Source organism: Streptomyces sp. Isolate_45, from assembly GCF_024721315.2.
GTDB lineage: Bacteria > Actinomycetota > Actinomycetes > Streptomycetales > Streptomycetaceae > Streptomyces.
Map to the genome: position 1 here is coordinate 1 of NZ_JANFAK020000013.1, position 57,671 is coordinate 57,671.

The window sequence follows — 57,671 nt, forward strand, 5'->3', positions numbered from 1 at the left end:
CGGTCCGGGCGGGACCGCGCGGGGTGGCGGCGGACGGGGAGGTGGCCCGTGCGGCGGACAGGGCTTCCACCAGGGCGCCGAGTTCCACGTGGACCACCGCGACGGGCTTGCCCGGCGTCTCGGCCGCGGCCTCGCGCAGGGCGGCGGCGAGGTCGTCGGCCAGGGCCTGTTCGCCGACCCAGGGGATGGCCGTGACGATGACGGCGTCGTGGTCGGGCGACGCCAGGGCGGCGCGGAGGGCTGCGCGGAAGTCGGCCGGAGTGGCGGCGGTGGTCAGGTCGAGCGGGGGCCGCGGGCGCAGCCCCTCCGTGAGGCAGGCGTCGTAGGTGAGGACGCCGAGGGACTCGGAGTTTCCGAGGATGGCCACCCGGGGGCCGGCGGGGACCGGTTGCCCGGCGAGCAGCAGGCCGACGTCGACCAGTTCCGTGACGGTGTCGACGCGGATGACGCCGGCCTGCCGCAGGAGTTCGGAGACGGTGCTGTCGGTGAGCCTCGTACCGGGGACGACGTGGCCGGCCGGGGTGTGGCGGCCGCCGCGGGCGACGACCACGGGTTTGACGGCGGAGGTGCGGCGTGCGAGGCGCGTGAACTTGCGCGGGTTGCCGAGGGTTTCCAGGTAGAGCAGGGCCACGTCGGTGGCCTCGTCGTCGTACCAGTACTGGAGGATGTCGTTGCCGGAGACGTCGGCGCGGTTGCCGGCGGAGATGAAGGACGAGAGGCCTCCGCCGCGCCGGAGCAGTCCGGCGAGCAGGGCGATGCCGATGGCTCCGGACTGGGTGAACAGGCCGATGCGGCCGCGGGCGGCGGCGGGTCCCGGGGCCAGGGAGGCGTTCAGTTCGACCTCGGGGGCCGTGTTGATCACTCCGAAGGCGTTGGGGCCGATCAGCCGCATCCCGTACGAGCGCACCTGTCGCACCAGTTCGCGCTGGCGGGCCAGGCCGGCCGGGCCGCTCTCCCCGTAGCCGGCGGAGAGCACGACCAGGCCCTGCACCCCGTGTTCGCCGCAGTCCGCGACGGCGTCCGGGACCCGGTCGGCGGGGACCGCGATCACGGCGAGGTCGACGGGGGCGCCAATGTCCACGACGGTGCGGTAGGCCCGTACGCCGTCCAGCAGGTCTCCCTCGATGCCGGGGCCGCGGGCCTCGTTGACGGCGTAGAGGTGCCCGTGGAAGCCGCCGTCGCGCAGGTTGCGCAGGGCCGCCGCGCCGACGCCCGAGCCCGAGCGGCTGACGCCGATGACGGCGACGGAACCGGGGGCCAGCAGCCGCTGGACGGAGCGGGCCTCGGCGCGCTGTTCGCGGGCGCGCTGCACGGCGAGGGACTCCGCGGTGGGTTCGAGGTCGAGGGTGAGGTGGACGGAGCCGTCCTCGAAGCTGCGCTTCTGCTGGTAGCCGACGTCCGTGAACACTTTGATCATCTTGTTGTTGGCGGGCAGGACCTCGGCGGCGAACCGGCGGATGCCCCGCTCCCGGGCCACGGCTCCGATGTGTTCCAGGAGCGCGGAGGCGACGCCGCGGCCCTGGTGGGCGTCCTGCACGAGGAAGGCGACCTCGGCCTCGTCGGCCGGGGCGGAGGCGGGCCGGCCGTCGGGGCCGATCCGGTCGAAGCGGACGGTGCCGATGAACTCCCCGCCGATGGTCGCCGCGAGGCCCACGCGGTCCACGTAGTCGTGGTGCGTGAAGCGGTGCACGTCGCGGGCGGACAGACGCGGGTACGGGGCGAAGAACCGGTAGTACTTCGACTCGTCGGAGACCTGTTCGTAGAAGCTGGTGAGCCGTCCCGCGTCCTCGGTGGTGATGGGACGGATGCGGGCGGTGCCGCCGTCGCGCAGCACGACGTCCGCTTCCCAGTGGGCCGGGTACGAGTGGTCCGACGCGGTCGTCATGAGGTCACCCTAAGGGGCGGACGGGCCGTGCGGACCGGCCTGGACGCGAGCGCGCGCCGAACGCGGCGGTCCGGGGCGAACCGGTGCAAGCTGGGGAAGGTCGAACGGCGGTGGATCGGGGCCGAAGGTCGGTCCGAGCATTCGGGGTGCCGTGAGAGACTGGTCTAGACAACCGTAAGAACCTGAAGGGCATCACCATGGCAGAGCGCCGCGTCAACGTCGGCTGGGCCGAGGGCCTGCACGCTCGTCCCGCCTCGATCTTCGTCCGGGCGACGACCGCTTCCGGCGTCCCGGTGACCATCGCGAAGGCGGGCGGCGACCCCGTCAACGCCGCTTCCATGCTGGCTGTCCTGGGTCTGGGCGCCCAGGGCGGCGAGGAGATCGTTCTCGCTTCCGAGGCCGAGGGCGCGGACGTCGCCCTGGACCGCCTCGCGAAGCTGGTCGCCGAGGGCCTCGACGAGCTCCCGGAGACCGTGTGACCCTTCGGGTCCGGTTACCCCTCGAACGAGCGGCGGAGCCGCAGCCCCCGGCGATCCCGGGGACTGCGGCTCTTCTGTTTTCGCGATTTCGCGGCTCCACGGACCTACGGGATTCCGGCGCTCCGGCTCCGGCGCGGACTTTGACTCCGGCTCGGACTCCGACCCCGGCTTTCCGGCGGGAATTCGATGCCGGAAATTGAAGCCGCGGAAGAAAGCGGAAGCGCGGGATAAAAGCGCGGCCTCGCGCACCGCCCCGCGCCGTGCGAATGCCCGGCCACCTTTGTATACGGCCCGTGTTAATGCCGGGCGCTCGACATGTTTACGGCAGGTTGCAGAGTCCTCACCCGCGGCCGGTGCGCCTCGGTCGCGCGCGCCGCGTGCTGCGCGGTCAGCGCCCGGGCCCGATCGGCGTCCCCGCGCGCCACCGCGTCCACGATGCCGCCGTGTTCGGCCCAGGACTCGGCCGGGCGCACGGGAGCCTCCACGGCGTACATCCAGGCGATCTTTCGCCGGGTCTGCGTCAGCAGCGCGATCAGGCCCGGGCTGCCGGAGGCCTGGGCCAAGGTCTCGTGGAACCAGGCCCCGAGGTCCCGCAGGTCCTCCCCCTGGCCCCTGCGGGCCCGCTCCTGCCCCAGCCGGACCAGCCCGCGCAGTACCTTCAGGTGACCCTCCGTACGCCTGTGGGCGGCCCTGGAGGCCGCCAGGGGCTCCAGCAGCATCCGCAGCTCCAGGAGGTCGGCCGCCTCCTGTTCGGTGGGCTCTGCCACGCAGGCGCCCGCGTGGCGGCGCGTCGTGACGAACCCCTCGGACTCCAGGGTGCGCAGCGCCTCGCGCACCGGGACGCGGGAGACTCCGTAGCGGCGGGCGAGGACCTCCTCGGTGAGTCGGCCGCCCGGCCCGAAGAAGCCGGAGACGATATCGTCGCGGATCGCTGTGCATACCGCGTGCGCGGGAATACGCAAGACCGGACCTCCGCTTGAATTCGGCTGCCGGCGCCGTCGCCGGAATCGTGACCGTGTCGCGACTCTATTGCAACACGCGAATATTTCCGAGGACGGGCGGAAATCCGAAACATTTCACGGACCCGGGCAGGGGAAGGCGGGGCGGGGCCGGGACCGCGAAAACGCGGACGACCCCGGCTCGGTGAGCCGGGGTCGTCCGTGAAGACCGGTGGTGCGGTGCCGCTCGGGTCAGAGGTTCACGCCGTGCGAGCGCAGGTACGCCAGCGGGTTGATGTCCGAGCCGTACTGGGCACTGGTGCGCGCCTCGAAGTGCAGGTGCACGCCGCTGGAGTTGCCGGTGGTGCCGGCGAGGCCGATCTGCTGGCCCGGGGCGACCTGCTGGCCGGCGGAAACGCTGAGCGAGTCCATGTGGCCGTACTGCGTGTAGGTGCCGTCGTTGTGCTTGATGATCACGTTGTTGCCGTACGCGCCGCCCCAGCCGGCCTCGACGACCGTGCCGGCGCCGACCGCGCGGACCGAGGTGCCCAGGGAGGCGTGGAAGTCGATGCCCGTGTGGCTACCGGAGGACCACATGGCGCCGCCCGCACCGTAGGAGGTGCTGACGTAGGAGCCCGCGATGGGCGAGACGTAGGTGTTGAGGCGCTTGCGCTCCTCCTCGCGGGCGACGCGCTCGGCGGTCTCCCGCTCGGACTTCGCCTTGGCCTCGGCGACCTCGGCGACGCGCTTGGCCTCGGCGGCACGCTGCTTGGCGTCGGCCTCGGCCTGCGCCTGGGCGGCGACGGCGTCGGCGGCGCGCTGCTGCAGATCGGCCTGGGCCACGATGTCGCCCTGGAGGTCGTTCGCGACGACCACCGGGTTCTGGCCGGTGTCCTCCATGGAGGGGCCCGAGTTGTCCGCCGCGAAGGCCGGGGCCGCGATGGTGCCGACCACGCCCGTGGTGGCGAGGGCGGCTATACCGGCGTAGCCGGCGGTCTTGCGGCTCAGACGGCTGGAGCCGCGGTGCTTGCCGGAGCCGGTGGGACGACTGCCAAACGCCATGAAGGGGGTGATCCTTTCCTTCCCTCTCGCCTACCGGGTTAGCTGACGGGTTCGGAGCAGGAAGGTCTCCTACGGGCCTCCTCTTGCGAGGCGGTCCGATTCACCCCAGGGACTGTGGGTCCCCGGCTCCCCAGGCTCGCGCCCGATGGGGACTCGGCGATCACTGTTCGGTGCCGCGGATGCGGCGGGCACAACTGACGAACAGCAGGGCCGACGCTAGGCGGATCATCAGTGGATCGCCAAACACACGAGCGCTTTTGTTGCGTACGCCACACCGCATACGAGCAACCAAACCACTAAACGGACAAAAGGGGCTCTGACGGATAATCCATCAGAGCCCCTCGGGAAACGGTCGGTTACCGCTGGAGCGGCGGCCTCCCGCCGCTCGATCCCCGGTCAACCACCGGTCAGTTGGTGACGACGGTTACGGCGCCGATCCCCAGCGCCCGTACGGGCTCCTCGATCTGAGCCGCGTCGCCCACGAGCACCGTCACCAGACGGTCCACCGGGAAGGCGCGCACGACCGCCGAAGTCGCCTCCGCCGTACCGGTTTCCGCCAGCCGCGCGTAGAGCCGCGCCTGGTAGTCGTCCGGCAGTTCCTGCTCGACCTGGTCGGCCAGCGTGCCCGCGACGGAGGACGCCGTCTCGAACTTGAGCGGGGCGACGCCCACCAGGTTCTGCACCGCCACGTCCCGCTCGGCGTCGGTCAGTCCGCCCTCCGCGAGGGTGCGCAGCACCTTCCAGAGGTCCTCCAGTGCCGGGCCGGTGTTCGGGGTGTCCACCGAGCCGCTGATGGCGAGCATCGAGGCGCCCTTGCCGTCTGCGGTGGAACGCAGGACCTGGCCGAAGGCGCGCACGCCGTACGTGTACCCCTTCTCCTCGCGCAGCACCTTGTCCAGGCGGGAGGTGAGCGTGCCGCCGAGGCAGTACGTGCCGAGCACCTGCGGGGCCCACACGAGGTCGTGGCGGTCCGCGCCGATCCGGCCGATGAGCAGCTGCGTCTGGACCGCTCCGGGCCGGTCGACGATGACCACGCGGCCCGTGTCGTCGGCCGTCACCGGGGGCACCGGGCGGGGCTCGGCGGTGTTGCCGGTCCAACTGCCCAGGGTGTCGGCCAGGACGGCGTCCAGGTCGATGCCGGTCAGGTCGCCGACGACCACCGCGGTGGCGGTGGCGGGGCGCACGTGGGCCTCGTAGAAGGCGCGGACGGCCGAGGAGTCGATGCGGGCCACCGTCTCCTCGGTGCCCTGGCGCGGCCGGGACATGCGCAGCGAGGCCGGGAAGAGCTCCTTGGAGAGCTGCTTGGCCGCGCGGCGCTGCGGGTTGGCGAGCTCGTGCGGGATCTCGTCGAGCCGGTTGCGCACCAGCCGGTCGATCTCGCTGTCGGCGAAGGCGGGTGCGCGCAGCGCCTCGGCGAGCAGGCCCATCGCCTTGTGCAGGCGGGAGGCCGGGACCTCCAGGGAGACCCGCAGGCCGGGGTGGTCGGCGTGCGCGTCGAGCGTGGCGCCGCAGCGCTCCAGCTCGGCGGCGAACTCCTCCGCGGAGTGCTTGTCGGTGCCCTCCGACAGGGCGCGGGCCATGATCGTGGCCACCCCGTCGAGGCCCTCGGGCTCCGCGTCGAGAGGGGCCGCGAGGTTGACCTCGACCGCGACCACCTGTTGGCCCGGCCGGTGGCAGCGCAGCACGGTCAGGCCGTTGGGCAGCGCGCCGCGCTCGGGGGCCGGGAAGGCCCACGGCGTGGCGTCGCCGGGCTGCGGCTGCGGGTGGAAGGTCATCGTGACGGCTGCGGTGTCGCTCACTGCTCCGCCCCCTCGTTCTCGTCGGTCTCGTCGTGGGCGTCGGACCCGGCCGCCGGTTCGTAGACCAGGACCGCCCGGTTGTCGGGGCGCAGTCGGGCCGCGGCCACGGCCTGCACCTCCTCGGCGGTGACGTCCAGGACGCGCTGGACGGCGGTCAGCGCCAGCTGTGGGTCGCCGAACAGCACCGCGAAGCGGCACAGTTCGTCCGCCCGGCCGGCCACCGTGCTCAGCCGGTCCAGCCATTCGCGCTCCAGCTGTGCCTGGGCGCGCTCCATCTCCTCGGCCGTGGGACCCTCGGCGGCGAACCGCGCGAGCTCCTCGTCGACGGCGGCCTCGATGGCGGGCACCTCGACACCGCTGGAGGTCTTGACGTCCAGCCAGCCCAGCGAGGGCGCGCCGGCCAGGCGCAGCAGGCCGAAACCGGCCGCGACGGCGCTCTGGTCACGGCGCACCAGCCGGTTGTGCAGGCGGGAGGACTCCCCGCCGCCCAGGACGGTCAGCGCCACGTCGGCGGCGTCGCACTCGCGGGTGCCGTCGTGCGGGAGGCGGTAGGCGGCCATCAGCGCGCGCGCCGGGACCTCCTCGACGATCTCCTCGCGGAGCTGTCCGCCCATGACCTCGGGCAACGAGCCGTCGCGCGGCGGCTGCTTGCCGTCGTGCGACGGGATGCTGCCGAAGTACTTCTCGACCCAGGCGAGGGCGCGCTCGGGGTCGATGTCGCCGACGACCGACAGCACGGCGTTGTTGGGCGCGTAATAGGTACGGAAGAACTCGCGCGCGTCCTCGAGGGACGCGGCGTCCAGGTCGGCCATCGAGCCGATCGGGGTGTGGTGGTACGGGTGGCCCTCGGGGTAGGCGAGGGCGGTCAGCTTCTCGAACGCGGTCCCGTAGGGGACGTTGTCGTAGCGCTGGCGGCGCTCGTTCTTGACGACGTCGCGCTGGTTCTCCATGGACTCGTCGTCCAGGGCGGCCAGCAGCGAGCCCATCCGGTCCGCCTCCAGCCACAGGGCGAGTTCCAGTTGGTGGGCCGGCATGGTCTCGAAGTAGTTGGTGCGCTCGAAGCTGGTGGTCCCGTTCAGGGAGCCTCCGGCGCCCTGAACGAGCTCGAAGTGTCCGTTGCCCGGTACGCTCGCCGAACCCTGGAACATCAGGTGCTCGAAAAGGTGAGCCAGGCCGGTCCGCCCCTTGACTTCGTGGCGCGAGCCGACGTCGTACCAGAGGCAGACGGCGGCGACCGGGGTGAGGTGGTCCTCGGACAGCACCACGCGCAGGCCGTTGGCCAGCCGGTGCTCGGTCGCTGTCAGGCCGCCGGAGCCGGCCTGAGCTGTGGCCGTGTGACCCATGGGCATGTGGTCCCTTCGATCGCGATGCAGAGATTTCTGTCAGACCTGCCACTGTATGCAAGCGCGTCGGCCCCCGGAGAAGTTCCCGGGTGCCGCCTCCGGACTCCGTCCGGGGGACCCCAGGGGTCGGAGTCGGCATTGTCGGCGCCCCGGGCCACAATGGTCCGCGTCGCCCCTGCCGGACCGCCCGGCCGGAACCCGTACGTCCAGGTACACCCCGTACACCCGATTCTTGGTTAAGGAGCCGCGCAGCGATGGCCCGCCGCAGCACGAAGACCCCGCCGCCGGAGGATTTCGAGGAGAAGATCCTCGACATCGACGTCGTCGACGAAATGCAGGGCTCCTTCCTCGAGTACGCGTACTCGGTGATCTACTCCCGTGCCCTGCCGGACGCCCGGGACGGCATGAAGCCGGTGCACCGGCGCATCGTCTACCAGATGAACGAGATGGGCCTGCGCCCCGACCGCGGCTACGTCAAGTGCGCCCGTGTCGTGGGCGAGGTCATGGGCAAGTTGCACCCGCACGGCGACGCGTCGATCTACGACGCGCTCGTGCGCATGGCGCAGCCCTTCTCGATGCGCCTGCCGCTGGTCGACGGGCACGGCAACTTCGGCTCCCTCGGCAACGACGACCCGCCGGCCGCGATGCGTTACACCGAGTGCCGGATGGCCGACGCCACGTCACTCATGACGGAGTCGATCGACGAGGACACCGTCGACTTCAACGCCAACTACGACGGCCAGGAGCGCGAACCGGTCGTCCTGCCCGCGGCGTACCCGAACCTGCTCGTCAACGGCGCCTCCGGGATCGCCGTCGGCATGGCCACCAACATGGCCCCGCACAACCTGGGCGAGGTCATCGCGGCCGCCCGCCACCTGATCCGTCACCCGGAGGCGGACCTGGAGGCGCTGATGCGCTTCGTGCCGGGCCCCGACCTGCCCACGGGTGGCCGGATCGTCGGGCTCTCCGGGATCAAGGACGCCTACGAGAACGGTCGCGGCACGTTCAAGATCCGCGCGACGGTCGCGGTGGAGGACGTCACCCCGCGCCGCAAGGGTCTCGTCGTCACCGAACTGCCCTTCACGGTGGGCCCCGAGAAGGTCATCGCGAAGATCAAGGACCTGGTCGGGTCGAAGAAGCTCCAGGGCATCGCCGACGTCAAGGACCTCACCGACCGCTCGCACGGCCTGCGCCTGGTCATCGAGATCAAGAACGGTTTCCACCCGGAGGCCGTGCTGGAGCAGCTGTACAAGCTGACGCCGATGGAGGAGTCCTTCGGCATCAACAACGTCGCGCTGGTCGACGGTCAGCCCCTGACGCTGGGCCTCAAGGAGCTGCTGGAGGTCTACCTGGACCACCGCTTCGAGGTCGTCCGCCGGCGCAGCGAGTTCCGTCGGACCAAGCGGCGCGACCGGCTCCACCTGGTCGAGGGCCTGCTGGTGGCCCTGATCGACATCGACGAGGTCATCCGGCTGATCCGCGAGAGCGACAACTCCGCTCAGGCCAAGGAGCGGCTGATCGAGCACTTCTCGCTCAGCGAGATCCAGACGCAGTACATCCTCGACACCCCGCTGCGCCGCCTGACCCGCTTCGACCGGATCGAGCTGGAGTCCGAGCGCGACCGCCTCACCGGCGAGATCGACGAGCTGACCGGGATCCTGGATTCGGACGGCGAACTGCGCAAGCTGGTCTCCTCCGAACTGGCCGCGGTGGCGAAGAAGTTCGGCACCGAGCGGCGGACGGTGCTGCTGGAGTCGGCGGGCACGGCCATCGCGGCCGTTCCGCTGGAGGTCGCCGACGACCCGTGCCGCGTGCTGCTGTCCTCCACCGGCCTGCTCGCCCGCACCGCCAACGGCGACCCGCTCCCCGAGGAGGAGGGCGGCTCCCGCGCGAAGCACGACCTGATCGTCTCCCAGGTGGCGGCGACCGCGCGGGCCGACGTGGGCGCGGTCACCTCGTACGGACGACTGCTGCGCCTCCCGGTGATCGACCTGCCGCAGTTGCCGGACACGCACGCCGCGCCGAACCTGGCCGGCGGCGCCCCCGTCTCGGAGTTCCTCTCCGGGCTGGAGGCCGACGAGACCGTGATCTGCCTGACCTCGCTCGACGAGTCCTCCCAGGGGCTGGCGCTGGGCACCGAGCAGGGCGTGGTCAAGCGGGTCGTGCCGGACTACCCGGCGAACAAGGACGAGCTGGAGGTCATCACCCTCAAGGAGGGCGACCGGATCGTCGGCGCGGTCGAGCTGCGCACGGGCGAGGAGGACCTGGTCTTCATCACCGACGACGCCCAGTTGCTGCGCTACCCGGCCGGTCAGGTGCGCCCCCAGGGCCGCCCGGCGGGCGGTATGGCGGGCATCAAGCTCGCCGACAACGCCAAGGTGATCCACTTCTCGGCCGTGGACCCGGCCCGGGACGCCGTGGTCTTCACGGTCGCGGGATCGCACGGGACGCTGGACGACTCGGTGCGCTCCGGCAAGCTCACCCCCTTCGACCAGTACCCGCGCAAGGGTCGGGCCACGGGCGGGGTGCGCTGCCAGCGCTTCCTCAAGGGCGAGGACGTCCTGGTGCTGGCCTGGGCCGGCGGGGCCCCGGTACGGGCCGCCGCGGCGAACGGCGCCCCGGCCGCGCTGCCCGCCGTGGACCCGCGTCGTGACGGCTCGGGGGCGGCGCTGCCCGCCGTCGTCGAAGCCCTCTCGGGGGGCGTGTTGTAGCACCCGCGGGGCGCGGGGGGCCGCGGGCTGTGCCATTGGGCGCACCCCGTACCCCGCGCCCCGACTAGTGTTTTCCCCGTACACGCGGGTGGGGGGAGAGCACAGCTGATGAGTCGTCGGTCCAGCGGGTTGATCGGGGTGTGGGCCGAGGCCCAACGACAGCAGCAGAGGGCGCAGCTGATCCAGCAGCGCGAGGCGGAGCGCCGGCAGCGGACGTACGAACGGGACGTGGCCCGGGGCCGGCGGGAGCAGCAGGCCGCCTACAAACAGCACCGCGAGGCCGAGGCCCGACGCCGGACCGACGAGCTCGACGCCGAGGTCGCGGCCCTTCAGGGGATGCTGGCCGCGGGCTGCCGGGCACCCGCCTTCCGGATGGCCGCCCTGGTCCGTTCCGAACGGCTGGAGCCCTTCAACCCGGGCACGCTGGCCCATCCGCTGCCCATGCCCCAGCTCCAGCAGTTCCAGCAGCAGAGCGGTGGTTGGGCGCTCGGCGGGGGCCGCCGCGCCCAGGCGGAACGGGAGGCCCACGACCGGTACACCCAGGCCTGGCAGGCCGCGCACGCCGCCGACCAGCAGCGCATGCGCCGGCTGGCGGCGTACCGGGAACAGTACGACCGGTGGGCGGCCGGGCAGCTCGCCGACGTACGCCGCCACAACAGTGGGCTCACGGAGCTGGCCGCGGCGCTGCGCGCCGGAGACGCCGAGGCCGCCGTCGAGTACTTCTCGGCGGCCCTGTACGCCTCCACGGCCTGGCCCGAGGACCTGCCCCGCCAGGTGACGGCGGCCTACGATCCGGCGGCCCGGCAGCTGGTGCTGGACTGGGAGCTGCCGGGCTTCGCGGTGGTGCCGGAGGCGAAGTCGGTGCGGTACCAGCCGAGTACGGACCAGGACAAGGAGACGGCCCGGCCGGCCACGCAGCGCCGGGCGGTGTACCGGGACCTGCTGGCGCAGTGCGTGCTGCTGGTGCTGCGCGAGCTGTACGCGGCGGACGAGTTCGGCACGCTGGACTCGGTGGTGGTGAACGGGTTCGTGGACGACCACGATCCGGTGACGGGGCGCGAGGCGCAGATCGTACTGGCCACCGTGCTGGCCTCGCGCACGGCCTTCTCCGGGCTGCGTCTGGAGCAGGTGAGCGCGGTGGACTGCCTGGTGGACGGACTGCGGGGGCAGTTGTCGGCGCGGCCGGACCAGCTGACGGCCGTCCGGGCGGGCCGCGGGCCGGGCGAGGTCGGAAGCGGGGTCGTCCGGCACGGCGGCCACGGGGACGGCGCCGAGGAGGAGCCCGACCTGTTCTCGATGGACCCCATCGCCTTCGAGAACCTGGTCGCGGAGCTGTTCCGGGCGATGGGCATGGAGGCGGTGACGACGCAACGGTCCGGCGACGGCGGCGTCGACGTCGAGGCGCTGGACCCGGCGCCGATCCGGGGCGGCCGGATCGTCGTGCAGGTCAAGCGGTACCGCAACACGGTCCCGCCGACGGCCGTGCGGGACCTGTACGGCACGGTGCAGGACGCGGGGGCGAACAAGGGGGTGCTGGTCACCACCTCGTCCTTCGGGCCGGGGTCGTACACCTTCGCCAACGGCAAGCCGCTGGAGTTGGTTCCCGGGGTGGAGCTGGTGGACCTGCTCCACCGGTACGGGCTGCGGGGCCGCCTCGGCGACGCGACCTCCACCGCCCCGACCGTGGCGGCCTCCCGGAACGTACCCGCCCAACGGACGGCCGAGCCCGAGGCCCTCGCGCCGGACCGCAACGTATTGGGCATGTCCTGGTCGGGGTCGGTCGCGCTGGACGTGTGCGCGCTGGTCTGCGAGGGCGGCCGGGTGCTGAGCGAGGACCACTTCGTGTTCTTCAACAACCCGCGGACCCCGGACGGTTCGGTCCGCTCCCGCCCGCACTCCGGCCCCGACAAGGCTGCCGTCGAGGTCGGCTTCGACGACCTTCCGCAGCGCGCGGACCGCCTGGTCCTGGTCGCCGCGATCGACCCCGAGGTCAATCCGGACGCGGACCTCGCCGGGTTCACCGACGCCCGGATCCGGCTGCTCGGCGCGGCCGGCGAGGAGATCGACCGGCTGGAGGTCTCCGACGGCCGGGCCGGGGAAACGGCCCTGGTGCTGGGCTCCTTCCGGCGCCGGGCGAACGGCGACTGGAAGTTCGTCATCGGGGGCAAGGGCTACCGGGGCGGCCTGGAGGACCTCCTGCGCGAGTACGGCATCGACGTGGCGTAGGGCCGTGTGACCGGAAGGGCCGGGGCGGGCGCAGGGGCCCGGCTCGGCGAGGCCCCTGCGGCACGGGTCCGCTCCGGCAACGGTCCGGTCAGCCGTCCCCGGCGGGCCCTTCGGGCTCCGCCCGCGGGTCCCGGGGCACGTAGCGCAGCACACCCCACATGCTTTCCGGACCGGCGTCCTGCGGGGCCTCCTCGTGGCATTCCTCCAGCTCGCGCAGCAGGCCCGGCCCGTCGATGCCGGAGCCGATGAGGACGAGCTGCGTCCGGCGGGGCTCGCCCCGCGGCCAGGGGCCGGGGTCGAAGCTCAGGAAGCGGCCGACCGCGTGGATCTCGTAGCGCTCCTCGTGGCCCGGTACGTCGAACCGGACGAAGCCCTTGATCCGGTAGAGCCCGGCCGGGCGGCGGTCGAGGAAGTCGATGAGGCGGCGCGGTGAGAGCGCCCGGTCCGAGGTGAACTCGACGCTCTCGTAGCCCGCGTGCGCATGGGCGTGGCCGCAGTGGCCGCCGTGTCCGCAATCGCCCTGCTCGCAGGCCTCGTGATCGTGGCCGTGGTCGTCGGAGTCGCTTCCGGCGCCGGCGGCCTCGGCCAGCAGGTCCTCGAAGGAGAGTTGGCCGCGGGTCTCGGTCCAGGGACGGCGGTCGAAGAGGAGTTCCGGGTCGATCCGGCCGTGGTCGGTGGCGATCACCGGGGTGCCGGGGGCGCGGCGGGCGCCGAGTTCCGTCTCGATCCGGGTGCGTTCGGCGGCGTCGACCCGGTCGGTCTTGTTGAGGACGATCAGGTCGGCGACGGCGAGGTGGCGGTCGGTCTCAGGATGCTTCTCGCGGGTCGCGTCGAACTCCGCCGCGTCCACGACGTGCACCATGCCGCCGTAGCGGACGGCCGGGTTCTCGTTGGCCATCAGCATCCGGACCATTTCCTGCGGCTCGGCGAGTCCGCTGGCCTCGATGACGATCACGTCGATCCGGTGGGCGGGTGCGGTGAGCTTCTCCAGGTAGGCGTCCAGTTCGCTGCCGTCGACGGCGCAGCACAGGCAGCCGCCGCCGAGGGAGACCATCGAGTCGCCGACCTGGCCGGCCACGGACATCGCGTCGATCTCGATCGACCCGAAGTCGTTGACGACGACCCCGATCCGGGTTCCTCCCCGGTTGCCGAGGAGGTGGTTGAGGACGGTGGTCTTGCCGGATCCGAGGAATCCGGCGAGGACGACGACGGGGACGCTCCGCTCGGGCTGCCTGCTGTTCACCCGGCCGATGGTAACCAGGACCGGTCAGCCGAGGGGCGGCACGGGCCGGGGCGGGGTGGGGCCGGTGTAGCGGGCGGCCGGTCGGATGATCTTGGAGTCGGCGGCCTGTTCGAGGACGTTCGCGCTCCAGCCGACCACGCGCGCGGCGCAGAACGTCGGGGTGAACATCTCGCGGGGAAGCCCGCACAGCTCCATGACGACCCCCGCGTAGAACTCCACGTTGGTGTGCAGTTCGCGGCCGGGCTTGAGCTCGGCGAGGATCTCCTCCACCTGGCGTTCGACCTCGACGGCGAAGTCGACGAGCGGCCCGCCGAACTCCAGGGCGATCTCGCGCAGCATCCGCGAGCGCGGGTCCTCGGTGCGGTAGACGGGGTGCCCGAAGCCCATGATGCGGTCCCCGGCGAGGACCCGTTCCCTGATCCACGGTCGGATGCGGTCGACGGTGCCGATGGCGTCGAGGGTGTCCAGGGCCCGGCTGGGGGCGCCGCCGTGCAGCGGGCCGGAGAGCGCCCCGATCGCACCGGTCAGGCAGGCGGCGACGTCGGCGCCGGTGGAGGCGATCACGCGGGCGGTGAAGGTGGAGGCGTTGAAGCCGTGGTCGACGGTGGAGATCAGGTACCGCTCGACGGCGCGGGTCCGCACGGGGTCGGGTTCCTGCCCGGTCAGCATCCAGAGGTAGTTGGCGGCGTACGGGAGCTCGTCGCGCGGGTCGACCGGTTCCAGGCCCCGGCCGAGCCGGTGCAGGGCGGTGAGCAGGGTGGGTACGGCGGCGCAGGCGGCGAGGGCGTCGGTGGCGCGCTGATCCGCGTCGAGGTCGAAGACGGGGCGGAGGCCGGCGGACGCGCCGAGCAGTGACAGGGCGGTGCGCAGTCCGGCGAGGGGGCCCGAGGCGGCGGTGGCGCGGGCCAGACCGGGCAGGGCGTCGCGGACGGCGGCGGGCAGGTGGCGCAGCGGGGCGACGCGGGCGGTGAAGGCGGCCCGTTCGGCGGCGTCGGCGGGCAGCTCGCCGTGGAACATCAGGTGCCACACGTCCTCGAAGGTGCGGCCGGCGGCGAGCTCGACGGCCGAGTACTCGCGGTAGTGGTAGAAGCCCTCCTGGCCTCGGACGTCACCCAGTCGGGTTTCGGTGACGACGACTCCGGCGAGGCCACGGGGTACTGCGACGGTGGTGTTCATGGATCGACCATCCATGCTTGAATCAATCCTTGTCAATGTTGATTGAATCAATATATGTAGGCTGTGCGTCATGACCGATCAGCCGGCCGCCGACCACACCCGCCGCCTCACCACCCAGGAGGCCGCGCTCGCCCTCGGCGTGAAGCCGGCAACCGTGTACGCGTACGTCAGCCGGGGTCAACTCAGCAGCCGACGCGACCCCGTCGGACGCGGCAGCACCTTCGACGCGGCCGAGGTGGAGGCCCTGGCCCGGCGCAGCCGGCGCGAGGCGGCGGCTCCGGCCGGGGAGCTCTCCGTACGCACCTCGCTCACGCTGATCGAGGCCGACCGGTACTACTTCCGGGGCGTGGACGCCGTCGAACTGGCCTCCCGGTACGCCTACGAGGAGGTCGCCGAGTGGCTCTGGACGGGCGGACCACGGCCCGGCGCCCGCTTCGCCGCTCCCCCGGAGGCGCTCGCCGCGGCCCGCCGGGCGGTGGCCGCGCTGCCCGAGCACAGCGGCCCCATCGACCGGCTACGGGTGGCCGTGGCGGCCGCGGCGGTGACGGACCCGCTGCGCTTCGACCTGTCCGAGGATGCCGTACTGGGCTCCGCGCGCTCCCTCGTCCCGACGCTGGCCGGCGCCCTGCCCGAGCTGGGCGCGGCCGCCGGGGACGGCGCCCCGGTCGCCCGGGAGCTCTGGTCCCGGCTCACCGCGGCGGACCCGGAGCCGCGGGCGCTGGAGGTGCTGGACATGGCCCTCGCGCTGCTGGCCGACCACGATCTGGCCGCCTCCACCTTGGCCGTACGGGTGGCGGCGTCGGCCCGGGCCCATCCGTACGCGGCGGTCTCCGCGGGGCTCGGCGCGCTGGAGGGGCCGCTGCACGGCGCTGCGGGGCGGCTCGCCCACCGGATGCTGGTGGAGGTGCTGGAGCGCGGCGGCGCGGCGCCGGTGGTGGCGGAGTACCTGCGGGCGGGACGACGGGTGCCCGGGCTCGGCCACCGGCTGTACCGGGGCGAGGACCCGCGGGCCGGGGCGCTGTTCGGACGGCTGGCCGCCCTGCCGCAGGCGGCCCCGGCGCTGGGTGCGGCGCGGGACGTGGCGGGCGTGATGGCCCGGCACGGGCTGCACGCCAACGTGGACCTCGCGCTGGCGGTGCTGACGGTGTCCTGCGGGATGCGCGCCGAGGCCGGGGAGACGGTGTTCGCGGTGGCCCGGACGGCGGGCTGGATCGCGCACGCGCTGGAGGAGTACCAGGAGCGGCCGCTGCGGATGCGGCCGAGCGGGCAGTACCAGGGGCCCCGCCCGCCGCAGCCGCTGCCGTGACGGGCGGGGCCCCCGGCCGGGGGAGGTCCGGCCGCGGCGTCAGGTCCGCAGCCAGACCCCCGTGTCCTGCGGGAGCAGTCCCTCCGCGTCCAGGGCGGAACTGCTCAGCAGGAGGCTCGTACCGGCGGGAAGGGGCACCGGTTCGCCGGAGAGGTTGACCAGGCAGAGCAGGCCGTCGGGGCGGGCGAAGGCCAGTACCCCGGGCGGGCCGGGCAGCCAGCGCAGGCCGCCGCCGCCGAACCCGGCAGCCGCCCGGCGCAGGCGCAGGGCGGCCCGGTAGAGGGTGAGCATGGAGTCCGGGTCGCCGTCCTGTCGGTCGGCCGCGTACGCCTCCCAGTGCGCGGGCTGGGGCAGCCAGGGGTCGTGCCAGGGCTCGGCGGTCCAGGGCAGCGGCACCCGGCAGCCGTCCCGGCCGGGGTCGGTGCCGCCGGAGCGGAAGTGCATGGGGTCCTGGATCCGCCCCAGCGGGACGTCGGCCTCCGGGAGGCCGAGTTCCTCGCCCTGGTAGAGGTACACGGAGCCGGGCAGGGCGAGGGTCAGCAGGGCGGCCGCGCGTGCCCGGCGGGTGCCCAGCGCCAGGTCGGACGGGATCCCGAACGCCTTCGCCGCGAAGTCGAAGCCCGTGTCGGCGCGGCCGTAGCGGGTGACGGTCCGGGTGACGTCGTGGTTGCACAGCACCCAGGTGGCCGGCGCTCCGACGGGGGCGTGCTCGGCGAGGGTCTCCTCGATGGAGGTGCGCAACCGCTCGGCGTCCCACGGGCAGCTGAGGAAGGAGAAGTTGAAGGCGGTGTGCAGTTCGTCGGGGCGCAGGTAGCGGGCGAAGCGCTCGGAGTCGGGCAGCCAGACCTCGCCGACGAAGACGGCACCGTACGCGTCGGCGATCGCCCGCCAGGAACGGTAGATGTCGTGGAGTTCGTCGCGGTCGATGAAGGGGTGGGGTCCGCCGACCCAGGGGCCGGCGGGTCGGCCCGCCAGGTCGGGCAGGGCCGGGTCCTTCGCCAGCAGGGCAGCGGAGTCGATCCGTACGCCGGCGACGCCCCGCTCGAACCAGAACCGCAGCACCTCCTCGTGCTCCCGCCGGACCTCGGGGTGGTCCCAGTTGAGGTCGGGCTGCTGCGGGGTGAACAGGTGCAGGTACCACTCCCCGTCGGGCACGCGGGTCCAGGTGTCGGCGCCGTTGAACTGGGAGGGCCAGTCCCCCGGCGGCAGTTCGCCGTGCTCGCCGCGGCCGGGGCGGAAGTGGAAGAGCTCCCTCTCGGGGCTGCCGGGGCCGGCGGCGAGCGCGGCACGGAACCAGGCGTGCCGGTCGGACACGTGGTTCGGGACGATGTCGATGATCGTACGGATGCCCAGTTCGCGGGCCTCGGCGATGAGTTTCTCGGCTTCGGCGAGGGTGCCGAATGCGGGGTCGATGGTGCGGTAGTCGGCGACGTCGTAGCCGCCGTCGGCGAGCGGGGACAGGTACCAGGGGGTGAACCACAGCGCGTCCACCCCCAGTTCGGCGAGGTACGGCAGGCGGGCCCGGACGCCCGCGAGGTCACCGGTGCCGTCCCCGTCGCCGTCGGCGAAGCTGCGTACGTACACCTGGTAGATGGCCGCGGAGCGCCACCAGTCGGCGTCGCTGTCGGGCAGGGGGAGGTCGGCCACGTCAGGGTCCTTTCACGGCGGGTGCGGGCGGCCGGGCGGCTCGGTGGTGGCCCCGGAACGGTCGGTCAGCCCTTGAGGGAGCCGGCCGTCAGGCCGGTCATGATGTTGCGCTGGAAGATCAGGAAGATGACGAGGGTCGGCGCGGAGGCCATCGCGAGCGCGGCGATCAGGTGGTTCTCGGGAACGCCGCCGGCCAGCGAGTAGATGCCGACGTTGAGCGTTTGCAGGGCGGGGTCGGGGAGGGTGAGCATCGGCCAGAGGAAGTCCTTCCAGACGCCGACGATCGCGAAGATCGAGACGACGCCGAGGACGGGCCGGGACATCGGCAGGACCACCGAGCGCAGGATGCGCAGCGCGCTCGCGCCGTCGATGGCGGCGGCGTCGAGGATCTCCTTCGGGATGGAGTCGAAGAACCGCTTCAGCAGGAAGATGGAGAAGGCGTTGGTGACGGCCGGCAGCCAGATCACCCAGGGCGTGTTGAGCAGGTTGCGCTCGACGAGCGGCATGTCCAGGACGGTCAGGTACTGGGGGACGACCAGGACGGTGGCCGGGATCATCAGGGTCGCGAGCATCATGCCCAGCACGGCCCTGCCGAAGATCGGGCGCAGCCTGGACAGCGAGTAGGCGGCGGCCACGTCGAGGACGAGTTGGAAGGCGAGGGCGCCGAAGGCGTAGTAGAGGGTGTTGAGCAGCAGCCTCGCGAGGTCCATGACCTTCCAGACGGCCGTGAAGTTCGCCGTGTGCAGGGAGTCCGGCACCAGGGTCGGCGGGACCCGGGCGAACTCCTCGGTGCTCTTGAGGCCGTTCGCGGCCATCCAGTAGAGCGGGCCGAGGAAGACGAGGGTGAAGCCGGTGACGACCAGCACGAGGACGGTCCAGTAGAGGATCCTGCCCCGGGTGCGGCCGAGCCGGACGGGCGATATCAGGGTGCGCTCTGCCATGGGAGGGGCTCCTTGTCGGCGCTCGCGGTCGGCTCGCGGTCAGCTCTCGTTGTCGCGGCTGAGGCGGACGTAGAGGGCGGAGAAGCCGGCGAGGAGGACGAGCAGGCACAGGCCCAGGGCCGCGGCGCCGCCGTACTGGTTGAAGTTGAAGGCGTACTGGTAGATGAGGACGACGACGGTGGTGGTCGAGCCCTCGGGGCCGGCGCCGCCGGTCAGCAGGAACGGTTCGACGAACACCTGCATCGTCGCGATGACCTGCATCAGCAGCATCAACGAGAGGATCAGCTTGGTCTGCGGGATCGTGACGTGCCAGATCTTGCGCAGCAGGCCCGCCCCGTCGAGCTCCGCGGCCTCGTACAGCTCGCCGGGGATGCCCTGGAGGGCGGCCAGGTAGATCAGGGTCGCACCGCCCATGTTCATCCAGGTGGAGGCGATGACGACGGACAGCATCGCGGTGCCGGTGGACTGCAGCCAGTCCTGCGGGGGCAGGTGCAGGAATTCCAGCGCCCGGTTGAAGAGGCCGTACCCGGGGTCGTAGAAGTACTCGAACAGCAGGACCGAGGCCACCGGCGGCATCATCACCGGCAGGTAGACGAGCAGGCGCAGGTACCCGCGGGCGTGGCGCAGTTCGTTGAGGACGAGCGCGATCACGAAGGGGACCGCGAAGCCGAGGACCAGGGCCAGGCCCGTGAAGAGCAGGGTGTTGCGCCAGGCCTGCCAGAAGCTCGGGTCCCCGAAGACGTACGCGAAGTTGTCCCAGCCGACCCAGCGGGTGGTTCCGCCTTCCGTCTTCTGGAAGGCCAGCAGGAACTCCCGGACCATCGGGTACCAGGAGAAGAAGGCGAAGCACAGGACGGCACCGATCAGGAAGCCGTGGGCGGTGAGGTTCCGCTTGAGTGCCCGGCGGAACTCCGGGCGGGAGGCTCGGGGGAGGGTGGGGACCGGCATCGCCGCTCGCTCCTTGCTGGTCGTCGCTTCCGGGTACGGGAGGGGGCGGGCGGGGCCGGGGCAGGCAGGCCGCGCCGCCGCGGCCCGCCCGCGGGCCCTACTGGTTGCCCAGTACCTGGTTGACGGCCTTCTCGGCCTCGCCGAGGAGCTGCGCGGGATCGGCGTTCTTGTTGGTGAGGACCCCTGACATCACCTTGTCGAGCACCTTGTAGACCTCCTGGGCCTTCGGCGGCTCGGCCTTGCCGGGTACCGGGTTGTCCAGGAAGGTCTTGAAGTTGGCGACCGGCATGGTGGCGCTCGCAGCCTTCAGCCGGTCGTCCTCGGCCTTGCTCGCGCCGGTGAAGAAGGCGGGCTGCGGGAGGCCGACGGGCAGGCCGTCCGCCTTGCTGCGGTCGTACCGGAACTGCCCCTTGCCGACGGCGAGGGTCTTGAAGTTCAGCCAGGCCACGGCCGCCTTGACCTTGTCGGGCGAGCTGCCCTTCTTGATCATGTAGCCGTTCCCGCCGGCCAGGGTGGAGGCGCCGCCGGGGATCGGGCCCATGCCGAAGTTCTCGTACTTCGCGCCCAACTGCTGCACCATGTACGTGATGTCGTCGGGCGCGGCGAGGAACATGCCGAGCTTGTCGGAGGCCATCTGCTTCTGCAGGTCGCCCCACTTGAGCAGCTGGGTCCGGCCCATGCTTTCGTCCTCCCAGCGCATGGCGCGGAGGTTCTCGACGATCTGCTTGCCGGTGGCGTTGTTGAAGGCGGCCTTGCCGTCGGCGCCGACGATGTCGCCGCCCAGTCCGTACATGGTGGCCGTGTAGTGCCAGCCGCCCGTGTTCTCCACGCTGTACTCGCCGAAGCCCGCGGTGCCGTTGCCGAGCGCGGCGATCTTCTTCGCGGCGGCCCGGACCTCGTCCCAGGTACGGGGCGGGGAGTCGGGATCGAGGCCCGCGTCCCGGAACAGCTTGCGGTTGACCAGCAGGCCCATCGTGTAGTTGCTGGTGGGCAGCCCGTACAGCTTGCCGTCCTCCTTCAGGACGTCCAGGACGTTCTTGTCGATGTCGCCGAGGGCGGGCACCGAGGCGGGGGTGACGTACGCCGAGACGTCCGCGGCCGCGTCGTTGTCCAGCACCTGCTGGAGGTCGGTGAAGTAGGCGTAGAAGACGTCCGGTTGGGACTTGGCCTTGAGCATCGCCGTGAAGCGCGGGGGCTCCAGGCACTGCCCGGGGGTGGAGCGGCCGTCGATGGTGACGTTCGGGTAGGTCCTGTTGAACTCCGCCACGTCCTCCTTCCACTCCTTCAACTCCGCCGCCTTGGCCGCCGGCGGCATGCAGTCGATGGAGAGGGTGACCTTGGTCTTCGGGTCGAGCGGGGCGGAGGCGTCGGTGGAACCGCCGCTCGACCGCTCCTTCGGATCGTCGCCGCCGCTGCTCGTACCGCAGGCCGCGAGGGCGGTCACGGCGAACGCGGAGACGAGGGAGGCCGCGACGTTGCGGCGGACGTTGGTTCTCATCGGTGGTCCCCTTCGAGCTTCGGGCAGGAGGCGTGGGGGCGAGCGCGGCACACTCAACCACCGCCGACAGATGAACGCAATATCTCGCGCAGACTTCGCAAGAGATTGGCAGACCACTGCCGTTCCGGGGACGCAAAAAGGGCTCCGGAACGTCGATGGACGTTCCGGAGCCCTGGGCGCGGAGGGTGGGTCGGTGCGGTTACCCGCGCGGAGCCTTGGCCGTGGAGCCGCGGACCACCAGCTCCGGCTCGAAGAGCAACTCCCCCGGCTGCACCGCGGCGCCCTGGATCTGCGCGGTGAGCAGCTCGACCGCGGCCCGACCCATGGCCTCGATGGGCTGCCGGACGGTGGTCAACGGGGGCTCGGTGCAGTTCATGAACGCGGAGTCGTCGTAGCCCACCACGGAGACCTCGCCGGGGACGTCGAGACCCCTGCGACGGGCCGCCCGTACGGCCCCCAGGGCCAGCGGGTCACTCGCGCAGATGATGCCGGTGACACCGCGGTCCAGCAGGCGGGAGGTGGCCGCGTGCCCGCCCTCCAGGGAGAACAGGGTGCGTTCCACGTGCGCGGCCGGCAGCTCGGAACCGGCCGCCTCGGCGACGGCCCGGGCGGCGACCAGCTTGCGCAGCGAGGGGATGTGATCGGGCGGGCCCAGCACCAGGCCGATCCGCTCGTGCCCCAGGGAAGCCAGGTGGCGCCAGGCCTGCTCGACCGCGACGGCGTCGTCGCAGGCCACGCACGGGAAGCCGAGGTCCTCTATGGAGGCGTTGATCAACACCACCGGGACCTTGCGCTCCGACAGCAGCCGGTAGTGCTCGTGCGGGGCGTCGGCCTGCGCGAAAAGCCCTCCGGCGAAGACCACCCCGGAGACCTGCTGCTGGAGGAGGAGCTCCACGTAGTCGGCCTCGGAGACCCCGCCCGTGGTCTGCGTGCACAGTACGGGGGTGAGCCCCTGCTGGGCGAGGGCGCCGCCGATGACCTCGGCGAAGGCCGGGAAGATCGGGTTCTGGAGTTCCGGCAGCACCAGGCCGACCAGTCGCGCACGTTCGCCGCGCAGCTGGGTGGGGCGCTCGTATCCCAGCACGTCGAGGGCGGTGAGCACGGATTGGCGGGTCGCCTCCGAGACGCCCGGCTTGCCGTTGAGCACCCGGCTGACCGTTGCCTCGCTGACTCCCACCTTCTTCGCCACTTGAGCAAGTCGTCGCGTCATGAGCGCAAGAGTAGCGCAAGCGATGCAAGTTCCTTGCAGTTCGATTACAGCCAGTTTGGCGGGGGTCCGATGGCGCCGGACCGGACCCGAAAAGGGCCGGACGCCGCCCGGGACGTCCCGAGCGGCGCCGACCCCCTCGTACCCGGCCGCGCGGTTACGGCAGCCGGTCGATCCGGAACGTCGAGGTCGTGTTCCGGATGTCCACGGCGTTGTCGCCGGTCCTCAGGTTGTGAACGGTGACCGAGCCGACCGCCGGACCCTGGCCCGCCTCGGGCATCTCGTTCGCCCAGAGGCCGAACCCTGACTTCGCGTCGAAGGCGTCACCGCTCTTCCTCGCCCCGGTGATGGTGATGTCCCGCAGGACGGTGTCCTTGATGGGGTTCACCGGTTGGCCACCGACGTACTGCGTCTGGAACATGATGCCGCTGTACGTCGGGTCGACGATGTCGACGTTGTTGATCCGGATGCCCTGGAACACCTTCGAGGCGGAGAACAGCCAGATCCCCGGGAAGGTCTGCCCGCCCCAGAAGTGGCCGCCGGAACGGATGACGGAGATGTTCTCGAAGGTCGTCGGTTCCGTCCCGAACCCGTTCATCGGGTATCCGAAGTCCAGCGAGCTGATGGTGATGCCCGAATAGACGAGGGTGTCGGCGATGTGGATGTTGCGGAAGGTGTTGTCGAAGCCCCCGTAGACGGCCACCCCGGCGGCCCGCCAGGTCAGGATCGTGGTCAGGTTCTCGTAGACGTTGTTCTTCATGTCCGCGCCGCCCGCGTCGATCGCGGAGAACAGCGCGAAGCTGTCGTCGCCGGTCGCCCGCGCCTCGTTGTTGGTCACGAGGTTGTCGGTGCTGCCGTTGGTCATGTTGATGCCGTCGGCGAACATGTTGCGGATCCGCGAGTTCTTGATGGTGATCCGGTCGGTGTTGGCTCCCCAGTACAGGCACACCATGTGCTCGTTCCAGATGTTGTCGATGGTGATGTCGGAGACGCCCGCGAAGTCGAAGACCTTGCCCGGACCGTCGATGCGCGACGTGTAGTTGCCGAAGTAGGCGAAGCCCGAGAAGGACGAGCCCTTCGCGGTGCTGTCGGCCCGCCAGCCGATGTCGGTGTTGTCCTGCGCCGACGGGGCGTGGAAGCGGGTGAACCACGGTCCGGCGCCGACCACCCGCACGGCCTTCCCGTACACCTGGAACTTGCTCGCCGTCGCGTAGTCGCCCGGAGGCAGATAGACGCCGACGAGCTTCCCGCTGGGGTCCATCCGGACCTTGTCCAGGGCGTTCTGCACGTCCTGGTGGCCGAAGCCGGCGGGTACCGCGTAGGTCTGCGGGTCGGGGTTCGGGGCGGCCGTGGCCTGTTCCAGGCTGACGAAGTCGATCGCGTAGGTGGAGGTGTTGGCGGCGTCCTTCTGCAGCCGGATCCTGCTGCCCTTGGGGACGGTCTCGCCGAGCAGGACGTTCGCCTCGTCGTAGATGTGGCGCGGCGCCCCGGCACCGGGCGAGTTGCCCGGTGAGGCCTCGGCCCCGTACAGCCAGGCGTACTTGGAGGTCAGCGGCAGGGCCCTCTTGAAGACCCCGTCGACATGGAGGTTGATGGTGGAGTCGATGCCTCCACCGCCCGGGGCGTCCGGGATGGAGAAGCGGGTGACCAGCGTGTTCGTGGCGGCCCGGGTGGTGAACTCGACGTACTCGCCGGTCGCGTCGAGGCTGACGGCCTTGCGGCCCGAGGCTTCGCCGGCGATGTCGCCGATGGTGCGGTTGGGCCCGACCACCGTGGCCCCGCCCCCGGCGACGGCTTCCTCCGCCTCGTACGTGTCGAAGGGCATGTTCGCCCCACGGCCCACGAAGAACGGCCTGGTGGAGGTGTTGTTGCCGCGTTTGACCGGCAGTTCGGCCGCGTCGTCCGCGAGGACGACCTTGACCGAGTACTTGCCGTTCGCGGCCGGCCAGCTGCCGAGCGCGATCGGGGCCGTGGCCGCGCCGGCGGCGAGGGGCCCGTCGAAGGCCCCCGTCAGGGTGCGGACGGCGGCCCCGGTCGCGTCCTGGAGGGTGAGCGTGACCGCGTGCGGGCCGGGCGCCGAGGCGACCGTGCCCTGGTTGCGGACCGTCACGGCGAAGGCGACCGGCCGCCCCTCGGACGGAGCGGACGGCGACCAACTCACCTCGGAGGCCACCAGGTCGGAGCTGTCCACCCCGCGTACCACCAGCGCGGACCCGGTGAAGGAGTTGTTGCTGTCGTTCTGCTCCACCACGGTGTTCGCCTCGTCGACGACGGCGGCGAGCTGGTAGGTCCCCGCGTCGCGCGCGCCGATCCCGGCGCCGACGGTGGCGCTCGCCCCGGCGGCCAGCGCGGGCACGGCGGCCGTACCCGCCTTCGTGCCGCCGAGCGTGAAGGTCACGGCGGTGGCGGGGGCCGGGGCCGGACCGCTGTTCCTGACGGTGGCGGAGAGCGTGACCGGGTCCGACTCCACGGGGGCGGCCGGGGCAGCGCTCAGCGCCGTGACCTCCAGGTCCGGATTGGGAGCGGGCACCCCGATCACCTGGAACTCGGCGATCTGCCCGTTGGAGGAGCCGGTGTTGGAGGTGAAGCGCAACTGGACGTCGGCGACGCGGGCGCTCAGCGGGACGGTGACCGTGTTGCCGGACGCGGGGTCGAAGGCGTAGTCCTTCGCGGCGACCAGACCGGTGACGGCGGAGGCGCTCTGCTCCCGGCCGAGGACCTGGATGTTCTGGGTGCGGGCGCCCCAGCCACTGTCCGGGTTCAGTTTGAGGACGAGTCGCCGCAGATCCGCGTTGGCGCCCAGCTTGACCGTCAGCGTGCTCGGGTACGCCCCGGCGGCGCCCTCCCAGTAGGTGGCCGTGCTGTTGTCGTTGGCGTTCTCCGCGACGAAGGTGTGGATCACGGAGGAGCCGGTGACCGGTTTGCCGACGGCCAGGTTGGAACCGCCGCCCCCGGTGCCGTAGCGAGTGACGGAGTCGCTGTCGCCGGAGCGGTTGCCCGCGGCGTCCTTGGCGCGGACGACGTAGGTCACGGTGGCGGTGGCCGGCTGGGTGTCGGTCCAGGAGGTGGTGTTCCCCGCGACCGTCGTGCGCAGCACGTTGTTCGCGTACACCTCGTAGCCGCTGACCCCGACGTTGTCGGTGGCGGCCTGCCAGGACAGTGCGATCCGATCGGCGGCCTGTTCCGTCAGGGTGAGGGCGCCCGGGATGGTCGGGGCCTGGGTGTCACCGGTGTCGGCGGCCCGGGTCACGCTGTTGCTGTTGGGCGACTGGTTGCCGGCCGCGTCCCTGGCGCGGACGTGGTAGGTGATGGCGATCCCGGTGGGTTGCGTGTCGGTGTAGGTGGTCACGTCCCCGGCGACGCTCGTGCGCAGCTGGTTGTCGGCGTAGACGTCGTACCCGGTGACGCCGGTGTCGTCGGTCGCCGCCTTCCAGCTGAGCGCGATCCGCCCGGTAGCCGGTTCGGTGTACGCGAGCTCGGTGGGTGCCGTCGGAGCCGTGGTGTCACCCGTCCGGGGTCCGTATACCTCCAGCTCGGAGACCTGGCCGCCGGGTTGCTCGGTATTGGCGGAGATCCGGACGCGGAGGTATCGGGTGGTGGCCGCGTCGAAGGCGATGGTCACGGAGTTGCCGCCGGCCGCGTCGAACAGGTAGCCCTTCGAGGCGGTCAGGTCCGTGTGGTCGGCGCCGTTTACGCTGCCCTGGATCTTCAGGGTCTGGGTACGGGCGCCCCAGCCCCCGGGCAGTCGCAGCACCACGCGGTCGACGCGTACGGAGGAACCGAGGTCCACCTGGAGCCACTGGGGCAGCGCGCCGTTCTCGCTCTCCCAGTAGCTGGCGGTGTTCCCGTCGTTCGCGTTGGCCGGCAGGTAGGTCTGGGTGCTGCTGCTCGCGGTCAGGGTCCTGCCGCGCGCCAGGTCGAGCGACGACTCGTCCGGGGTGCGCACCTCCAGCTCGGAGAGCTGCGCGGCCGGCCGGCCGGTGTTGGCGGTGACGGCGATCCGTACGTACCGGCTCCGGGTGGCGGGGAAGGTGATGGTGACGATGTTCCCGTTGCCCGGCCCGAAGACGTACGCGGCCGACGCGACCAGGGTGCTGAAGCTCGTGCCGTCGCCGCTGCCCTGGACGGCCAGGGTCTGGGTGCGGCTCTCCCAGGACGCCGGCAGCTTCAGCACCACCTGGTCGACGCGGGTGGTGGCGCCGAGATCGGTCTGCAGCCACTGCGGAAACGTTCCACCTCCGCTCTCCCAGTAGGTGGACGGGTCGCCGTCGGTGGCGTGGGCGGCGGTGTGGGCGCCGTTGCTGCTGCTCGCCGCGGCGGGCCGGCCCGTCGCGATGCCCGGACCGCCCGCGGCCGCGGCGGTCAGGGCGGGCCAGCCCATGATCAACAGGGCGGTACTGAGGACGGCGGCCAGCGCCCGCCACCTCCAGGTGTGCCTTCTCATAGGTCCTCGTCCCTCGACATGAACTTCCGGAAGGGGGTGAGACAGGAATTTGCGTGTTGCCGTGCGAGAATTGCAGAGCCCTGCTCAACCGTCCACACCTCTGACCGCACTTCCGGCTCGCATCACTTGCGCAAGCTGGGCGTAAATAACGCAAGCGATTTGCGTGGACGAGGGAATTCCGCTGAGGCCGAAGGCGACCTACGGTGCTAGTCATGCGGTTCATCCCCACCAGCGCTCGGCGCCTCGGGCTGCCCAGACGGGCCGTCTCCCAGATCCTGCTGACCCAGCTGGCCCTCGCGGCCGGGGTCCTCGCGCTGGCCACCGGACTGTTCCTGGCACCGCTGAGCGCACAGCTGGACGACCAGGCCATGCGCCGCGCCCTGGCCATCGCCCAGAGCGCCGCGGCGGACCCGTCGCTGGCCGCCGACCTCCTGGTATCGGGCCCGGCGGCGGACACCCCGGTCCAGGCCGCGGCAGAACGGATCCGCCGGGCGACCGGAGCCGAGTACGTGGTCGTCCTCGACCTGAACGGCATCCGCCGCTCCCATCCGAGCACCGACCGCATCGGCCTGCCCGTGTCCACCGACCCCGCCGACGCGCTCGCCGGCCGTGAGGTGATGGAGATCGACGAGGGCACCCTGGGGCGCTCCGCCCGGGGCAAGGTGCCGCTCCTCGCCGCCGACGGGGAGATCGTCGGAGCGGTCTCGGTCGGCATCGCCTACGACAACGTCCGCGACCGGCTGGTCGGAGCCATCCCCGGCCTCCTCGCCTACGCCGGCGGCGCCCTGGCGGCCGGTGCGCTCGCCGCCTACCTGCTGTCCCGCAGGATCCACCGCCAGACCAGGGACCTGGCCTTCTCCGACATCGCCGGCCTCCTCGCGGAGCGCGAGGCGATGCTGCACTCCATCCGGGAGGGCGTCATCGCCCTAGACGGCAAGGGCCGGATCAGGCTGGTGAACGACGAGGCCGCCCGGCTGCTGGGCCTCACCCCGGACACCGCACACACCCTCGCCGGCCTCCCCCTCGACGAGGTCCTCGGCGCCGGCCGCACCACCGACGTCCTGTCCGGCCGCGTCACCGGCCGCGACCTCCTCGCCGTGCAGGGCCCCCGGGTCCTGGTCGCCAACCGGATGCCGACCTCGGACGGCGGCGCCGTCGCCACCCTGCGCGACCGCACCGAACTGGAACACCTCGGCCGCGAACTCGACTCCACCAAGGGCCTGATCGACGCCCTGCGCGCGCAGGACCACGAGCACGCCAACCGCCTGCACACCCTGCTCGGCCTGCTCGAACTGGGCCTGCACGAGGAAGCCGTCGAGTTCGTGACCGAGGTGGTGGGCGTGCACCGCACCACGGCCGAGCAGGTGACCGAGCGGGTCCACGACCCACTGCTGGCAGCCCTGCTGGTGGGCAAGGCGACGGTCGCGGCCGAGCGGGGCGTTCCGCTCCGGCTCGCCCCGACGGCCCTGCTCCCCGACCGTCTGGTGGATCCCGGCGGCCTCGTCACCATCCTCGGCAACCTGGTCGACAACGCCCTGGACGCGGCGGCGGGATCTGCCGCGCCACTGGTTGAGGTCGACATCCGCGCCGACGGCCGTACCGCCGTACTGCGGGTGCGCGACAGCGGACCGGGCGTTCCCGCCGGACACCGCGAGGAGGTCTTCACGGAGGGCTGGTCGACGAAGCAGCCCCGCGCCCACCGCGAGCGCGGTCTGGGCCTCGCCCTCGTACGCCGCCTCGCGGAGCGGCAGGGCGGCAGTGCTCGGGCCGGTGAAGCAGCGGACGGAGGGGCGGAGTTCTCCGTCGTACTCCCGGAGGCCCTGCGGTGAACGAGACCCCGATGCACGTATTGGTCGTCGACGACGACGTGCGTGTTGCCCTGATCAACGCCGCGTACGTGACGAAGGTTCCCGGGTTCCGGGTCGCCGCCCAGGTCCATTCGGCCGCCGAGGCACTGGAGTTCCTCACCGCCCACCCGGTGGACCTGGTCCTCCTCGACCACTACCTCCCGGACGAGAACGGGCTCGACCTGGTCCGCCGCCTGCGCCAGCTCGGCCACCACACCGACGTGATCATGGTCACCGCGGCCCGTGACCTGACCACCGTCCGGGCGGCCATGCGCCTCGGCGCCCTCCAGTACCTGGTCAAGCCCTTCACCTTCGCCGGCCTGCGCGGCAAGTTGGAGGCCTACGCCACCCTCCACCGCTCCCTGGCCGGTGGCGGCGAGGCCGAACAGGCCGAGGTGGACCGGATCTTCGGCGCGCTCGCCGCCGCCGGTACCCCCAACGAACTGCCCAAGGGCCACTCCCCCACCACGGCGGAACTGGTCCGCCAGGTCCTGCGCGCCGCCGAAGGCCCCCTGTCCACCCAGCAGGTCGCCGACCGGGCCGGGATCAGCCGCCAGACCGCCCAGCGCTACCTGAAGCTCCTCGACCGCGCCGGCCGCGTCACCCTCGCCCTGCGCTACGGCGAGACCGGCCGCCCGGAACACCGCTACGCCTGGCGGCCGCCCGGCGGGGTCTGACCGGATCGGGGGCCCGGCGGGGGCTCACACCGCCCCGGCCCCCGTCAGGGAGCGGACCTCCGTCTGGGCGTGCTTGCGCTCGTCCGGCTCCTCACCGGAGGTCACCGTGCCCAACCAGCCCGCCAGGAAGCCCAGCGGGATCGAGACGATCCCCGGGTTCTGCAGCGGGAAGTACTGGAAGTCCACGCCGGGGAAGAGGGATTCGGGGCTTCCCGAGACCACCGGCGACAGCGCCACCAGTAGGACCGAGGGAACCAGACCCCCGTACACCGACCAGACGGCCCCCCGCGTGGTGAACCCGCGCCAGAAGAGCGAGTACAGGAGCACCGGCAGGTTCGCCGAGGCGGCCACCGCGAAGGCGAGCCCCACCAGGAAGGCGACGTTCAGGTTCTGGGCGAGCAGACCCAGGCCGATGGCCACCGCGCCGATCCCGACCGCCGCCAGCCGCGCCACCGCCACCTCGCTGCGCTGCCTGGCGTGCCGGCGCTTGAGCGAGGCGTACAGGTCGTGCGCGACGGACGCCGACGAGGCCAGGGTGATCCCGGCGACCACGGCGAGGATGGTCGCGAAGGCGATGGCGGCCACGAACGCGAACAGCACGGCGCCTCCGGTGGACCCGGCGCCCCCGCCGAGGAAGGCGGCCAGCAGCGGTACGGCCGTGTTCCCCGAGGCGTTCGAGGCCCGCACCGCGTCGGGCCCCACGAGCGCGGCCGCGCCGAAGCCGAGCACGATGGTCATCAGGTAGAAGCCGCCGATCAGGCCGATCGCCCACACCACCGACCGGCGGGCGGCCCGCGCGGTGGGGACGGTGTAGAAGCGCGACAGGATGTGTGGCAGGCCCGCCGTCCCGAGGACCAGGGCGAGGCCCAGGCTCATGAAGTCGAAGCGGGAGGTCCAGTCGGCGCCGTACTTCAGGCCGGGACTCAGGAAGCGGCTCCCGTGCCCGCTGCGGTCGGCGGCGGTCGTGAGCAACTGGTCGAAGTTCCCGTGGAAGCGCAGCAGGACGAGGACCGTCAGGGTGACGGCACCACCCATCAGCAGCACGGCCTTCACGATCTGGATCCAGGTGGTGGCCCGCATGCCTCCGAAGGTCACGTAGACCACCATCAGCGCACCGACCCCGATCACGGTCAGGGTCCTGGCCCCGGGCCCGGAATCCCCGAGCAGCAGACCCACCAGGCTGCCCGCGCCGACCATCTGGGCGATCAGGTACAGCACCGAGACCACGACCGAGGAGGTTCCGGCGGCGATCCGTACGGGCCGCTCGGCCATACGTGCCGCGACCACGTCGGCCAGGGTGAAGCGCCCGCAGTTGCGCACCAGTTCGGCGACCAGGAAGAGGACCACGAGCCAGGCGACGAGGAAGCCGACCGAGTACAGAAGGCCGTCGTAACCGAAGAGGGCGATCAGCCCGGAGATGCCCAGGAACGACGCGGCGGACATGTAGTCGCCGGCGATGGCGAAACCGTTCTCCAGAGGGGAGAACAGCCGCCCGCCGGCGTAGAACTCCTCGGCGGAGCCGTGCCGGTTGCGGCTGACCCAGGTGGTGATGCCCAGGGTGACGGCGATGAACAGGCTGAACAGGATCAGCGCCAGGGTCTGGTGTTCGGTCGTCACCGGACCTCCCTCCGGGCCCGGTTCCGCTCCTGGTCGCGTTCCTGCTCGAAGACCGTCCACCGCAGGTCGAGCGCGGCCCGGTCCCGCCGCAGTCGGGCGTGCCGGGCGTAGGCCCAGGTCAGCAGGAAGGTGCTGAGGAACTGGCCGAGGCCCGCGACCAGGGCCACGTTGACCGCGCCCGCCACCGGTCGGGCCATCAGGTCGGGTGCCATCGTCGCCGCGATCACATAGGCGACGTACCAGAGGAAGAAGCCGACGGTCGCCGGGACGACGAACCTCCGGTAGCGGCTGCGGACCTCCTGGAAGGCGGCGCTGCGCTGCACTTCCAGGTAGATGTCGGATGCGCCGGGCGCGGGCCGGCCCCCGGGGACCTCGCGTGGAGGGACCGTTTCCTCGACCTCGCCCCAACCCACGGCGAGCGCGTCGTACCAGGGGTCGTCCAGCCGGATCGTTCCGGCATCGCGACCATCGTGCTTGTCCACCGAACTCTCCTTGTCCGCTGCCGCATTGGCCGCGTGCCCACAAGGATGTGCGGAATGAACGCTTTCCGGACTGGTGTCCCGGTGCTCTTCACTCCTTCAGGTGATGGAGTGAAGAGCACCGGTGTGCCGTGGCGCCGAAGGGTGTCCGCCCGTCAGGCGTCGATGCGCGAACGGTCCAGGGTCGCCGCCGAGCTGGTGATGAACTCCTTGCGCGGAGCCACCTCGTTGCCCATGAGCAGGTCGAAGACCTGCTCAGCGCCGTCCAGGTCACCGATGTTGATCCGGCGCAGCGTACGGAAGCGGGGGTCCATGGTGGTCTCCGCGAGCTGGTCGGCGTCCATCTCACCGAGGCCCTTGTAGCGCTGGATGGAGTCCTTGTACCGGATGTTCTTGCGCTGGTACTCCAGGAGGGTCTGGCGCAGCTCGTTGTCCGAGTACGTGTAGACGTACTTGTCCTGGCCTCGCTTCGGCTGGACGAGCTCGATCCGGTGCAGCGGCGGCACGGCCGCGAACACCCGGCCCGCCTCGACCATCGGCCGCATGTACCGCTGGAAGAGCGTGAGCAGCAGGCAGCGGATGTGCGCGCCGTCCACATCGGCGTCGACGAGCAGGACGATCTTGCCGTAGCGGGCGGCGTCGAGGTCGAAGGTGCGGCCCGAGCCGGCTCCTATGACCTGGATGATCGCGCCGCACTCGGCGTTCTTGAGCATGTCCGAGACCGACGACTTCTGGACGTTGAGGATCTTGCCCCGGATGGGCAGCAGCGCCTGGAACTCCGAGTTCCGGGCGAGCTTGGCCGTACCGAGGGCCGAGTCCCCCTCGACGATGAAGAGCTCGCTGCGGTCCACGTCGTCACTGCGGCAGTCGGCCAGCTTGGCCGGCAGCGAGGAGGACTCCAGCGCGGTCTTGCGGCGCTGCGCCTCCTTGTGCTGACGGGCCGCGATCCGGGTCCGGGCGGCCGCGACGATCTTCTCCATCACGGAGCGCGCCTGCTGCTTGTCGTCGCGCTTGGTGGAGGTCAGGAAGGTCTTGAGCTCCTTGGCCACGACGGCGGCGACGATCCGGGTGGCCGCCGAGGTGCCGAGCACCTCCTTGGTCTGGCCCTCGAACTGCGGCTCGGCGAGGCGGACGGTGACGACGGCGGTCATGCCCTCCATCGCGTCGTCCTTGACCACGTCGTCCTCTGCGACGCGCAGCAGCTTCGCCGAGCGCAGGACCTCGTTCACGGTCTTGGCGACCGAGCGCTCGAAGCCGGAGACGTGGGTGCCGCCCTTGGGGGTGGCGATGATGTTGACGAAGGACTTGACGTTGGTCTCGTAGCCCGTGCCCCAGCGCAGGGCGATGTCGACGCCCAGTTCGCGGGTGACCTCGGTCGGGGTCATGTGACCGCGGTCGTCGAGGACCGGGACGGTCTCCTTGAAGGTGCCCGTGCCGGTCAGGCGCAGCACGTCGCACACGCCCTTGTCCTGGGCCAGGTACTCGCAGAACTCGCTGATGCCCCCGTCGAAGCGGAAGGTCTCCTCGGTCTTGCCCGCACCTTCCAGGGCGCGCTCGTCGCGGACGACGAGGGTCAGGCCGGGCACGAGGAAGGCGGTCTGGCGGGCGCGCTGGTAGAGCGTCTCCAGGTTGAGCCGGGCGTCCTTGAGGAAGATCTGGCGGTCGGCCCAGTAGCGGACGCGGGTTCCGGTCTTGCCCTTGGCGATCCGCTTGACCTTCCGCAGGGCGTGGTCGGGGTCGAAGGGGCCGTCGGGACCCTGCTCGGTGAACATGCCGGGGACGCCGCGACGGAAGCTGATCGCGTGCGTCGAGCTGCTCCGGTCGACCTCGACGTCGAGGCGGGCCGACAGGGCGTTGACGACGGAGGCACCGACGCCGTGCAGGCCGCCGGAGGCCGCGTACGACCCGCCGCCGAACTTGCCGCCGGCGTGCAGCTTGGTCATGACGACCTCGACCCCGGAGAGGCCGGTCTTGGGCTCCACGTCGACGGGGATGCCGCGGCCGTTGTCCCGGACCTCGACCGAGGCGTCCTCGTGGAGGATCACCTCGATGTGGTCGCAGTACCCGCCCAGGGCCTCATCGACGGAATTGTCGATGATCTCCCAGAGGCAGTGCATCAGGCCTCGACTGTCGGTGGAGCCGATATACATCCCGGGGCGCTTGCGAACGGCCTCAAGGCCTTCGAGGACGAGCAGGTGCCGCGCGGTGTAGTTGGAACCGTCCCGGTCTGCTCCGGACAGCAGCGCGCTGGAAGGCACGGACGTGTCGGCGGTCACGCAGTTCGCTCCTCGCTGAATTTCTTTTCTGGCCCGGTCGGGCGCAGGGATGGCACGGGTGCCTGTCCGAGGGTACCGAGGCCTGGTAGAGCCGATGCAACGCCACCCTCTCGCGTTCCTCAGCCTAGTGCAGATCCGCACGGGTGTTCGATCCCCCGGGAGGGTGAAGCAAACATCACGTTCCCTTCGAGGCATGAACCATTTAGTGTTCGGGCACGTCCTCATGAACAACCGGCGCTCGTGCCGGGGAGGACGGGAACTGCTACAAGCGAACGACTGACAACGCGAAACCGTAAAGCAACGCAATACGGCTCCTTCGCCGCCAACCGGCAACAGCCGGCCAGCTTCGGAAGGAAGTTTCGAGGAAAAGCCGCGAGCGGGAACGTTTTCGGCCTGGTTGGATGTTGACCCTGGTACGACAGCTCGTCGAGCTAGAGAAGAGGCGACGTGACTACTGTTCTGACACCCGCGACCCCGCTGACGGCCGCTGACCGATGCGACCGCTGCGGCGCCCAGGCATATCTGCGCGTCGTCCTCCTGAGCGGTGGTGAACTGCTCTTCTGCGCCCACCACGGGCGCAAGTTCGAGCCGGAACTCAAGAAGATCGCCGCGGAAATACAGGATGAGACCGAGCGGCTTACGTCCGCTCCGGCGGCCGCTGCCGCCGACACCGAGGACCGCTGACACTTAGGCCTGCACCTCGCATCCGACGAGCAAGGACCGGCCCAGGCCGGTCGACGGCCCGCATCCCTGAGACCCAGGGACGCGGGCCGTCCTCATGTCCGGGCCGTCCTTTCCGACCTCCGGACGCTCCCCTCGCCCCACACACCCCGCCAGGGGGCCGTGAGTGGCGCCTGTAGGCCGTCCCGGCACCCCCGGGGTGTCCTCACACCGCGCCGGAGCGTGCGCCCCTCTGCGGGCCGCTCACGAACGCGACCAACGGGGCGACCCGGGTGTAGACGCCGGGGCTGTCCGCCCGCCCGCAGCCGCGCCCCCAGGACACCAGGCCGATGAGGCGTCCGCGGGCCACCAGCGGACCGCCGCTGTCCCCCTGGCAGGCGTCCTTGCCACCGTCGGGGTCGCCCGCGCACACCATGGAGTCGGCCCGGTACTGGCCGTCCCGGTCCCCGGGGTACGCCCGCCGGCAGGTGTCGTCGTCCAGCACGGTGACCGGCGCCGCCCGCAGCCCGTACGCGTAGTCGCCGAACCCGCTCGTGTCGCCCCAGCCGTACACGGTCGCCTCGGTCCCGGGGGCGTAGGCGGCGTCGCCCGCGCCGGCCATGGGGAGCACGTGGTCGGCGGGTACGGCCTCGGCCAGTTCCAGGACGGCCAGGTCCCCCGCGTTGCTCGCCGGGTCGTAGTCCGGGTTGACCCGGGCCGCGCGCACCGCGATCTCCCGGCCGTCGGCCGCGCGCAGCTCCGTGCGCCCGGTGATCACCCGGAAGTCGGCGACGGCTTCGACGGGGCCGCCCAGCACCTGGCTGCCCAGGCAGTGGGCGGCCGTCACGACCGTGGTGGGGGCGACGACGACTCCCCCGCAGAACTGTCCGTCACGGGTACCCCCGAACCGGTCACGACTGGCGAGGGCCACCACCCAGGGGTTGTCGCCCGAGGTCACGGGCTTCCCGCCTATGACCACGCTGTCCGCGGCCGCCCGGGGCGCCTGGGTGAGCGGCCCTGCGGCCGCTCCCGTCACCAGCGTCAGCGCACCCGCCAGGGCGCGGGCAAAGGGACGACGCATGAGGCCTCCTGACTCCGAGTGTGTATGACTCCACCCAGAGTGGTGTGCCCGGTGGCCGTGCGCACCCGCGCGGACACCGGCGTACGCCCCTCGGGACCGGTCCGACACCGGACCGGTCCCGAGGGGTTCCCGCCACGAACCGGTCAGTCCAGGTAGTCGCGCAGCACCTGGGAGCGGGAGGGGTGCCGCAGCTTCGACATGGTCTTGGACTCGATCTGCCGGATGCGCTCGCGGGTGACGCCGTAGACCTTGCCGATCTCGTCGAGGGTCTTCGGCTGGCCGTCGGTGAGGCCGAAGCGCATCGAGACCACACCGGCCTCGCGCTCGCTCAGCGTGTCGAGGACGGAGTGCAGCTGCTCCTGCAGGAGCGTGAAGCTCACGGCGTCGGCCGGAACGACGGCCTCGGAGTCCTCGATCAGGTCGCCGAACTCGCTGTCGCCGTCCTCGCCGAGCGGGGTGTGCAGGGAGATCGGCTCGCGGCCGTACTTCTGGACCTCGATGACCTTCTCGGGGGTCATGTCGAGTTCCTTGGCCAGCTCCTCCGGGGTGGGCTCGCGGCCCAGGTCCTGGAGCATCTGGCGCTGCACGCGGGCGAGCTTGTTGATCACTTCGACCATGTGCACCGGGATGCGGATGGTGCGGGCCTGGTCGGCCATGGCGCGGGTGATCGCCTGCCTGATCCACCACGTGGCGTACGTGGAGAACTTGTAGCCCTTGGTGTAGTCGAACTTCTCCACCGCGCGGATCAGACCCAGGTTGCCCTCCTGGATCAGGTCCAGGAAGAGCATGCCGCGGCCGGTGTAGCGCTTGGCCAGGGAGACCACGAGACGGAGGTTGGCCTCCAGCAGGTGGTTCTTGGCGCGGCGGCCGTCCTCGGCGATGATCTCCAGCTCGCGCTTGAGCTTGGGCGCGAGCTTGTCGGAGTTCGCCAGCTTGTCCTCGGCGAAGAGGCCGGCCTCGATGCGCTTGGCCAGCTCGACCTCCTGCTCGGCGTTGAGGAGGGGTACCTTGCCGATCTGCTTGAGGTAGTCCTTGACGGGGTCCGCGGTGGCGCCGGCGACGACGACCTGCTGGGCGGGGGCGTCGTCCTCGTCGTCGGAGATGACGAAGCCCTTGTTCTCCCCGCTCTCCTCCTCCTCGTCCGCCTCGCCCTTCGCGGCTTCGGGCCCCTCCTCGGTGGTCTCCCCGTCGCCCTCGTCGGAGTCCTTCTTGCCCGCGGTCTTCTTCGCCGCCGTCTTCTTGGCCGCGGTCTTCTTCGCGGGCGCGGCCTTCTTGGCAGCCGTCTTCCTCGCCGCGGTCTTCTTCGCGACGGGTTCGGTTCCGGGATCGGCGGCGACCGCGTCGGCGGAGGGGTCCGTCGCCACCGCCTCGGCCGGTCCGGCCTCGTCGGCCACGGTGCGGGCCGTCGTCGTCGACGCGACGGTCTTGGTCGCGGTCCGCTTCGCGGGGCTCTTGGCCGCGACGCTCTTGCGGACCGTGCGCTTGGGCGACTCCGCGGCACTGACCATCAGCGTCACACCCTCTTCCTCGAGGATCTGGTTGAGGCTGCGCAGAACATTCTTCCACTGGGTCGCAGGAATCTGGTCAGCCTCGAAGGCCCGACGCACGTCATCGCCGGCGATCTGCCCCTCGGCCTTGCCTCGCTCGATGAGCGCCATCACAGACTCGGAATCGGCGATCTCCGACGGGAGCGTACGGGATGTGCTGGCCGACACGAACAACCTCTCGGAACGATGGAAACGGCTTCCGACCCCGGCCTGGTGCTGGACCGGAGCCGACGACCACCGACTGGGGATGGGCCGGGGGCGCGGGCAGGGGCCGGGGAGCTGCACAGCATCCCCAAGGGCTGCTGTCTTCCCTCCGTCGGCCATCACCTCTTACGTCATCGCGTGACGTCGCGGAGCGTTACGCCCCATCTTGGTGGCCAGGGTCACACCAAGACCGGTCCGACACCGTTCGTACGGTCACACAAACGCGCCCGGGGGCTGCGAACGACCCCCGGACGCCGGTGTCGCCGGACCCGAAACGGGCCCGGCGACCGGTGCTGCACCCCCGCGCCCCCGCGCCCCCGCGCGTCGGCGCGTCAGTGCTCGCGCGGGGCGGGAACCACGCGCTCGACCTCCGGATGCACCGTCAGGAGCTGGCGCATGGCGTTCTCGGCTCCCATGGAGTCACCGGCGGCGAGGGCCTCGACCATCCGCGCGTGGTGCGCCACGCAGGTCTCGCTCGGGCGGTCGCAGGCGGTGACGGGGCTGCCGGAAACCTGGAGGGCCGCGGAGACGATGCCGGAGAGGTGTTCCAGCATGCGGTTGCCGGCGACCTGGATCAGCAGGGAGTGGAACTCGTGGTCGGCGCGGCCGAAGGTGATCACATCCCCCTGGCCGAGGGCGTGGCCCATGATCTCGACCATGTCGGCGAGGCGCTGCTGGACGTCGGGGCGACCGTGGCCGGCGGCGAGGCGGGCGGCGAGCGGCTCGATCGTCAGGCGGAGCTCGCCCAGCTCGCGGCGCTGGTCGTCCCGCTGGGGCCCGAAGGCGCGCCATTCGATGATGTCCGGGTCGAGGAGGTTCCAGTCGGCGACGGGGCGGACCCGGGTGCCCACGTTCGGACGGGCGCTGACGAGGCCCTTGGCCTCCAGGACCCGCAGGGACTCCCGGACGACGGTGCGGGAGACCTCGAAACGCTGGCCGATCTCCTCGGGAACCAGCGGGCGGTCGGCGCCGAGGTCACCGGAAACGATCATCTGGCCCAGCTGCTGGACGAGTTGGCCGTGCAGGCCGCGGCCACGGCTACCGGCGGCGCGGCGGCCGACACGGCTCAACTCGACGTCGGCGCCGTCCCAGTGGGGAGGTCCGACCCGGTCGGACCCGGAGGTCTCCGCGTAGGGGTAGCGGTCGAGTTCGCCCGAGCCGGCGAGGCCGGTGTCGGCATGGCGGGCGGCGGTCATCATGGTGTGCGCAAGGGTACTCACGAATCCTTTGTCGGTCGTGCCTCCTTCACCCTTGAGGTCTTTGGTGAAAAGCACACGAAAGGGTGATCGGTGCCACCTACGCAATTGACGACTTATCGTAAAGAACCGGGCCTTTCGCGGGGAGTTGTGATCCGCTTCACGTGATTTCGAATGATCCGGTCTTCCGTGGTCCTCGGGGCGTCGTCTCCCGCACTCGAACGGTCACCAACGGACTCGGGCACGCAGTCCTGTGAACCCATAGGCGCACAACAGGACCATCAACGACAACACCAGTGCGGTGCCGATGGGTTGGGCCATCAACCGCAGCGCGCCCAGGACGAGCCGGTCGGCCTCGGGTGGCCACTGCCCCCAGGACAGGTTCCGGAGCCGGGAGCCGAGTCCACTCACCGGGTACGCGGACGGCCCCTCCAGGACCTTGCGCACCAGCGGTACGACCATCACCGGTACGGCGAGCACCGCGGCGAGGCCCGCGGTGGCGGACCTGAACGCGCCGGAGGCGAGCACTCCCGCCCACGCGCAGCCGACGAGGAGCCCGGCCCAACTCGCGGCCGGGGAGATCCACTCCGCGGGCGGGCGCAGGGGCGCCGTGCCGAAGACGAGGCGAAGGGCCGCCGCGTCGGCGACGACCGCGAGGGCGCCGAGCAGCAGCGCGAGGGCGCCGCAGACCCCGAGTTTGGCGGTGAGCAGTCCCATGCGGCGAGGCACGGTGCCGCGGTCCGCGGCGAGCGCGGGGTAGCGGTATTCCTCGCCGAAGGCGAGGGCGCCGAGCAGTCCCGCGCCGAGCGCGGCGGGGGGCAGCGGGAACAACTCGGGCCAGGCGGCGAGGAGGCGGTTCTGCGGGGTGTGGCCCGCCCGGGCGAGCACGAGGGAGATGAGCGCGGAGGTGACGGCGACGAGGGCCGCCGTCAGCAGGGGCGCCGTGGTGCCGAAGATCCGACGCAGTTCGTAGCGCAGCGGACGCAGCGGCCCACCGACGCGGCGCACTCCGGAGGTGGCCCGTCCGGGGTCCGCGTAACGGGGGCGTGCGGCTCCCGGGCTCCCGGCCTCCCGGTGTCCGGCCCCGAGGCGCGTCGCTCCGGAACTCGGCGGTTCGGACCTCGGCGGTTCGAAACGCGGGGCGGCCGAACGTGCGGACTCCGGCGGCAGCGCATCCAGCCGCGCGGCTTCGGCACGCGGCAGTTCGTGACGTGCGGCATCTCGACGCGCCGCATCGGGGCGCGCGGCATCGGCGGCCACTCGGGAACTCGCCGTTACGGGGCGGTCGGCTGCGGAACGCATGGCGCCGGCAACGGTGACGTCAGGTGCCGGGCCGGCGTCGGCAGGGGCGCCGGCGACACCCTCCGGACGGCTGTCCGCGCCGGAACCGGGGCCGTTGTCGTGGCGCGGGCCCGCGTGGGACGCCGAGCGGGGAGCGGCCTGGCCGCCGGACCCCTCATCGGGCCGCGCGTCGGCCCGGGTCGCACCCATGGGCGCCTCGAAACCCGTTCCGGCGCGGATTCGGGCGCCGACTTCGAGGGGGACCTCGGAGCGGACAGCCGCACGTACCTCGGAGCATGTCTCCGAGCCGGGCTCGGAGCGGAGTTCCGAGCGGTGGTCGGAACGAAACTGGGCGCCGGCACGGGTGCGGGCCTGCGGGACGGGCGGGACCGGTGCCACGGCGTCACCCGGGCCCCCGATGCCGTCGCCCACGCCGCCGATGTCGCCGGTCTGACCCGTCTCGTCGGCGAGCTGGTGGACCAGGACGCCGTGCCGGAAGGCCGCCTCGCCGATCTCCGCGCAGTTGCTGCCGTACACCGACAGGCGGCTGCCGCTCTCCTCGACGATCTCCACAGCGCGTTGGGCCGCCCGCGCCTCGCGGGTCAGCACGTCGGCCAGCCTCGCCGCGTGCGGGGTGCGCACCGCGACGCGCGGCCGCAATCGGGTGCGGGCGAAGTCCACGGCATCCTGGTCGGCGACGAGCCGGCCCGACGCGATGGAGACGACCCGGTCTGCGTTGCCGGCCGCTTCCTTGGCGTCGTCGGTGGTGAACAGCACCGCGCCGCCGAGGGAGGCGTGGCCGCGCAGCAGCCCGTGCAGCCAGGCGCGTTCCTTCGCGGAGAGTCCGGCACCGGGCTCGTCGAGGAGGAGGGTGCAGGGATCGGCGAGCAGGGCGGCGGCCAGCCCGACCCTGCGGTCCATGCCGAGGGAGAGCGATCCGAGCCGCTCGTCGCGCAGGCCCCCGATGCCGACGACCTCCATCATCGTGTCGGCGCGGGAGGCGGGCACTCCGGCAGCGGCGCACAGCATGCGCAGCTGGTTGCGGACGGTCCGCGCCGGATGGCCGGGTACGTCGCCGAGGAGCACGCCGACCTCTCGACCGGGATGCGGGATCCGATGAAGGGGGCGCCCTCGGAAGTACGTGATGCCCCGACCGGGTTCGAGTTCGAGCATGAGCCGCAGGGCGGTGGTCCTGCCCGAGCCCGGATCGCCGAGCAGGGCGGTCACGCACCCGGGGCGGGCCTCGAAGCTGAGGCCGTCCACGAGGGGCGGGAGTTTCCGACGGGGTGTGCTGGTGAGTCCAATGGCCTGGAGCATCGCTTCTCTCGCGGGGGGTGAGACCGCTCTGCGGCAGTGTGAATACCGCAAGCAAGATAACGCGATATGTCCGATTTTCTGCGTAGCCGGTCCGCGGTGGGGCCGGTGTCGCAGCGGGTGGCTCAGACCTCGGGGCGCAGCATCGGGGGGTTGAGGAGGGTGGCCCCGCCGGCCCGGAACAGTTGGGCGGGCCGGCCGCCCTGACGGGTCGTCGTTCCCCCGGCGGGCACCAGGAACCCTGGGGTCCCGGTGACCTTGCGGTGGAAGTTGCGTGGGTCGAGGGCCACACCCCACACCGCCTCGTAAACCCGGCGCAGCTCGCCGACGGTGAACTCGGGCGGGCAGAAGGCCGTTGCGAGGGAGGAGTATTCGATCTTCGAGCGGGCTCGTTCCACGCCGTCGGCGAGGATCGTCGTGTGGTCGAAGGCGAGTCCGGCGGACGCCTCGGCGGGCGCCTCCAGGAGTTCGTCGACCGGTGCCCAGCGGGCGCTGTTTGCATCGCCTCCGGCACGGGGGGCGGGCAGGTCCGGGGCCAGGACCAGGTGGGCCACGCTGACCACCCGCATCCGGGGGTCCCGCCGGGGATCGCCGTAGGTGGCGAGTTGTTCGAGGTGCGCCCCGTTTCCCGCGTCGGGGGCCGTCGGATCGTGGGCGCACAGCCCGGTCTCCTCGGAGAGTTCCCGGGCCGCGGCACCCGCCAGGTCCTCGTCCCCTCTGACGAAGCCGCCGGGCAGTGCCCAGCGGCCCTGGAACGGCTGCTCCCCGCGCCGCACCACGAGCGCGCAGAGCGCGTGGCGCCGTACGGTGAGCACGACCAGGTCGACGGTGACGGCGAAGGGCGGATAGGCCGACGGGTCGTAGGGCGACATGCCGCGATCATAGTCGTCTGCCTGACGATAAACAGGGCTTTGGTGATCCTGGAGACCGTGATCTGAAACCCAGCCGCCACCTTGCCGATCACGTCGACCGGGTGGAACCGTCGCAGGGCCCTCGCCGCGGCTCCGACCCATCGGCGATCCGAGCCGGCGGGATCCGGTGCGGGCCACCGTGGGACGCAGCGCAGACGGGTGCCGGAGCGTCGATGGCGGTCGTAGCGGTGGCCGCGTCGGTGACCGCGCGCTCCGGGCACCGCCGAACCGGTGGAACCGGGCGGGCCCGATCTATCCACCCAGTTGGAGCACATCGGCGGCCTCCTCCACCATGCCCACGCCGAGCCTGCTGATCCGCACGGTGAACGGCTCTCCGGCGACGCGCAACCCCGAGAGGCGCAGGGCGCCGAGCGGGGCCCCTGCCGGCGGGGCCACCGCGACCGTCGCGGCCGGGGCGTCGGGTCGGATCCCGGCGAGGGCCGTCAGCGCGTGGATCCCGGCGGCGGCGGCCACCGCGGCGGGCCTGCAGGCGGCCGGATGGGGAAGCGGGGCGCTGCCGGCGGTCCGCTGCTCCGCGGCGTACATCTCCGGCAGGCGGTAGCCGAAGGTTTCCGCCGCGTCCAGAAGGCCGCGGAGCAGGCCGGCGGCTTCCTTCTCGAAGCCCGCCTGGACGAGGCCCGCGACGGCGACGGCCGTTTCGTGGGCCCTGACGGCGCCCGACCGGTGGCCGAAGGGGTTGTGGCCCGGCTCCCGGGTGGCCATGCTCCTCAGTCCCCAACCGGAATCCATCGCGGGCGCTCCGAGGAGGCGGGCCAGGTGTTCGGTACGTACGGGATCCAGCAGACCGGGGGCGAGTCTGCCGCCGCCCAGCAGCCCGGTGTCCAGCAGGTGAGCGACTGCGCCGGTGAGCCGGGGCAGGGGCCGTCCGTCGGGATGCAGGGCCGCGGCGGGGCGGCCCCCGTCCGGTCCGTCGACCCAGAATCCCGCCCGGAATCTCGTCCTCAGCTCGGCTGCCCGTTCCCGCCATTCCGCGGCACCGGGCCGACCGCAGGCGTCGAGCAGGTCGGCGCCGAGCAGCGCGGCCCGGTGTGCGTGGGACTGGGTTTCGACGCGTCGGGGCCCCGGTTCGGGGTCGGCCAGGAAGCCGTCCTTCCCGAAGGCTCCGCGCAGCCAGTCCAGGCAGCGTTCCGCGGCGGGGAGCAGGCGGGCCACTTCCTCCTCGGGGAGCCCCCATCGGCGTGCCTCGGCCAGGAGCGAGGGGAACCCGAGGGTGGCCTCCGTACCGGTGCATCCCGGCGGCAGTTGCGGTCCGGCGGCGCGCAGTGGTCCGGGGATCTTCCCCGCGTCGGGGCCACCGCCCGCGGTTTGGCTCCGGGCGAGCGTCCGCAGTGTGGCGGCGGCCAGTCCGGTGCCGAGCGGCAGCGCCATCCGCGCGGCCCAGAGTGACTCCGCCGGGGCGAGTCCGAGCCTCCACGGCACTCCTGCCGCCGCGAAGGCGTCGCCGGGTGACCCGGGGGCTCTGAGGAGCAGTGCGCCGAGGTCGTCGAGGCTGGTCCGGAACCAGGCGTCGGCCCTCGGGTCGTCACCTTCGGCGCGGGCTGCGGAGAGCGGGTTCGCGACCTGTCCCGCGGGCGCCCTACCGGTGCGGTCGTGCGTGGTCCGCAGCCCGATGGCACGGGACTGTCCCGGCGCCAGTTCCAGTTGCCAGCGCAGGAGTCCGGCGGAGGCGAGGGCGTCGTCGGGGGCGGGTTCGGCGGTGGTGACGGCCTGGGCCTCGCCGGCGCTCCAGCGCAGTCCGGCGGCGTGGACGGCCGCGGGCAGTTCGGGGCCCGGTCCACCCGCGGCCACCGTGGCCAGTTCGGCCAGGTCGGTGCCGAGGAAGAGCTCCACGGTGAGTCGCATCGGGCGGGAGGCGAAGCTGCGCAGGGTGATCCGCTCCGTGCCGTCGGCGTGCCGGACGCGCTCCACGCCGACATCGGGGTCGGGCCCGGCCTCGAAGCCGGTGCGGACGGTGGCGGTGAAGGCGGCCCGATCCGCGCCGATGCTGCGTCCTTGGACGGCTACCGGGTCGCGGCCTGCGACGCGGAGCACGCAGCGGGACAGCAACCGGCGCCCGGCGCGGTAGATCCCGTCGATGCCCCGCCCGGTGAGCTGGCCGTGCTCCGGGGAGATGGCCAGGCACGGTGCGGACACGCAGATGACGGCTGCGTGCACGGGGGGCAGATCGGCTCGGCGTGCGGCGGGTACCCCAGGTCCTGGTGCCGACCGGCCGGGACCGCGCCCCGGCTCCTCCACGGCGCCGGGGCGCCCGCCGGTGCCGCCCGGGTCGTCCCCGGCTCCCGTCGTGCCCGGGGGTGCGTCCCCTCCCCCGGCCTGCCGGCGGGGTTCCGGCGAGGCTGTGCCGTGTTCCCCGGGGCGGGGAGGTGACGCCGGGTCGCCGGGCAGCCCCCCTTCCGGGCCCGCACCGAGACGGGTCGGGGTTCCGGGGGGCCGGTGGGTCGGAGCTCCCGGGGGGTGGGCCTGCGGGGAAGTGGACGGCCCGATGGGGTCGGTCAGGGGTACGGGGGGAGCCATGTGCCGCCTTGTCTGCGCTCCGGCCGGTTCGGCTGGGCGGCAGCGCGGCCGGGCCCCCACCGCCCTCCAGGGGAACGCCCCGGCCCCCGCCCGGGTCACGGGCCCCGGTGGTGACTGGCCCCGGAGCGCGGGGCGTGTCGGGCGTAAGGGTGACCGACCCAGGACGGCGGGGCGTCCTGGGCGTAAGGCGGAGCCCACCGCGTCCCGGAGACGTCGGGCGCGGCTGTGGGCGTACGGTCCGCGTCGGGGGCTCACTGTCCGCTCCCCTCGGTGCGACGGGACTCGGAGCTGCGGGACCCGGGGTGCCGGGACTCCGTACGGCGGCCGGTCCGCCTACCGGGCGGGCGGGTCGTGGTCGCGGCCCGCTTCCGGCGCGGTTCGCGTCGGCTGCGCTCCTCCCTCAGGCACTGCCGCAACCCCTCCGGGTCGATGCCCTCGTTGCAGGCGTGATGGAGCAGCTGCGCGAAGCGGTACTCGGAGTCGGCCCGCAGTGCCAGCCCGAGCACGATCCGTGCGGTCGGCTCGTCCCCGCTGGACCAGGAGACCCAGCCCGCCAGGGTGAGCGGGGCCGCCGCGTGTTCTCCGTACGCCCCGACACATCGGCGTGCCAGGGCCCGCCACAGCCTGAGGGCGGGGGCGGCCTCGTCGTCCTCCATCCACTCGGCTGCGATGTCGCGGATCTCGCGGTCCTGGAGGCCGAGGATCACGGCCGCGGCCTCGTCGTGGCCGAGCAGGGCGTCATCGCGGTCGTCGGCGCGGGCTCCCGCCTCGGCGGGCGGGGCGAGCGCCAGGCGCCGCATCAAGGTCCTGGCCACGGACAGGGTCTCGGCGCCGACCTCCTCGCGGGTCGCACCGTCGAGGATCTTCGGCACGAGTGCGACGGCCGCACGATCCAGTGCGGCCTCCTGGCCGGCGGCGGGCACCCCTCGCAGGGGAGCGAGTCGGTCCTCGATCTCCTGCAGGGAGCCCCGTACCCGGAGCCCGGCGTAGGTCGCGGCCGCCGCCATCACGGAAGTGCCGGGCGGGTCCAGGGGCTTGCCGTCCGCCGGGCAGCAGTCGGCGTCGTGACAGGTGTAGGACCAGTAGCGGCCGCCCGAGAGGCACAGGGCTTCCAGCACGGGCACGTCGAGCGCCCCGCAGGCGATTCGCAGTCGCTGGGCGAAGGGCCGGAGCCGAGCCATGACCCGACGGCCGCCCTCCCCCTCGCACGGGTCCTGGCAGAGGAACACCACGATGCCGTCGGGCTTGGATCCGCGCCGTTCGCTGCCGCGGATCAGGCACTCGGCGACCTGCCGGGCCGTCTCTTCCCATTCCCCGGGCGCCGGGGGAATGCCGACGCGGAGCCTGCCGCCGAAGCGGCCTCCCTCGCCGTGCACGGTGACCATGACGAGGGAGTCCGTCGGGTGGAAGCCGAGCATGTAGGGCAGCGCGTCGGCCAGTTCGGCCGGGCTGCGCAAGGTGATCGGGGGGGTGGTCGGTGCTCCGGACGGACTCGGGGAAGGACCGCCGGACTGGCTGGGTGATTCGTGGTTCGTCGTCATGTGTCGACGGTCCCGTGCCCGGCCCGATCCCGAAACCCCTGTGGATAACTCATCCAACTTTCAATATCCACAGGTTGATCGCGGTCCGGGCACGATGTCGGCGTCATCGGGTTCCATGGGCTCATGAACACAGAACGAATCTCTTCGACAACCTCCCGGACCGGGCTCAAAGTCATCCGCGGTCGGGGGCCTTGCCCAGCGCCGTCACCACGAGGGCGCCCGCCCCGAGCACGCCACCCAACCACATCACGGCGTTGACCCCGGCACCGTCCGCCGCCAGCCCTCCGACCAACGCGCCCAGTGCGATGGCCCCGTTGAACACGCCGACGAACAGGGAGGACGCGGCCTCCCGCGCCCCGGGGGCGGAGGCCAGTAGCCAGGTCTGAGCACTGACCGACACGCCGCCGTAGGACAGACCCCACACCGCGAGCAGTACGCCGGCGGTCAGGACGGACCCGCCGAACACCGGAATGAGCGCGATCGTGGCCGCCAGTACGGCGCTGATCACCAGCAGGGTGGAGCGGGGGGGACCGGCCGGCGCCCGCTCCGGCAGCGAAGTTGCCAGCCACGCCGGCGATCCCGTACACCAGCAGCAGTGTGCCGATCATCCCGGCGCTCGCCCCTGAAATCTCCTCCAGGACCGGGCGCGCGTACGTGTAGGCCGCGAAGTGGCCGGTGACCAGCAGGGCCACCGCACCCAGTCCGGTCCGCACCCGCGGGTCGGCGAACAGTCGGATGACACCTCCGAGCCGGGCCTCCTGCTCGGCGGGCAGCCGTGGCAGCGACACCGCCAGGGCAAGGAGCACCATCAGGGCGAGTACGCCGGTGGCGGCGAACGCCGCTCGCCAGTGGACGAGTTCACCGACGTACGTGCCGGCCGGGACGCCGAGCACCGAGGCCACCGCGATGCCGCTGAAGATGAGGGAGGTCGCGGAGCCGATCGATCTCGGCGGCACCAGCCGTACCGCCAAGCCCGCCGCGATCGCCCACACACCGCCCATTCCGATGCCGACCAGCACGCGGGCGACGACCATCACAGCGAAGTTCGGCGTCCATGCGGCGAGCAGGTTTCCCACTGCCAGGACGGCCATCAGCGCGCACAGCACCGTCCGCCGGTCGAACCGCCCCAGCAGAGGGGTCAGGAGCGGCGCGGACACCGCGCCCACGAGTCCGGTGATGGTGAGCGTCAGCCCCGCGGTGCCCTCGGACACCTCCAGGGCCTCCCCGACGGGCGTGAGCAGGCCCACGGGCAGCATCTCCGACGTCACCACCGTGAACGTCGCGGCCGTGACCGCCGCGACGCCCGGCCGGCCGCGGGTCGCGGCCCGTTCAGGCACCCCACCGGTGCCTACGATTTCCTCGATCTGTGCCATGGCAATCAGCCAACCCGCCCCGACCTGCGGGAACAACGGTCGATCTCTCATCCTTCGATGAGCAGGGCTACTCGATCCGGCTACGCCGCCACGCGCAGGCGCCTGCGCGCGTGGCGGACGGCGTTGCGCGGCGGACGCCTGCGCGTCGGAGCCCGCGATGTCGGAGGGACCACCATGGAGGGGACAGCATGAGCGGTGTCGAGATACGCGAGTTGGAGGCGTTCCTCGCCCTCGCCGAGGAGTTGCACTTCGGCCGGGCGGGCGAGCGGCTGTACGTGTCCCAGAGCCGGGTCAGCCAGCTCCTGCGGTCGCTGGAGGGTCGCATCGGTGCCCCGCTCGTCGAACGCACCAGCCGCCGGGTGGGGTTGACCCCGCTGGGCGAGAGCTTCCTCTCCGACCTGCGTCCCGCGTACGACGCCCTGCGCGCCGGCATCGACCGGGCCCGGACCATCGCGCGCGGCGCGGGCGGGGTGCTGCGCATCGGGTTCCAGGGCTCCGTCGACGACCACCTGGGCCGGGCCATGTCTCTCTTCGGCGACCGGTACCCGGACCGCGCCATCGACATCGTCGAGATCCCGCTCTCCGACCCCTTCGGGCCGCTGCGCCGGCAGGAGGTGGACTGTGCGGTCGTCCTGCTGCCGGTGACCGAGGAGGACCTCGCCCTCGGTCCGGTCTTCTCCCGGCAGCCGCAGACCCTCGCCGTGTCCGTCCGGCACCCGTTCGCCGCCCGGGCGTCACTGGACGCCGAGGAACTCGCGGACTGCCGGCTCATCGGCATCGGCGGCGGCGCCCCCGACTACTGGCGGCGCGCCCAGGCCCCCGGGCGGACACCGGGCGGCCTCACCGTCCCGGCCGGTCCCCGCGTGAACACGCTCCAGGAGGGACTGAGCCTGGCGGCGGCCGACCGGGGCGCCATGTTGCTGTGTCGGGCAACGGCCGATCACCAGGGGCGCCGCGAATCCCTCGCGTTCGTCCCGGTGCGGGGTCTGCCCGCCTCGGAGCTGGGCCTCGTCCGTCGCCGTGTGCGACCCTCCGCGCAGGCGCGGGCCTTCGCCCTGGCGCTCGCCGAGGTGGCGGGTGCGTCAACCTGAGGCGGGAGCTCCGCCCGGTATCGGGCCGAACTCCCGCCCCTCGCCTCAGCCCGACGTGGCGAGCACCAGCGGCAGGACCTGTTCGGCGCCGGCCTGCCGGAGCAGGCGGGCGGCGACGGCGAGGGTCCAGCCGGATTCGGTGGAGTCGTCGATGAGCAGGACGGGCCCGGGAGCGGCCGCGAGGGCGGCCGCAAGCTCGTCGGGGACGGCGAAGGCCCCGGACAACGCCCGCAGGCGCTGGGCGGAGTTGCTGCGGCGCGCGGCGTGCGCGCCGTCCGGCCCGGTGTACGTCAGGCTGCCCAGGAACGGGAGGCGGCCGACGGTCGCGACGCCCCGGGCGAGGGAGCCGACCAACTGCGGGCGGGTCATCGACGGCACGGCGACGACTCCCACGGGCCGGGCCGTGGCGTCCGGGACGTTCGGCGCCCAGCCGCCCGCGGAGCGCGCCCAGTCGGCGATGACGGCCACCGCGGCCTGCAGGACGTCGTCGGGCACCGGGGTGTCGGGTGCGGTGTCCGCGAGGAGCGGACGCAGCCGGTTGCCCCAGCCGATGTCCGAGAGCCGCCCCAGGGCCCGCCCCGTCGAGCACTGCTCCTTCGCCGGGATGCGGCCCTTGAGGTTGACTCCCAGCGCCGGCATGCCCGTCGGCCACATCCGGCGCGGCTCGACCTCCACGCCCGGCCGGTCCAGTTCCCTGGCGGCGCCCGTCAGGGTCTCCGCCGACACGGAGGCATCGGCCCAGACACCCGCGCAGTTGTCGCAGCGGCCGCACGGGACGGCGCCCTCGTCGTCCAGTTGCCGGCGCAGGAACTCCATCCGGCACCCGGTCGCGCTCACGTAGTCCCGCATGGCCTGCTGCTCGGCGGCCCGCTGGCGGGCGACCCAGGCGTACCTCTCGGAGTCGTACGTCCACGGCAGGCCGGTGGAGGACCAGCCGCCCTTCACCCGCTTGACGGCCCCGTCCACGTCCAGGACCTTGAGCATGGTCTCCAGCCGGGTGCGGCGGAGGTCCACCGCGGCCTCCAGGGCCGGTACGGACAGTGGCCGTCCCGCTTCGGCGAGGGCCGTCAGGGTCTGCCTGACCTGCGCCTCGGGCGGAAAGGCCGTGTCGGCGAAGTAACGCCAGATGGCCTCGTCCTCCTTGCCCGGCAGGAGCAGCACATCGGCGTGTTCGACACCGCGGCCGGCGCGGCCGACCTGCTGGTAGTAGGCGATCGGCGAGGAGGGCGAGCCGAGGTGGATCACGAAGCCCAGGTCGGGTTTGTCGAAGCCCATGCCCAATGCCGAGGTCGCGACGAGCGCCTTGACCCGGTTCTCCTGGAGGTCGGTTTCCGCCTGGAGCCGGTCGGCGTTCTCCGTGCGCCCCGTGTAGGAGGACACGTCGAAGCCGCGCTGTCGCAGGAAGGCGGTGGCCTCCTCGGCGGCGGCGACGGTGAGGGTGTAGATGATCCCGGAGCCCTGCAGTTCATCGAGGTGCTCGGCGAGCCAGCCCAGCCGGTGCGCCGCGTCCGGCAGCCGGACCACGCCCAGCCGCAGGCTCTCCCGCTCCAGCGTGCCGCGCAGCACCAGCGCCTCGCCGGCGCCGGTGCCCAGTTGCTCGGCCACGTCCGCGGTGACCCGAGCGTTCGCGGTCGCGGTGGTGGCCAGCACCGGTACGCCGGGGGCGAGCTCGGCGAGCATCGCGCGCAGCCGACGGTAGTCGGGGCGGAAGTCGTGTCCCCAGTCGGAGATGCAGTGCGCCTCGTCGACGACCAGGAGGCCGGTCGTGGCCGCGAGCTTGGGCAGCACCTGTTCGCGGAAGTCGACGGAGTTGAGGCGCTCCGGGCTGACGAGGAGGACGTCGGTCTCGCCGCGCTCGACCTCGCCGTAGATGGTGTCCCACTCCTCCGGGTTGGCGGAGTTGATCGTGCGGGCCTGGATGCCGGCCCGGGCGGCCGCCTCGACCTGGTTGCGCATCAGGGCCAGCAGGGGCGAGATGATCACCGTGGGGCCGGAGCCGCGTCGGCGCAGCAGGGCGGTGGCGACGAAGTACACCGCCGACTTTCCCCAGCCGGTGCGCTGCACCACCAGGGCCCGCCGTCGTTCCTCCACCAGGGCCGCGACCGCCTGCCACTGGTCCTCCCGCAGCCGCGCCGACCCGCCCGGGGCGCCGACGAGCTCGGCGAGGATGGCATCGGCTTCGGTACGGAGCTCCAGGTTGGTCATGCCCCCATGCAACCCGATGGCACGGACAATGGGCCAACTCACCCAACGTGACGCGCCGCCCACACCCGGCCGCCGACCGCTCCGCCGGGCCCGGGACGGCGAGGTGTTTGCGCTGGTGCCCGCGCTCGGGACGCGGCGGATGCGTCATCCCCGATGCGATGGGGCAAGGATATGAGCGGCATACCGGCGAATTCCGGTCTGCGGCCTCAAATGCTCATTGCCCCACCCTCGCGGGCCACGCGAGAATCGGAGTGCTCCCGTTCGGCTCGTCGGCACTCTCCTGGGCCGGGCCGCGGCGCGCCCACATCCCAGCCGTGCCCGTTCGCGGGCGTGTACCCGAAGGGAGGACCGTGACCTTCGGATTCGCATCGCCCTCGCCCACGTCCCCGATAACGGCCACCGGCGGCGCCAGCCGGCACGGCAGACTGCTCGAACCCTCGGAATGGACGGCGGCGGGCATCCCCCTGCTGCGCAATCCGCGCGAGGTCGTGAGCGGCCTGCACTCCCGACACGGCCCCGTGCCCGCCACCGCGGTGATCGCCGTCCTCGGCCCCGAGGAGCGCCTCGTCGCGAGCGCCTCCTTCGTCCAGCGCTCGGTTTCGGCGGACGGCTGGGAGTACCGCAACGCCCTGTTGTCCCGGCTGCGTCGGATCCTCCCGCACGACCTGCGGCGACGCACCCCGGTCCGTACGGCGGTGCTGCTGTACTGCCGTGACGGCGACGAGCGGTGGACCGAGGAGGACGGGGCCTGGATGTGGGGCCTGCGGGACGCCTGCACCCTGCACGGGCTGCGGTGCGGCGCCTACATCACGCTGACCCGGGGCGGCTGGCAGGTGCTCGGGGAGGGGCGGGGTGGCCGCCATCCCGGCTCGGAGTCCCGGCCGGAGCGCCTCGGCGGCACGACGGGGGAGGTCACATCGCTGACACTGCGGACCGGCGGCGGGGCGACCGAGGCCCTGCGGCGGACCGCGGCCCGCTGAAGGCCGGGCGGGGCCGACGTCCGGCCCGCCCCGCCCCCGGCCCGAGCGGGGTACGAGGCGTCAGACGCCCGCACCCAGCACGGAGTTGATCTGCTGCGTTTCGCCGCACACGATCAGCAGCGTGCCGGCGCGCGCGAGCGCGACCGGCAGCGCGGCGGTGATGGTGTCGACCGGTCCGCCGTTGGCCGCGAAGACCACGACGGGGCGGCCGGCGGCGCGCTGCGCCTGCGCCGCGTCCGCGTAGAAGACGTCGTCCCCGGCCTCGTGCTGGGCCCAGTACGAGGCCTCGCCGAAGGACAGCTCGTGAGCGGCCCACGGGTGCGGGTCGCCGGTGGTGAGCACCAGGATGTCGCCGGGCGCGCGCCCGGTGTCGAGCAGCAGGTCGACGGCCTCGTCGGCCGCGTCCAGCGCACCCTCGGCGGACGCCGGGATCAGCTGGACCTGCGGCACCGCCGCGGAGACGGACGGGGTGGTGGGGGCTGCGGAAACAGGTCCGGGGGCGGCCTGCGCCGCGCGCTGCGCGGGCGGGGCGGGTCGGGCGGGACCGGGGCGTCCGGGCCGGGGTACGGCGGCAGGACGCGGACCAGGTACGGGGCGGGGGGTCTGCGCGGTACGGCCGGCGGCCGGCGTGACGCGGGGACCCTGGGCACTCTCGTGAATCTGAGGCTCCTCGATGGCGGGGGTGAGAGGCATGAGTTGATATCTATCAAACACCGGTACGAAACGTACCGGTGGGTGGCACGTGGGTGCGATCAGAAATCGAAGCCGAGTTGGCCTCCGTCTTCCAGCGCCGCCGCCTCTTCGCTGCGGCGCACCTTCTTGAGGTGGCGCCATCGCGGCAGTGCGTCGAGGTACGACCACGAGAGGCGGTGGTAGGCGGTCGGACCCCGCTCTTCGAGCACGGCCCGGTGCACGGGTGACGGGTAGCCGGCGTTCGCGGCGAAAGCGAAGTCCGCTATTCCGTCGCCCTGTTCACCCAGTTCGGCCATCATCCGGTCGCGCCGGACCTTGGCGATCACCGAGGCCGCGGCGACGGCCACGCAGGACTGGTCGCCCTTGATCACCGTCCGGACCTGCCAGGGTGCGCCGAGGTAGTCGTGCTTGCCGTCGAGGATCACCGCGTCGGGCCGCACCGGGAGGGCCTCCAGGGCGCGCACCGCCGCGAGTCGCAGCGCGGCGGTCATCCCGAGCTCGTCGATCTCCTCGGGGGAGGCGTGCCCGAGGGCGTGGGCGGTGACCCAGTCCTCCAGGACGTCGAGCAGGGCGTCACGTCTTCGGGGGGTGAGGAGTTTGGAGTCGGTGAGTCCCTCGGGCGGCCGGCGTAGGCCGGTGATCGCCGCGCAGACGGTGACGGGACCGGCCCAGGCCCCGCGTCCGACCTCGTCGACCCCGGCGATGACCTTGGCGCCGGTGGTTGCGCGGAGGGAGCGCTCGACGGTGTGGGTGGGTGCTTCGTACGGCATGGCGCCAGCAAGGGTACGCCGCCCCGGCCCGCCTGCACACCCCGGCCCGGGTCAAGCCGCTCCCGGTTCGACCGGCGCACGGGTACGGACCTTCCTGGACGGCTCCCCTCACCGCCCGGCCGGGCGGTGGGCCCAGGGGCGCACGGAGACGGGATCGACTCCGTCCCGGGCGACCGGCCCTCAAATCCCGCCACCCGGACGTTCGCTTCCGCACACCGCTCTACGGCAACGCATCGGCATCGCCGCAGTCGAATCGACCCTGAGCGGATCATGCGCTACCGGCCGGATCAACCCGGCCAATTCCTTGCGGCAGCAGCACGCACACCAGCCGGTGGGCGGATTCGAGAACGCCGCCCCCGGTTCGCACGCGGAACCGGACCGCCAGGAGCAGGTAGCTTTCGCGAAGCTCTGAACTCAGGACCGACCCAACCCGGTGAACACATCCGGAATCGCCCGTTCGAGTGTCGGTCCGGCTTGATCGCAGCCACCGTACGAGAGCCGGGCGCGGGCTGTTGGCTCCGGGCCCGGACCCTCGGACGGCACCGGACGGCACCGGACGGAGTTCGACGACGCGGACTAGCCGGCCCGGGTCGGCCGCTCCGGAAGCCAGGCGGGCAGGGCTTCGGTGCGGGCCAGCCAGGACTGCGGCAGCACCTCGTCGCCGCGGCCGCCCAGCACCCCGCCGACGATGGCGCAGGTGGTGTCCACGTCCCCGCCGACCTGCGCGGTGGTCCAGAACGCCCGCTCGTAGTCGTCCAGGGCCCGAGCCGCCGACCACAGGGCGAACGGCACCGTGTCGTGGGCGCTGGTGCGCCGGCCGCAGCCGAGCACCGCCGCGACCGTCGTGGCATCGCCGTAGTCCAGCATGTCCCGCGCCCTGCGCACCCCGGCGCCCACCGCACTGCGCGGAACCAGCGCGATGACCCCGTCCAGCAGGTCGGCGGCCGTAGGCCTGCCCTGCGGGGACGACGCCAGCGCGGCCGCGGCGGCGACGGCCATCGCCCCGCACACCGCCTCGCGGTGCTGGTGGGTGGTGTAGGCGGAGATCTCCGCCTGGTGCGTGGCCTGCTCGGGGTCGTCCGCGTACCAGGCGCCGAGCGGAGCGATCCGCATCGCCGCCCCGTTGCCCCAGGAGCCCTGTCCGTTGAAGAGCTCGGCGGCCAGCGTGCGCCAGTCCGCGCCCTCCCGGACGAGCCGGAGCATGCGGTTCACGGCGGGGCCGTAGCCGCGGTCGAAGTCGTGGTGGGTGGCGAAGGAGCTCGCCAGCGCGTCCTGGTCGATGCGCCCGTGCGCGGCCAGCACCGCGACCACCGAGCAGGCCATCTCGGTGTCGTCGGTCCACTGCCATGGGCCGTTGCCGGCGGGCAGCTCGCGCCGCTTGAGCAGGGGGTAGTTGACGGGGACGAAGTACTGGGAGCCCAGGGCGTCCCCCAGGGCCAGCCCTCGAAGGCTGGACAGGGCGCGTGCGTAGCGCCTTTCGGGAGTGGTTTCAGCGGTCATCGCGCGTCACTCTAGCCGTCCAGGTCATAAGGCTCGGGTGTGGTCCAGCGCTCAAACGGGCGGTCCATCCGGTACCGGCCGTCCGGGCCGAGGAGCAGCACCCGGTATTCGCCGTTCCCCGGGTTGGAGAGGGCCTCGAACTCGTTCACCGACCAGTGGAACCAGCGCATGCAGAACAACCGCATCGTCAGACCGTGCGTCACCAGCAGCACGTTCTCGGGGTGGTCCGGCGCCTCGAAGCTGCGGTAGAGACTTTCCAGGAAGGAACCGACGCGGTCGTACACGTCGGCGCCGGACTCCCCTTGCGCGAAGCGGTAGAAGAAGTGCCCGTAGGCGTCCCGGTAGGCCTTCTGCAGGCGCACGTCGGCGCGGTCCTGCCAGTTGCCCCAGTCCTGCTCGCGCAGTCGCGGCTCCTCGCGCATCCGTACCCGCGTCGGATCGAGGCGCAGCTCCCGAAAGGTTTGCAGGGTCCGGCGATAGGGGGAGACGTACGCGCTGATGTGCTCGTCGCCGAAGAGGTCGCGCAGCCGGACTCCGGCCTCGGCGGCCTGTTCGCGGCCCCTTGAGGTCAGGCGCAGGGCGTGGTCGGGTTCACGCTCGTACACCGTGTCGTCGGCGTTCCCCTCCGACTCCCCGTGCCGGACAAGGACAATGCGCCGTGGTCGTACCATCCCACGAGCCTATTCGGCCACCGACGCCCGTGTGGACCGGGGCGCGCCGGACCGGGCGGTCGGGCCGTCGTACGGTCATACCGTCCAGCCGGGTTCGAGGTCCACGACGTCTCCGGTGAGCGCTTCGACGTCGGCTTCCGTCTGGGCGCGCAGGGAGAGCCGCTCGACCCGCTCCTGCCGGTACTTGCCGTGCTCCGCCGCCGCCCGCCACATCGACAGCACGAGGAACTCGCGGCCGGGCGCCTCACCGAAGAGGCCGCGGACCATGCCTGGCGAGCCCGCCATTGCCGGGTTCCACACCTTCTCCTGCATCAGGGTGAAGTGCTCCTCGCGCCCCTCCCGCACCCGGGTGTGCGCGACCCGGACCACGTCGGCGTCGGTGAACCGGGGCTGGAATCCGGTCTTCACGTCGAACCGGTGGTCGAACAGCGTGACGCGCGCATCGGTGTAGGTGCCGTTCTGGGAGGCCGCCAGCCGGTCGTGGGAGCGGGCCATGAAGGAGTCGTAGAAGGCGCGGCTCTCCCAGAACGCGAAGACGTGCGCGACGCCCTGCCGGCCCCGGCTCCAGCCGCCGCCCTGCCCACGGAATCCGGGCTCCCCGGGCAGCCCCGCCCATTTGCGTTGCCCGCGCTCGAACCCGCGTCGGTCCGTCACCGTGCAGCGAATCCACTTGACCAGCACCGCGCCATCGTACGGGCCGGGCACGGCCCGGGTCAGTCCCTTGAGCGGTGGATCCGAACCAGTTCCGCCGCATCCCGATCGGACAGCCGGAGGCCGAACTCCCGGTCGAGGAGCCCGATCAGGTCCTCGGCCGCGACGGCCTCCCGCTCGGTCCGCCCGTCGGGGTGCAGACGCGTGAGTTCGCTGCCCACGAGGGTCTGGCGCACGGCGTCGCCGGGGAGCTGGACGAGGGTCCGCCCGACGAAGGAGGAGCGGGGGTGGGAGGAGCTGTAGTGGTTCAGCACGACGTAGTCGACGGGGTGGTAGTGCTGCGGGGAAAACGCGTACAGGTCGCGCCACGCTCCGGCACGCAGGGCGCACAGGACGAGGATGTCGTCCTCCTCCTCGCGGACGTGGAACGTCCACTGCCCCTGGCGAACCTCGTGACCGGGCCGTGCGAGCGGTACGGGCTCGCGCGGGCCCTGGTAGCCGAAGCCCGCGTCACAGAGCCACGGTTCGCCGTCGACGGTGACGACGAGGACGGCGTGCGTCACCGCGAGCAGGCTGTCGCCCCGGGTGCGGTTGCGGGCCCCGCGCCCGGTGACCTCGAAGCCGAGCCGCTCCAGGGCGGCGGCCAGCAGCGAGTTCTGCTCGTAGCAGTAGCCGCCGCGACGGCCGTGCACGAGCTTGTCCTCAAGGGCTTTGACGTCCAGGTCGACGGGGCGGCCGAACAGGACGTCCAGGCTCTCGAAGACGATGGCGGCGGTGTGGGCCCGGTGCACTGCGTACAACGTCTCCAGGTCCGGCCCGAGTTCCCGCTCCCGGGCGCCCTTTCCGTCGCCCCCGATCGGGCTCCCCAGACCGATGCGCGCCAGGTACGCGTCCAGGTCCAGCTCGTCACCGTGCCACATGGCTCCCCCACTCCCCCGCCGCGAAAATTCCGGGGCGCCCCGTCGGGCGCGCCCCCACACAATGATCGCCAGATACCCCCCACAGGCCAACCGGCCCTGCGGAGGCCCTGACCGGCGTCGCGGCGACGGCCGACCCCAAAGTGGCCTCCCGGCGTGCGCGGTTGCGCCGAGGGGAGCGGCGCAGGTCCGCGGGTGGGGCGTTCCTGGCATGCCCGACGCCTCACCGGGTGACAGCCGGTCGGCGAACGCCCGCAGCACGACGAAGGGGACCGCCCGTGGGTCGGTCCCCTTCGTGTGCTGCCCGTCAGCTACGTCCGCGTACTACGTCGGATGAGGCGTGCCGGGTGATTGCGCCGTGGTTCAGCTGCAACCGCTGGTCGAGCCGCAGCCCTCGCAGATGTAGCAGGAGCCGGCGCGCTGCATCTTCGTACCGCACGAGAAGCAGAGCGGGGCGTCGGCGGAGACGCCGAGCTGCATCTCGACCAGTTCGGCGTTGCTGTGAGCCGTCTTCGGAGCCGGGACCGCAGCGATCGCGACGGGCTTCGGGGCCGCCGGAACGACCGCGACCGGAGCCGACTGCGCGAGGGTCTCGGTGTCCAGTTCCTCGCCGTCGAGCGGCTCGTAGGAGCCGGTGTCGAGGTGGCGCTGACGCTCCTCGGCGGAGTGGATGCCGAGGGCGGAGCGGGTCTCGAACGGCAGGAAGTCGAGCGCCACGCGGCGGAAGATGTAGTCGACGATCGACTGCGCCATCCGCACGTCCGGGTCGTCCGTCATACCGGCCGGCTCGAAGCGCATGTT

At 72.2% G+C, this 57,671-nt stretch carries 40 protein-coding genes, 1 pseudogene and 1 riboswitch (1 of these 42 running past the window's edge); of the genes and pseudogenes, 9 read left to right on the plus strand and 32 right to left on the minus strand.

Annotated features, from left to right (window positions below; all coding sequences use genetic code 11):
• The coding region (locus NOD94_RS06885; RefSeq protein ID WP_281204829.1) for a GNAT family N-acetyltransferase at window positions 1-1,885 on the minus strand (1,885 nt) is incomplete at its 3' end.
• Window positions 1,886-2,082: 197 nt separating this feature from the next.
• On the opposite strand from NOD94_RS06885, the gene NOD94_RS06890 reads away from it, so the two are divergent.
• The gene (locus NOD94_RS06890) at window positions 2,083-2,364 is read left to right on the plus strand and encodes an HPr family phosphocarrier protein (protein ID WP_053676283.1); all 282 of its coding nucleotides are present in this window, start codon (window positions 2,083-2,085) and stop codon (window positions 2,362-2,364) included.
• 296 nt (window positions 2,365-2,660) lie between these two features.
• On the opposite strand, the gene NOD94_RS06895 is transcribed toward NOD94_RS06890, so the two are convergent.
• The 4 genes from NOD94_RS06895 to NOD94_RS06910 all read right to left on the minus strand — a co-directional run bounded on the left by NOD94_RS06895 (window position 2,661) and on the right by NOD94_RS06910 (window position 7,506).
• On the minus strand, window positions 2,661-3,326 hold the full coding sequence (locus NOD94_RS06895) for a GntR family transcriptional regulator (RefSeq protein ID WP_281204830.1): 666 nt from the start codon (window positions 3,324-3,326) through the stop codon (window positions 2,661-2,663).
• 228 nt (window positions 3,327-3,554) lie between these two features.
• On the minus strand, window positions 3,555-4,364 hold the full coding sequence (locus tag NOD94_RS06900) for a M23 family metallopeptidase (protein ID WP_281204831.1): 810 nt from the start codon (window positions 4,362-4,364) through the stop codon (window positions 3,555-3,557).
• A 12-nt stretch (window positions 4,365-4,376) separates the two neighbouring features.
• Window positions 4,377-4,533: riboswitch (cyclic di-AMP (ydaO/yuaA leader) on the minus strand.
• Window positions 4,534-4,771: 238 nt separating this feature from the next.
• Window positions 4,772-6,139: a pitrilysin family protein gene (locus NOD94_RS06905; protein WP_281204890.1), complete on the minus strand. Its 1,368-nt coding sequence runs from the start codon at window positions 6,137-6,139 to the stop codon at window positions 4,772-4,774.
• 20 nt (window positions 6,140-6,159) lie between these two features.
• Window positions 6,160-7,506: a pitrilysin family protein gene (locus NOD94_RS06910; protein ID WP_281204832.1), complete on the minus strand. Its 1,347-nt coding sequence runs from the start codon at window positions 7,504-7,506 to the stop codon at window positions 6,160-6,162.
• 254 nt (window positions 7,507-7,760) lie between these two features.
• Between NOD94_RS06910 and NOD94_RS06915 the strand changes: the two genes are divergently transcribed.
• Window positions 7,761-10,217: a DNA topoisomerase IV subunit A gene (locus tag NOD94_RS06915; protein WP_281204833.1), complete on the plus strand. Its 2,457-nt coding sequence runs from the start codon at window positions 7,761-7,763 to the stop codon at window positions 10,215-10,217.
• Between the two features lie 108 nt (window positions 10,218-10,325).
• Window positions 10,326-12,443, plus strand: coding sequence for a restriction endonuclease (locus NOD94_RS06920; protein WP_281204834.1), 2,118 nt, complete (start codon window positions 10,326-10,328; stop codon window positions 12,441-12,443).
• 88 nt (window positions 12,444-12,531) lie between these two features.
• Here NOD94_RS06920 and NOD94_RS06925 read toward each other — a convergent pair whose 3' ends face one another.
• On the minus strand, window positions 12,532-13,686 hold the full coding sequence (locus NOD94_RS06925) for a GTP-binding protein (protein ID WP_281204835.1): 1,155 nt from the start codon (window positions 13,684-13,686) through the stop codon (window positions 12,532-12,534).
• A gap of 24 nt (window positions 13,687-13,710) precedes the next feature.
• Entirely contained in the window at window positions 13,711-14,877 is a 1,167-nt protein-coding gene (locus NOD94_RS06930; protein ID WP_281204836.1) for a citrate synthase/methylcitrate synthase, read from the minus strand.
• 55 nt (window positions 14,878-14,932) lie between these two features.
• Here NOD94_RS06930 and NOD94_RS06935 point away from each other — a divergent pair, with 55 nt between their 5' ends.
• Window positions 14,933-16,168 (plus strand): citrate synthase, encoded by a 1,236-nt coding sequence (locus NOD94_RS06935; RefSeq protein ID WP_281204837.1) that lies wholly within the window; start codon window positions 14,933-14,935, stop codon window positions 16,166-16,168.
• A 39-nt stretch (window positions 16,169-16,207) separates the two neighbouring features.
• Here the strand turns inward: NOD94_RS06935 and NOD94_RS06940 are convergent, their stop codons facing one another.
• The 6 genes from NOD94_RS06940 to NOD94_RS06965 all read right to left on the minus strand — a co-directional run bounded on the left by NOD94_RS06940 (window position 16,208) and on the right by NOD94_RS06965 (window position 26,853).
• Window positions 16,208-17,815, minus strand: coding sequence for a glycoside hydrolase family 13 protein (locus NOD94_RS06940; protein WP_281204838.1), 1,608 nt, complete (start codon window positions 17,813-17,815; stop codon window positions 16,208-16,210).
• Between the two features lie 65 nt (window positions 17,816-17,880).
• The gene (locus NOD94_RS06945) at window positions 17,881-18,756 is read right to left on the minus strand and encodes a carbohydrate ABC transporter permease (RefSeq protein WP_281204839.1); all 876 of its coding nucleotides are present in this window, start codon (window positions 18,754-18,756) and stop codon (window positions 17,881-17,883) included.
• A 39-nt stretch (window positions 18,757-18,795) separates the two neighbouring features.
• Window positions 18,796-19,704 carry a sugar ABC transporter permease gene (locus tag NOD94_RS06950; RefSeq protein WP_281204840.1) on the minus strand — a complete coding sequence of 303 codons (909 nt, stop codon included), beginning with the start codon at window positions 19,702-19,704 and terminating at the stop codon, window positions 18,796-18,798.
• Between the two features lie 97 nt (window positions 19,705-19,801).
• The gene (locus tag NOD94_RS06955; RefSeq protein ID WP_281204841.1) at window positions 19,802-21,202 is read right to left on the minus strand and encodes an extracellular solute-binding protein; all 1,401 of its coding nucleotides are present in this window, start codon (window positions 21,200-21,202) and stop codon (window positions 19,802-19,804) included.
• Window positions 21,203-21,401: 199 nt separating this feature from the next.
• Window positions 21,402-22,412: a LacI family DNA-binding transcriptional regulator gene (locus tag NOD94_RS06960; protein WP_281204842.1), complete on the minus strand. Its 1,011-nt coding sequence runs from the start codon at window positions 22,410-22,412 to the stop codon at window positions 21,402-21,404.
• A gap of 154 nt (window positions 22,413-22,566) precedes the next feature.
• The gene (locus tag NOD94_RS06965; RefSeq protein WP_281204843.1) at window positions 22,567-26,853 is read right to left on the minus strand and encodes a discoidin domain-containing protein; all 4,287 of its coding nucleotides are present in this window, start codon (window positions 26,851-26,853) and stop codon (window positions 22,567-22,569) included.
• Between the two features lie 212 nt (window positions 26,854-27,065).
• Here NOD94_RS06965 and NOD94_RS06970 point away from each other — a divergent pair, with 212 nt between their 5' ends.
• The gene (locus tag NOD94_RS06970; protein WP_281204844.1) at window positions 27,066-28,682 is read left to right on the plus strand and encodes an ATP-binding protein; all 1,617 of its coding nucleotides are present in this window, start codon (window positions 27,066-27,068) and stop codon (window positions 28,680-28,682) included.
• 11 nt (window positions 28,683-28,693) lie between these two features.
• The gene (locus NOD94_RS06975) at window positions 28,694-29,377 is read left to right on the plus strand and encodes a response regulator (RefSeq protein ID WP_281204892.1); all 684 of its coding nucleotides are present in this window, start codon (window positions 28,694-28,696) and stop codon (window positions 29,375-29,377) included.
• 24 nt (window positions 29,378-29,401) lie between these two features.
• Here NOD94_RS06975 and NOD94_RS06980 read toward each other — a convergent pair whose 3' ends face one another.
• From NOD94_RS06980 to NOD94_RS06990, 3 genes are all read right to left on the minus strand, one after another.
• Window positions 29,402-30,994 (minus strand): cation acetate symporter, encoded by a 1,593-nt coding sequence (locus tag NOD94_RS06980; RefSeq protein ID WP_281204845.1) that lies wholly within the window; start codon window positions 30,992-30,994, stop codon window positions 29,402-29,404.
• Window positions 30,991-31,476, minus strand: a complete 486-nt coding sequence (locus NOD94_RS06985; protein WP_281204846.1) for a DUF485 domain-containing protein — start codon at window positions 31,474-31,476, stop codon at window positions 30,991-30,993. The genes NOD94_RS06980 and NOD94_RS06985 overlap by 4 nt, the downstream gene beginning before the upstream one ends.
• Window positions 31,477-31,628: 152 nt before the next feature.
• Window positions 31,629-33,749 carry a DNA topoisomerase IV subunit B gene (locus NOD94_RS06990; RefSeq protein WP_281204847.1) on the minus strand — a complete coding sequence of 707 codons (2,121 nt, stop codon included), beginning with the start codon at window positions 33,747-33,749 and terminating at the stop codon, window positions 31,629-31,631.
• Between the two features lie 447 nt (window positions 33,750-34,196).
• On the opposite strand from NOD94_RS06990, the gene NOD94_RS06995 reads away from it, so the two are divergent.
• Entirely contained in the window at window positions 34,197-34,433 is a 237-nt protein-coding gene (locus tag NOD94_RS06995) for a hypothetical protein (RefSeq protein WP_266573543.1), read from the plus strand.
• Between the two features lie 202 nt (window positions 34,434-34,635).
• On the opposite strand, the gene NOD94_RS07000 is transcribed toward NOD94_RS06995, so the two are convergent.
• The 8 genes and pseudogenes from NOD94_RS07000 to NOD94_RS07035 form a co-directional block, all read right to left on the minus strand.
• Window positions 34,636-35,490, minus strand: coding sequence for a serine protease (locus NOD94_RS07000; protein ID WP_281204848.1), 855 nt, complete (start codon window positions 35,488-35,490; stop codon window positions 34,636-34,638).
• A gap of 143 nt (window positions 35,491-35,633) precedes the next feature.
• A complete protein-coding gene (locus NOD94_RS07005) occupies window positions 35,634-37,205 on the minus strand; it encodes an RNA polymerase sigma factor (RefSeq protein WP_281204849.1) in 1,572 nt (523 codons plus the stop codon).
• Window positions 37,206-37,573: 368 nt separating this feature from the next.
• Entirely contained in the window at window positions 37,574-38,515 is a 942-nt protein-coding gene (locus NOD94_RS07010; protein WP_281204850.1) for a FadR/GntR family transcriptional regulator, read from the minus strand.
• A gap of 147 nt (window positions 38,516-38,662) precedes the next feature.
• Complete coding sequence (locus tag NOD94_RS07015; protein ID WP_281204851.1) at window positions 38,663-41,035, minus strand: ATP-binding cassette domain-containing protein; 2,373 nt, start codon at window positions 41,033-41,035, stop codon at window positions 38,663-38,665.
• Between the two features lie 122 nt (window positions 41,036-41,157).
• Window positions 41,158-41,904 (minus strand): NUDIX domain-containing protein, encoded by a 747-nt coding sequence (locus NOD94_RS07020; RefSeq protein WP_281204852.1) that lies wholly within the window; start codon window positions 41,902-41,904, stop codon window positions 41,158-41,160.
• Window positions 41,905-42,195: 291 nt separating this feature from the next.
• A complete protein-coding gene (locus tag NOD94_RS07025) occupies window positions 42,196-44,127 on the minus strand; it encodes a glycogen debranching N-terminal domain-containing protein (protein ID WP_281204893.1) in 1,932 nt (643 codons plus the stop codon).
• Between the two features lie 602 nt (window positions 44,128-44,729).
• Window positions 44,730-46,019 (minus strand): DUF4192 domain-containing protein, encoded by a 1,290-nt coding sequence (locus NOD94_RS07030; protein WP_281204853.1) that lies wholly within the window; start codon window positions 46,017-46,019, stop codon window positions 44,730-44,732.
• A gap of 172 nt (window positions 46,020-46,191) precedes the next feature.
• A pseudogene (locus tag NOD94_RS07035) lies at window positions 46,192-47,392 on the minus strand (MFS transporter).
• 188 nt (window positions 47,393-47,580) lie between these two features.
• On the opposite strand from NOD94_RS07035, the gene NOD94_RS07040 reads away from it, so the two are divergent.
• Window positions 47,581-48,483 (plus strand): LysR family transcriptional regulator, encoded by a 903-nt coding sequence (locus NOD94_RS07040; RefSeq protein WP_281204854.1) that lies wholly within the window; start codon window positions 47,581-47,583, stop codon window positions 48,481-48,483.
• A gap of 45 nt (window positions 48,484-48,528) precedes the next feature.
• On the opposite strand, the gene NOD94_RS07045 is transcribed toward NOD94_RS07040, so the two are convergent.
• Complete coding sequence (locus NOD94_RS07045) at window positions 48,529-50,688, minus strand: RecQ family ATP-dependent DNA helicase (RefSeq protein ID WP_281204855.1); 2,160 nt, start codon at window positions 50,686-50,688, stop codon at window positions 48,529-48,531.
• 350 nt (window positions 50,689-51,038) lie between these two features.
• On the opposite strand from NOD94_RS07045, the gene NOD94_RS07050 reads away from it, so the two are divergent.
• Complete coding sequence (locus NOD94_RS07050) at window positions 51,039-51,668, plus strand: hypothetical protein (protein ID WP_281204856.1); 630 nt, start codon at window positions 51,039-51,041, stop codon at window positions 51,666-51,668.
• Window positions 51,669-51,728: 60 nt separating this feature from the next.
• Here NOD94_RS07050 and NOD94_RS07055 read toward each other — a convergent pair whose 3' ends face one another.
• The 7 genes from NOD94_RS07055 to NOD94_RS07085 all read right to left on the minus strand — a co-directional run.
• Entirely contained in the window at window positions 51,729-52,361 is a 633-nt protein-coding gene (locus NOD94_RS07055) for a hypothetical protein (protein WP_281204857.1), read from the minus strand.
• A 59-nt stretch (window positions 52,362-52,420) separates the two neighbouring features.
• Window positions 52,421-53,131: a ribonuclease HII gene (locus tag NOD94_RS07060; RefSeq protein WP_281204858.1), complete on the minus strand. Its 711-nt coding sequence runs from the start codon at window positions 53,129-53,131 to the stop codon at window positions 52,421-52,423.
• Between the two features lie 576 nt (window positions 53,132-53,707).
• Window positions 53,708-54,631 (minus strand): ADP-ribosylglycohydrolase family protein, encoded by a 924-nt coding sequence (locus NOD94_RS07065; protein WP_281204859.1) that lies wholly within the window; start codon window positions 54,629-54,631, stop codon window positions 53,708-53,710.
• An 11-nt stretch (window positions 54,632-54,642) separates the two neighbouring features.
• Window positions 54,643-55,302: a histidine phosphatase family protein gene (locus NOD94_RS07070; protein WP_281204860.1), complete on the minus strand. Its 660-nt coding sequence runs from the start codon at window positions 55,300-55,302 to the stop codon at window positions 54,643-54,645.
• 75 nt (window positions 55,303-55,377) lie between these two features.
• Window positions 55,378-55,983: a YdbC family protein gene (locus NOD94_RS07075; RefSeq protein WP_281204861.1), complete on the minus strand. Its 606-nt coding sequence runs from the start codon at window positions 55,981-55,983 to the stop codon at window positions 55,378-55,380.
• Window positions 55,984-56,015: 32 nt separating this feature from the next.
• A complete protein-coding gene (locus tag NOD94_RS07080) occupies window positions 56,016-56,873 on the minus strand; it encodes an arylamine N-acetyltransferase (RefSeq protein ID WP_281204862.1) in 858 nt (285 codons plus the stop codon).
• A 360-nt stretch (window positions 56,874-57,233) separates the two neighbouring features.
• Window positions 57,234-57,671, minus strand: partial view of a vitamin B12-dependent ribonucleotide reductase gene (locus NOD94_RS07085; RefSeq protein ID WP_281204863.1) — the 3' portion only. Its footprint extends 2,454 nt past the window's final position; the window shows 438 of its 2,892 coding nt (coding positions 2,455-2,892); the start codon falls outside the window, past its right edge; its stop codon occupies window positions 57,234-57,236.

Coding starts and splice junctions, on each gene's coding strand:
- NOD94_RS06890 (WP_053676283.1), top strand. CDS start 2,083: ATGGCAGAGCGCCGCGTCAACGTCGGCTGGGCCGAGGGCCTGCACGCT.
- NOD94_RS06900 (WP_281204831.1), bottom strand. CDS start 4,364: ATGGCGTTTGGCAGTCGTCCCACCGGCTCCGGCAAGCACCGCGGCTCC.
- NOD94_RS06905 (WP_281204890.1), bottom strand. CDS start 6,139: ATGACCTTCCACCCGCAGCCGCAGCCCGGCGACGCCACGCCGTGGGCC.
- NOD94_RS06910 (WP_281204832.1), bottom strand. CDS start 7,506: ATGGGTCACACGGCCACAGCTCAGGCCGGCTCCGGCGGCCTGACAGCG.
- NOD94_RS06915 (WP_281204833.1), top strand. CDS start 7,761: ATGGCCCGCCGCAGCACGAAGACCCCGCCGCCGGAGGATTTCGAGGAG.
- NOD94_RS06920 (WP_281204834.1), top strand. CDS start 10,326: ATGAGTCGTCGGTCCAGCGGGTTGATCGGGGTGTGGGCCGAGGCCCAA.
- NOD94_RS06930 (WP_281204836.1), bottom strand. CDS start 14,877: ATGGATGGTCGATCCATGAACACCACCGTCGCAGTACCCCGTGGCCTC.
- NOD94_RS06935 (WP_281204837.1), top strand. CDS start 14,933: ATGACCGATCAGCCGGCCGCCGACCACACCCGCCGCCTCACCACCCAG.
- NOD94_RS06945 (WP_281204839.1), bottom strand. CDS start 18,756: ATGGCAGAGCGCACCCTGATATCGCCCGTCCGGCTCGGCCGCACCCGG.
- NOD94_RS06950 (WP_281204840.1), bottom strand. CDS start 19,704: ATGCCGGTCCCCACCCTCCCCCGAGCCTCCCGCCCGGAGTTCCGCCGG.
- NOD94_RS06955 (WP_281204841.1), bottom strand. CDS start 21,202: ATGAGAACCAACGTCCGCCGCAACGTCGCGGCCTCCCTCGTCTCCGCG.
- NOD94_RS06960 (WP_281204842.1), bottom strand. CDS start 22,412: ATGACGCGACGACTTGCTCAAGTGGCGAAGAAGGTGGGAGTCAGCGAG.
- NOD94_RS06965 (WP_281204843.1), bottom strand. CDS start 26,853: ATGAGAAGGCACACCTGGAGGTGGCGGGCGCTGGCCGCCGTCCTCAGT.
- NOD94_RS06970 (WP_281204844.1), top strand. CDS start 27,066: ATGCGGTTCATCCCCACCAGCGCTCGGCGCCTCGGGCTGCCCAGACGG.
- NOD94_RS06975 (WP_281204892.1), top strand. CDS start 28,694: ATGCACGTATTGGTCGTCGACGACGACGTGCGTGTTGCCCTGATCAAC.
- NOD94_RS07000 (WP_281204848.1), bottom strand. CDS start 35,490: ATGCGTCGTCCCTTTGCCCGCGCCCTGGCGGGTGCGCTGACGCTGGTG.
- NOD94_RS07015 (WP_281204851.1), bottom strand. CDS start 41,035: ATGCTCCAGGCCATTGGACTCACCAGCACACCCCGTCGGAAACTCCCG.
- NOD94_RS07020 (WP_281204852.1), bottom strand. CDS start 41,904: ATGTCGCCCTACGACCCGTCGGCCTATCCGCCCTTCGCCGTCACCGTC.
- NOD94_RS07030 (WP_281204853.1), bottom strand. CDS start 46,019: ATGACGACGAACCACGAATCACCCAGCCAGTCCGGCGGTCCTTCCCCG.
- NOD94_RS07040 (WP_281204854.1), top strand. CDS start 47,581: ATGAGCGGTGTCGAGATACGCGAGTTGGAGGCGTTCCTCGCCCTCGCC.
- NOD94_RS07045 (WP_281204855.1), bottom strand. CDS start 50,688: ATGACCAACCTGGAGCTCCGTACCGAAGCCGATGCCATCCTCGCCGAG.
- NOD94_RS07055 (WP_281204857.1), bottom strand. CDS start 52,361: ATGCCTCTCACCCCCGCCATCGAGGAGCCTCAGATTCACGAGAGTGCC.
- NOD94_RS07060 (WP_281204858.1), bottom strand. CDS start 53,131: ATGCCGTACGAAGCACCCACCCACACCGTCGAGCGCTCCCTCCGCGCA.
- NOD94_RS07065 (WP_281204859.1), bottom strand. CDS start 54,631: ATGACCGCTGAAACCACTCCCGAAAGGCGCTACGCACGCGCCCTGTCC.
- NOD94_RS07070 (WP_281204860.1), bottom strand. CDS start 55,302: ATGGTACGACCACGGCGCATTGTCCTTGTCCGGCACGGGGAGTCGGAG.
- NOD94_RS07080 (WP_281204862.1), bottom strand. CDS start 56,873: ATGTGGCACGGTGACGAGCTGGACCTGGACGCGTACCTGGCGCGCATC.